This is a genomic window from Nocardia sp. NPDC055002 (assembly GCF_053608825.1).
This window is the reverse complement of sequence record NZ_JBSGWE010000002.1, coordinates 573,324-630,994: the sequence shown is the minus strand read 5'-3', so window position 1 is coordinate 630,994 and position 57,671 is coordinate 573,324. Positions and strand designations below refer to the sequence as shown.

Here is a 57,671-nt window from a genome sequence, read left to right as displayed (position 1 = left end):
CACCAATATCTGGATCTTCACCAACCCGGCGGGCATGGTCGGCTACCTCGACGAGCTCGCCACGGCCCCCGAGAACGCCTGGATGTGGTCCGAGCGGGTACTCCAGCAGCTCGCGCAGGGCAAGTTCCTCGGCCTGCTGACGGTGATGTTCGGGGTCGGCCTGGCCATCCAGCAGGGTTCGGCACAGCGGGCAGGCCGGCCGTGGCCCGGCAGATATCCGTGCCGCGCGGGGCTGCTGTTCCTCGACGGCCTGCTGAACTTTCTGTTCGTCGCCGAGTTCGATGTCCTGATGGGTTACGCGATGACCGGCCTCGTCGTCGCCTACATACTCGCGACAACCGGACGAGCGCAACGCCGTTGGCTGATCATCGCCGCCTCGGTCCACGTGACGATGCTGACGTCGATAGCCGCCGCGTTGGCCTTCGCGCCACAGCAGGACAGCGCCGAATCGGCGCCGCTGGATCCCAATCCCTACGCGGACGGCTCCTTCTGGGATCTGGTGCTGTTCCGCCTCGACCACGCGCTGATCTTCCGGCTCGAGGCGATCTTCGTGTTCCCGATGTCGATCGCCCTGTTCCTGCTCGGCGCGCGACTGTTCCGGGCGGGCGTCTTCCGACCCGAGGGCGCGCGCATTCGACGGCGGCTCATGGTGCTCGGGTTCGCGGTCGCCGCGCCGCTGGATCTGACGCTCGGCATCGCGGGCGGCGGCGACTTCGTCTTCGTCGCCCGGTACGCGACGGCACCGTTCGTCGCCCTCGGAATCTTGGCCGCGGTCGCGGAGTTCTATCTGCGCAGGCCGCGCCTCGGGTTCGCGGGCACACGACTGAGCGAAGTCGGCCGCACCGCGCTCAGCTGCTACATCCTGCAGAATCTGATCGCCGGAATCCTCTGCTACGGCTGGGGTTTCGGCCTGGCGGCGCGGGTATCGGATTCGGCCAGGGTGCCGTTCACGGTGGCGATCTACCTGGCCGTGGCCGTCGCGATCATCATCTTCGCGCACCTGTGGTTGCGGCGTTTCGAGCGCGGTCCCGTGGAGTGGCTGTGGAATCGGACCTATCGCGCGCTGGCCGGGTGAGTCAGCGCAGCCGCTCGTCGGGCGGCGGGGCCGCGTCCGGCGCGATGAGCAGGTCGGCGATGAGCGAATCCCGTTGCAGCGGAACGCCGAGACTACGCGCATTGCCCTCGAACAGCGACAGCACCGACTCGGTCAGAATGCCCTGCACCTGCTCGCTGGTCAGCACCGGCTCCGATTCCGCACGCCAACTCGCCACCACACCGTCGACGAGGCCGACCATGCCGAACGCCATCGGCCGGCCACGCGCCGGATCGATGCCGAAGCGGGCCAGGGTGGCCGCGAAGATGTCGGCGAGCTGTCCACCCACCGCGCGGCCGGCGCCGCTCAGGCTCGGCGCACCCTGCGGTGCGGCGTCGCCGAGGAAGCGGTGCAGGTTCGGGTGGCGCTCGATCCAGCCGAGGTAGGTGCCGATGGCGCCGCGCACGGCTTCTTTGAGGGTGCCTTCGGACTGCAGGGCGGGCAGCAACTCCGCGAGCAGCAGTTCCAGGATCCGCTGCCGTGAGAGCGCGTCGAGTTCGGCCCGGCCACCGACATGGCGGTAGACCACCGGCCGTGGCAGTGCCAGATGCTCGGCGATCAGCTGTACCGAGATCTCGAGACCGTGTTCCTCGATCACCTCGATGGCGGCGTCGATCATCTCCGCACGACGGCGCTCTTTGTGCCCGTGCCAGCGGGTGGCGCGACCGTCGGCGGCGGTCTGATCGGCGTGCGCGGATGGTGCAGTCACAGTGCTAACGATACCCGGACCAGCATTGACCGTGACACCACGTTCCACTAACCTTGGTGATACACGCTGTAACACCTAGCGTGGCACGTTCCGCCGAGAGTGAGCCCGCGATGCGCAACGCTACCGCCTCCCCGCGCGATTCCTTCGCCCAGCGCCTGCTGATCGGCTCGCTGCGAAGAACCTACGACCCGGTGGTCGACATCGCCTGGGCCGAACCCCTCGACCCGGCGAAGCTGTTCCTGCCACCGCGCGTCATCTCGCTCTACGGGACCGACCTGTGGGCGGCGATGACGCCCGACCAGCAGCGGGAACTCTCGCGCCAGGAACTGGCCAATGTGCTCTCGGTCGGCATCTGGTTCGAGAACCTGCTCAACCGGCTGCTGCTGCGCGAGCTGCTGCGCGGCGATCCCACGTCCGCGACCTCGCACTACACGCTCACCGAGATGGCCGACGAGTGCAGGCACATGATGATGTTCGGCAAACTCATCGAGCGCGTCGAGGCCCGCCCGTACTGGCCGCGTCCGGCGGCGCGGCTCGCGATCACCGCGCTACCCGCCGTGCTGCACGGCCCGATGGTGTGGGTGGCGGCCCTGGTCGGCGAGGAGATCTTCGACGCCCTGCAGCGACGGATGCTCGACGATCCGCAGTTGCAGCCGATCGTCGCGCGCGCCATGCGCATCCACGTCACCGAGGAGGCACGCCACATCGGCTTCGCCAGGGACGCGCTGGCGCGGCGCGTGCCCGCGATGTCGGCCGGTGAGCGGGCCTATATCCGCCTGTGTGTGGCGGTGGCCGGACCGCTGTTCGTGTCGCTGATCACCAACCGGCACATGTACATTCGCGCCGGCCTCGACGGTCGACAGGCACGTCGTGCGGCACTTCGTAATCCGGTCGCGCGGGAATCCAGGGCGACCGGGGCGGCGGAGCTGGTGACGTTCCTGGGTCAGCACGGACTGATCGGATCGGCCGGGCGCAGGCGGTGGCGGGCGGTGGGTCTGCTGTGAGCGTCGCGGTCATCGGGACCGAATCCCGGGCGATCGTGCGGCGGCTGCGAGCGGCCGGAATCGCCGGAATATGTGTCTACGAACCGGTTTCAGCGGGCAATGCGTCCCGATCTCCGGTCGGCGGACAGCGCCGGACACCGTGGACGGCACCGCGCAGATGGCTGTCTCGCGAGGATCGGCCGGTCCCCCGGCGGCTGGCCGATATCAGCGAACTCGTTTTCGACGAGGCCGGGGACCACTGGCTGATCCACTCGGCCGGGAACGCGCCCGCCCAGGCGAGGGTGGTGATTCTGGCCGCCGACACCACCTGGCGCCTGCGGGCCGGCGCCGCATCGGAATCCGCACACCGTCACCGCGGCGCCCTGCCCGCGACAGCGTCCGGCGTCCGACTACCGGTGACGGGACGTGAGGCTCGCACGCTCGACGCGGCGTGGTCGCACGCTCCGGTCACCTTTCGCGGGATCGCGACCCATGGCTTCCCGAACCTGTTCTTCGTCGGCAATACCGAGCTCGCCGTCGAGGAACCGCCGGTCGCCCAGTCGGTCCGCATCGATCTCATCGCCACCTGGGTCCGCGCTCTGCAGCGGCAATCAGGCACCCGGATCGAAGTGCGAGCCAGCACCCAGCACGAATACCACCGCCTGCTCGATCCGACCCTGAGCACACGTCGCCCGGGCCGCCCGAAACCCCACCACTTCGACATCACCGTCGCCGCCGACCGGCACTCGGATCACGACTACGCCGGGCCTGCCGTCCTGGATCTACCCGGCGCCGAGTATCCCGTCATCGCCACCCTCACCGGCCATACCGACCCGATCGACGGCCGCTACCACTGGTACGGCCGCCTCGACCCCGCCGGGTCCACTTCGCTCCCCGACCCGACGCGAGCCTGCGCCCTACTCGTCCTGCCGGGCCGCGAACCCGCGGCAGCGAACCTCGCCGAACGCGACCCGTGGGGCAATCTCCGTGTCACCGGTGTCGGCACCCCGCCCTTCGCGCTCGAGACGTAGAGCCACGCCCACGCACGGCGAGTGGGCTGTCGGACTCCGCGGGCAACCACCGGCACCTTCCAGCGTCGGTATGATCGGTGACATGCAGGCACGGGCAATGGTGGTGGCGTACGCGGTTCTCGCGTGCGTGCTGCCCGCCTTCGTGCTCATCTCCACACCGGGCGGCGAGGCCACCCGCATGCTCGCGTTCGGTGCGGTCGCCGCCGCGATGGTGTGTGCGCTGGTCGCGATCACCGGCCGCAGTCACCTGCCTGTCCGGGTCGCGAGTGTGGGTCCACCGCGGTCGGCACAGCGCCGCCTGCGCGGTTCCTTTCTGCGACAGAGCAATCCGGATGCCGCCGGGCGGCCACGTCCACGAGCTCCGGGGATCGATCACCTCTGACAGGTGCCGCGCCGTCGGCGCCGCCTGTCGGATCCCGTGATCCCATTCCCCTTTCGTGCGTTCGCGCACGCTGCACGGACAGGTCGTCCCGTCATGCTCGATTTCGTCTATTTTCCCGTGTCCGCGGTCCTGTGGTGCTGGCACCAGCTCTTCGCGATCCCGCTCGGCGCGGCCAGTGGTCTGGCCTGGCTTCTCGCGGTCGTCGCGCTGGTCGTCACCGTCCGCGCGTTGCTCGTGCGCACCGCGCTGCGGCAAGCCCGCTCCCAGCAAGTCCTGCGTTCGCTGCAACCGCAGATGGACGCCATTCGCCGCACCCACCGCGACGACCCGCGCGCCCAGGCCGAGCAGATCCGGCTGCTCCAGCGCGAGCACAACGTCAGCATGTTCGCCGGGTTCGGACCGCTGATCGCGCAGGGGCTGGTCTTCCTCGGCCTGTTCCACGTATTGCGCTCGTTCGACCGGACCGGCGCCTACGCGGTCGGCCCGTTCACCTCGACGGACAGCCCGCTGTCGGTCGAGGTGAACAACGCGACCGCCAACTACCTGTTCGGCGCACCCGAGGTCCGCGCGTTCCTCGATGCCAGATTGTTCGGCGCACCGCTGTCGGCGACCCTGTCCGGCGCGGGTGAAGTTGTCGTCGCGGTCGCCGCGCTCGCCATCCCGCTGGTGCTGATCGCCGCCCTCGCCACGCACTTCACGGCCCGGCTCACCCCGGCGGTCGCGGACAACAGCACGGCCGCGATCATGCGCACCTTGTCGCTGTGGGTGTTCCCGGTGGGTGCGCTCGTCAGCGGCGCCGTCCTGCCTGTCGTCGTGCTCACCTATTTCGCCACCAACGCGCTGTGGACCTGCGGCCAGCAGTACCTGATCCGGCGCACTCTGGCCGCCGAGGAATCCGCGAAGAAGGCGCTGGTCACCACGGCGGCCCGAGCCGCCGCTCCGCGGCCGGGGGTGAAGCCACAGCGCCGGAAACGGTGAATCACAGGCCGAGATGCGGGGACCGTGATGCCCCGCACTCGCGGCCGATGACCGCGCGCCGGTCAGCGCTTTCGGCAGTTACCCTCGGGCAGTGTCAGCGAATCCGGAAGACGAACTGCTCGCCGTCTACGACGCCGAGGGGCTGGTGATCGGCGAGGCCGATCGGGGCACCGTGTACCGCGAGGGCCTGTGGCACGCGAGCGCGGGCGTTCTCGTGCGATCGTCCGACGGAACCCGCGTGTACGTCCACAGGCGCACCGACACCAAACTCGTCTTCGCGGGGATGCACGACTGCCTCGCTGGCGGGGTGGTCGACGCGGGTGAGACACCGTCCGACACCGCGATCCGCGAACTCCGCGAGGAGCTCGGCATCGTCGTCCCCGTCGGCACGGTGCTCCCGTTGCGCGCCACCGCGTCCTGGGACGGCGACTGGGCGGGCCGCGCCTTACGCTGCCACCTGTTCGGTTACGAGTACCGCTCCGACGGTCCGTTCGTCCACCAGCCGTCCGAGATCGCGGACGGCTGGTGGTGGACCGATGCCGAACTGCGTGCGCACCTGCGTGATCCGGCATGGCCGTTCGTTCCCGACACGCGGGCAGTCCTGGACGGCCTGCTCATCGGCGACGACGGCTCGCGACCCTGACTCAGTCGAGCGCGCGCAGCGATTGCTCGTCGCGGGCCACCACCGCACCGCCGTCGGCGGTGAGCACGATGGGCCGCTGGATCAGCGTCGGATGCTGCGCCAGAGCATTCAGCCACCGGTCCCGATCGGCCTCGGTGCGCCCCCATTCCGCCATTCCGAGATCCTTGGCGATCTGCTCCCCGGTGCGGGTGATATCCCACGGCTGCGCACCCAGCCGCGTGAGCACCGCCCGCAGTTCCTCGACAGTCGGGGGATCATCGAGGTAGCGGCGCACGGTGTATTCCACGCCGGCCGCGTCGAGGTGCGCGGTGGCGTTGCGGCTCTTCGTGCAGCGCGGGTTGTGCCAGATCTCGGTCTGCCCAGATGTCATCTTCGCAGCGTAGGTCACCTGCACTGCGGGCACGCTCGCACGTGGCGATACTGGGATCATGAGCGATTCCGCGTCTCCCGAAAACCCTTACGGCACACCGACGACCACCGGCCCCGAGCCGATCCGCTCCTTCCAATCCCAGCTCAATACCCTCATCCGCGGCCTGCTGAAGGTGCCGGTGCTGTCCGGCATCGTCGGCAAACGGCTGGCCACCCTGCATGTTGTCGGACGCAGATCCGGCGTCGTCTACGACGTCCCGGTGGCCTACACCGTGCACGGCGGCGACTTGCTGATCGGCACCGCGCTGCGACCGTGGGTGAAGAATCTCCAGGGCGGCGCGCAGGTGCGCCTGTCGCGGGGCGGCGCACCCGAAACCTTCACCGCCACCGTGTACACCGACGAACAGCACGTCCTGGAGCTGTTCGCGGTGATCGCGCGCGACAACAAGCAGAACGCGAAGTTCAACGGCATCGGCTACCTCCCCGACGGCCAACCGTCCGAGGCCGACATCTACCAGACCTGGCAGCAGGGCGGTGTGGTCATCGGCCTGACTCCACTCTGAACACACGGCGACGATCCATCGGCCGTGCGATGGACCGTCGCGTGGGGGTGACTACTTACCGCCCTCGGTGGGGGTGACCTGCGCGGGCTGGTAGCTCGCACCCGTCACGTCCACGCCCGCGGCCTTCAATCGGTCGAGCGCCTTGGTGACATACTCGGTGGTGTAGGCGTCGGCATCGGGGTCTTTGGTGAGAACCGTTGCGCCCTCGGCGTTCTTGGTGTTCTTGGCGATCGAGACCGTGCGATCCCATGCGGTCTCGTCGATGGTGCCGATGCCCGCGGGTGAGGGCCAGATCAGCTTGTTCACCTCGTTGATCTGCCACTGCTGGTGCCCGGCGCCGAGCGTGGCGCCCGCGGCGACGGTGATGTCGCGGCACTTGTCGAGGTTGTCGCGGCAGAACGCCCAGCCCTGGAGCGAGGCGGTCAGGAACTTCACCGTCTGATCCTGGTACTTGCTGTCCTTCAGCTTCTCGGTGTTGGCCCACAGCGCGTCCTGCAGCATGGCCACACCTTCGTCGTTCCAGTCGATGGTGTTGAAATCGTCTGCGGTGTAGAGCTTTCCGGTGGCCGGATTCTTGGTTTCGAGCAGCTGGGCGTACTCGTTGTAGGACATGGCCTGGGCGGCGGCGATGTCCTTGGCGAGGAAGGCGTTCATGTCGAACTGCTGCTGGACCAGTTTCACGTCCTTGGCCGGATCGATGCCCGCCTTGGTCATCCCGGCGAAGAGCTCGAATTCGTTGCCGTAGCCCCAGTTTCCGACGGTCTTGCCCCGCAGCGCGGCGGGCCCGGCGATGTTCTCGGACTTGAACGAAACCTGCTTGGTGCCCGATTTCTGGAAGATCTGAGCGATCTCGGTGATCCCGGCGCCCGCCTCCCGCGACGCCAGTGCCTTGGGCACCCAGGCCACCGCGTAGTCGGCCTGGCCCTGGGCGAGCACCGTCTGCGGGACGATGTCGGTGCCGCCGTCGAGGATCTCCACCGACAGGCCCTGCTCCTTGTAGAACCCCTGGTCCACCGCGGCCAGGTAGCCCGCGAACTGCCCCTGTTTGAACCATTGCAGCTGCAGGGTCACCTTGGTGAGGCCGTCGGCGGTGGTCTCGGAGCCACTGTCGGTGGTACTACAGCCGGTCAGCGCGGCGGCGGCCATGGCGGCCACCGCCAGCGCGGTGCGCAACCGGAGTGCGGTCTCGGTCATGGATTGATCTCCCTCATCGGATCGTGGACAGCAGTGGGGTTCGGGGTCGACGGGTGAGTTGTTCGAGCACCAGCACGGCGGCCAAGAACACCAGGCCCACGCACATCGCGCCGACGACATAGGCCCAGGCCCGCGGATAGGCGGTGTTGGCCGCGGCGGAGGTGATCCGGCTGCCGAGTCCGTTCTGCAGGCCGCCGAAGTACTCGGCGATGATGGCCGCGATGACCGCGCCGGGTGCCGCGATCCGCAGTCCGGTGAACAGGTGCGGCAGCGCGGCGGGCAGGCGCACGGTGCGGGTGATCTGCCATCCCGACGCGGCGTAGGAGGTCATCAGGTCGGCCTGCACCTTCGGCACCTGCCGCAGTCCGCGAGCGGTGCTGACGAAGACCGGGAAGAACACGACGATGGTGACCACGAGCCGTCGCGGCGTCTCGGTGGTGGTGGAGTACATCGAGTTCAGCAGTGGTGCCAGCGCCACGATCGGTACCGCGGCAGCGGCGGCGGCCAGCGGCGTGAGCAGCCCGTCGATCACGCCGAATCGCACCGCGAGAACGGCGGCGGCCAGGCCGAGTACCGTCCCGGCGACGAACCCGATCAGCGCGTTCGTGCCGGTGGCGAGCGAGGCCTCCAGGATCCGGCCCGCGTTCTCGCCGAACTGGGTGGCGATCGCGCTGGGCGCGGGAAGCAGGAACGAGGGCACGCCCGCCACCACGGTGAGCACCTGCCACAGCGCGAGGACGACGATGCCGACCAGTACCGGCGGCAACCAGGTCTTCATCGCAGGTCCCGTCCCGCCACGGCGGTGTCGTCGTGCTCGCCGCGCAGGGCCGCGCGCACCGCGGCGACGGCGGCGAAGAACTGCGCGGACGCCCGCACATCGGTGCCCGCCTCGCGATCCCAGCCGCCGGTCGCCACGATGTCGCTGATCCGGCCCGGTCGTGCGGACAGCACCACCACCCGGTCCGACAGGTACACCGCCTCGGGAATCGAGTGGGTGACGAACACGACGGCGGCGCCGGTCTCCCCCGCGATGCGCAGCAACTCGCCCTGCATGCGTTCCCTGGTCATCTCGTCGAGCGCACCGAACGGTTCGTCCATCAGCAGCAGCGACGGTTTGCGAGCCAGCGCGCGGGCGATCGCGACGCGCTGTTGCATGCCGCCGGACAGTTCGGCCGGATACCGGTCGGCGAATTCGCTGAGCCCGGCCATGGCGAGCAGTTCGGCACTGCGCGCCCTGCGCTGCGCCTTCGGCACCTTGTGCAATTCCAGGGGCAGTTCGACATTGGCCGCCACCGTGCGCCAGTCGAGCAGACCGGCCTGCTGGAACGCGATGCCGTAGTCCTGATCGATCCGTGCCTGCCGCGCCGGCTTGCCGTGCACGGTGACGCTGCCGCTGCTGGGCGTCTCGAGATCGGCGACGATCCGCAGCAGGGTGGACTTGCCGCAGCCGGAAGGTCCGATGAGCGAGACGAATTCGCCCGCCGCGACGGTGAGCGAGACATCCGACAGTGCCGTCACCGCACCGGCGGCGAAGGTCTTGCCGAGATGGCTCAGCTCGACCGCCGCCGACACCGGCGACCCCGGGCTGCCGGATTCGGCGACTGAGGTGGTCATGGGTACTTCTTCCTGAAACGTTGTCGTGGAGAGTGTTTCGGCGGCGCTCATCGGCCCTCGCTCGACGCGTCGGTGCCCGGCGGGTGGCTGTAGCGGCGTAGCGCCAGCTCCACCAGACCCACCAGCGCGGTGAGGACGACGCCGAGCAGCGCGGCGGCGAGCACGGCGGCGTACAGCCGGGCCGAATCGCCGGTGGCCTGCTGGGAGAACACGATGATCTGCCGCCCGATGCCGCCCGCGGTGCCGGTGGAGATCTCGGCGACGACCGCGCCGATCACCGCGGCCGCGGCGGCCAGGCGTAGTGCCGGAATCAACGAGGGAACAGCGGCGGGAAACCGCAGGCGCGTCAACGTCGCCCACCACCCGGCCGAACAGCTACGCATCAATTCGACCGAGGCCGCCGACGGCGCCTGTAGCCCGCGCAGCATCCCGATGGCGATCGGGAAGAAGGCGAGATAGGCCGCGATCACCACGATGCTCATCCACGGCCGCCACGGCTCACCACCGATGGACAGTTTGCCGCCCCATGCCGCCACCAGCGGCGCGAGCGCGATCAGCGGAACCGTCTGCGACAGCACCACATACGGCAGCAGGCCGCGTTCGAGCCAGCCGAAGCGCTGCATCGCGACCGCCAGCGCCACGCCGACCACCGCGCCCAGCAACAACGCGAGCACCGACAGACCCAGCGTGAACATCGCCGTGCGCAGCAGTGTCTCGCCGACGGTGCCCTTGCCGTCCGGGTCGCCGAGCACGGTGAACACAGCCCAGACGTGCGGGAGCGCGCCGTCGCTGGTGCGGGGAAGTACTCGGGTGCCCGCGATGCTCACACCGTCGGCGGGCACCAGCACCTTCACCAGCTCCCAGATCACCGCCACGAGCACGAACGCGCTCGCCGCGTAGACCGCGCGCAGCAACCGGGTCCGACCGGGCGTGGAGGCTCGGATCTTCTGCGGGACAACAGCTGTCGCCGGATCGATGGTCACCGTGGTCATCGGCGCACTCCCACCCGCGGTTGACCGGCGATCATGACAGACCGGCCGCTCGGATCGCGGTGACCTGCCGATTCAGCCGCGGCAGCACCTGCTCGCCATAGGCCTCGAGCGTGGCCGTTTTGGCATCGTGCTGCAGATACACCGCGAATTGGCCGACGCCGAGCTGCTCGAGCTCCCACAACCGGGTGAGCTGCTCGTCCGGGGTCCCGATCAGGCAGAACCGGTCCACGATCTCGTCGGGGACGAAATCGGCATGCGTGTTGCCCGCCCGCCCGTGCTGGTTGTAGTCGTAGCCCTGCCTGCCGGCGATGTAGTCGGTCAGCGCCGCCGGAACATCGCCGCCCGTACCGTATTTCGCGACGATGTCGGCGACGTGGTTGCCGACCATGCCGCCGAACCAGCGACACTGGTCACGGGCGTGTTCCAGGGCGGCCTGCGATCCGTCGGTGACGTAGGCGGGCGCGGCGACACAGATCTTCACCGACAGTGGATCTCGGCCTGCCGCCGCTGCCGCCGCACGCACCCTGCCGATGGTCCATGCGGTGATGTCGGGGTCGGCGAGTTGCAGGATGAACCCGTCGGCGACCTGCCCGGTGAGCTCGAGTGCCTTGGGCCCGTATCCGGCCACCCACACCTCGAGCCGCGAATCGGCGGCCCACGGGAATCGCACCTCGACGTCACCGACGCGGGCGCTGCGACCGTTGCCCAGTTCCCTGATCACCTCCACCGATTCGCGCAGGGTGGCCAACGTCGTCGGCTTGTTCCCGACGGTGCGGACCGCCGAGTCACCACGCCCGATGCCGCAGATCGTGCGGTTGCCGAACATCTCGTTGAGCGTGGCGAACACGGACGCGGTCACCGTCTGGTCCCGGGTGGCCGGGTTGGTGACCATGGGCCCCACGGTCACCTTCCGGGTGGCGGCCAGGATCTGGCTGTAGATCACATAGGGCTCCTGCCAGAGCAGGTGCGAGTCGAAGGTCCACACGTGCGAGAACCCGTGGGTTTCGGCCACTCTGGCCAGTTCGATCACCCGCGACGAGGGTGGTGTGCACTGCAGGACGACTCCGATGTCCATCGGCACTCTCCGTTTCGGCAGTTGGTTTCTACAGCAGGTTCTGTGACAGGCCGCGCCGGAGGAACCGGCCGTGCCCGGCGCGACCGTGGTAGGCGCCGTCGTCGACGATCACCCGGCCGCGTGACAGGACGGTGTCGACGTGTCCGTCGATCTCGAAGCCCTCCCACGCCGAGTGGTCCATGTTCATGTGGTGGGTCTTGCCGAGGCCGATGCTGGTGTGCCCGTTGGGGTCGTAGATCACGACATCGGCGTCGGCACCCGGGCTGATCACGCCCTTGCGCGGGTACATACCGAACATCCGGGCCGGGGTGGTGCAGCAGACCTCCACCCAGCGTTCGAGCGAGATCCGCCCGTCCTTGACACCCTGGAACAGCAGATCCATCCGGTGCTCGACCCCGCCGATCCCGTTCGGGATCTTGCTGAAATCGCCCACACCGAGCTCTTTCTGGTCCTTCATGCAGAACGGGCAGTGGTCGGTGCTCACCGCGGTGACGTCACCGGTGCGGATGAAGCGCCACAGCTCGTCCTGATGTCCCTCGGCGCGCGAGCGCAGCGGTGTCGAGCAGACCCACTTGGCACCCTCGAAACCCGGTGCGCCCAGCTGTTCTTCGAGTGAGAGGTACAGGTACTGCGGACAGGTCTCGGCGAACACGTTCTGCCCGTTGTCACGCGCGGTGACGATCTGCTGCATCGCCTGTTTCGCCGATACGTGCACCACATACAGCGGGGCACCGGTCAACTGTGCCAACATGATCGCGCGATGGGTGGCCTCCTCTTCCATCTGCCACGGACGGCTGGTGCCGTGGAAGTAGGGCGAGGTGTCACCGCGGGCGAGAGACTGTTCGACGAGGACGTCGATGGCGATGCCGTTCTCCGCGTGCATCATCATCAGCGCGCCGAGGTCGCCCGCGGACTGCATGGCGCGCAGGATCTGGCCGTCGTCGGAGTAGAAGACCCCCGGATAGGCCATGAACAGCTTGAAGCTGGTGACGCCTTCGCTGACGAGTTCGCTCATCCCCTTGAGGGATTCGTCGTTGACATCGCCGATGATCTGATGGAAGCCGTAGTCGATCGCGCACCGCCCGGCGGCCTTGTCGTGCCACTCCGCGAGGGTGTCCTGCACCCGCTGGCCCGGCTTCTGCACCGCGAAGTCGACGATCGTGGTGGTGCCGCCCCAGGCCGCTGCCCTGGTCCCGGTTTCGAAGGTGTCGCTGGCCTCGGTGCCGCCGAACGGCAGCTGCATGTGCGTGTGCCCGTCGACACCGCCGGGGATCACGTACTTGCCGGTCGCGTCGATCACCGTGTCCGCGTCGGCCGCCAGATCAGCGCCGAGCGCGGTCGAACCCGGTTGCAGGACAGCGACAATCGTCTCGTCGTCGATCAGCACGTCGAGCAGCTGGGACCCGGTGGCGCTCACCACGGTCCCGCCGTGGATGAAGGTACGCATCAGGGGGTCACCAACGGTCCGTAGGCCTCCGGGCGACGGTCGCGATAGAACGCCCATCTCTCGCGCACGATCTTGATCAGATCCATATCGAGATCACGGACAACCAATTCCGGCGAAGTGTCGGAGGCGACCTCGCCGACGAACTTCCCCTCGGGGTCGACGAAATAGCTCGTGCCGTAGAAGTCGTCGTCGCCGTATTCGCTCTCGATGCCGACCCGGTTGATCGCACCGACGTAATACTCGTTGGCCACCGCCGAGGCCGGCTGCTCGAGTTTCCACAAATAGCTGGAAAGCCCCCTCGACGTCGCCGAGGGATTGAACACGATTTCGGCGCCCGCGAGGCCGAGCGCTCGCCAGCCCTCCGGGAAATGGCGGTCGTAACAGATATAGACGCCTACTTTGCCGACCGCGGTGTCGAATACCGGCCAGCCGAGATTGCCCGGCCGGAAGTAGAACTTCTCCCAGAATCCGGTCACCTGCGGGATGTGATGCTTACGGTATTTGCCCAGGTAGGAGCCATCGGCGTCGATCACAGCCGCCGTGTTGTAGAGCAACCCGTCCATCTCACGCTCGTACACCGGCAACACCATCACCATGTTCAGCTCGGCGGCCAGAGCGGCGAACCGTTCCGTCGTCGGGCCCGGTACCGATTCGGCGTACTCGTAGAACTTGGTGTCCTGTAGCTGGCAGAAATACGGGCCGTAGAACAGCTCCTGGAAGCAGATCACCTGCGCACCCTGCGCCGCCGCCTCCCGTGCGTAGTCCTCGTGCGCCGTGGTCATTGATTCTTTGTCACCGGTCCAGGTGGTCTGGACGAGCGCCGCTCTGACGATTCCCATGCTTTGTTATACTGCACCTACAACTGATTCTGTTGTGTTACAAGAGCGCGGAAACAGTTTCGGTGCCGTAAACGTTGGCGCGCACCCCGGATCGGCCGCGCACAACCCCGCAGAATGAGTCAATGACCGAAGCCTCGCCGACCGCACTGCCCGCGGACTTCGCCGGGGACCTCGACGAACGAACCGCCGCCGGGATCGCCGCCGCGATCGGTCGCCGCATCCGTTCGGGCGCACTCGCTCCCGGTACCCGACTGCCCACCGTGCGCGAGGTGGCCCGCGAACTCCGGGTGTCCCCCGCCACCGTCAGCCAGGCCTGGCGCGCGCTGGCCGCGACCGGCGCGATCACCGCGCGCGGACGGGCGGGCACCTTCGTCGGGGAGAAACACGAGGCACCGATCGGCCGGTATCAGCGCCTGCACTCGCACTCCGACAACGCCTTTCGCGTCGACCTGTCGCGCGGCACCCCCGATCCGGCGCTGCTGCCCGACCTGGCTGCCGCCCTGCACGCGCTCTCGCGCGACACCGCGCCGGGCGATCTCTCGGCGCACTATCTCGGCGAGGCGGTGCTGCCCGCACTCGCCGAGGCGCTGCGTACCGACTGGCCGTGGCCGTGCGAACGGCTGACCGTCCTCGACGGCGCCCTCGACGCGGTGGACCGACTCCTCGCCGCCCACGTGAGCTTCGGTGATCCGGTGATCGTCGAGGATCCGTGCTTCCCGCCGTTTCTCGACCTGCTCGCCCGCCTCGGCGCACGTCCGATCGCCGTCCGTCTCGACGAATCCGGCTTCCGGCCCGAGGAATTCGCGCGCGCGTTCGACGGACCGGCGCCGCGCGCGGTGATCCTGCAACCGCGTGCCAACAACCCGACCGGCGCCTCCCTCGGCGCGGCCAGAGTCCGCGAACTGGCGGCGATACTGCGCTCGTACCCGGCGCTGATCATCGAGGACGACCACTCCGCGGGCATCGCGACCACCCCGCTGCGCTCCCTGGCCGCGCGATTCCCCGATCGCGGGGTCTACATCCGCTCCTATTCCAAGTCCCACGGCGCCGATCTGCGGCTGGCCGTCGCGGGAGGGCCCGCGGCACTGCTGGATCCGGTGGTCGAACGCCGGATGCTCGGGCCCGGGTGGTCCAGCCGGCTGCTACAGCGCGTGCTGCTGACGATGCTCCACGATGCCGGGGCTCGTGCCACCGTCGCGGGCGCGCGCCTCGAATACCGCAGGCGCGCCACCGTTCTGCGCCGCGCGCTGGCCCGTCACGATGTCGTCGTGGCCGCGGGCGACGGCATCAATATCTGGCTCCCGGTCTCCGACGAGAACGCCGCGATGATCAGCCTCGCCGCCGCGGGCATCAAGGCCGCGCCGGGCGGCCCGTTCGAAGCGGGCGAGCGGCCCGTCGGCGACCATCTGCGCCTGACGCTGGGCGCACTCGGCGACACCGACATCGCTTGGCTCGCCGCCGAACTCGCCGCCGCGGCCACCGCCACCCCGACCTACCGGCGCATCCGCAGATCCTGAACGCTGATCACGCCTGGCGCGGCGACGGCCTGGTGGGCTGGGCCCACCGGCCGCCCCGGCCGGCGGCCCACTCCGTCCGCCGATTCCGACGGGAGGCCGTACGCGGTCGCGTTGTGGTGCTACATCTCACGCAGGTCGGTCCACAGCTGCGACCACGGTCGGACCGGCAGTTCGCAGCGCCAGATCGTCACATCACGGGTGGCGCCCGCGTAGCCGAGCCGGGCGTCGGCCCGGCCGATCGGCGTCACCGATCCGAAGTGCGCGCGCAACTCCTCGTGCTGCGCGCCGACATAGACCACCGTGGACGCCGTGTCCGGCGGAGTGCCGAGATAGCCGTACCCACGACTCGGGCTGTACACCGCGGGCCAGCCGTACTGCTGCCGATAGGTCTCGAGAGCCCCCGCCTGCCAATAGGATTCGGCGACGATCACCGCGTGCGTGCGCTCGGCCGGTGACAATGTCCGGTACGCGAGGTCGGTCGACGCGGCCAGGTCGGACCAGCCGAACTTGCCGTGCAGCAGCAGGTCCGCGCCACCGGTGCTCGGCGGGATCGAGGACTCCGGCTGCCAGGGCAGCGACCACGCGGCGAGCGCGACCGAGAGTCCGATCACCGGAACCGCAGCAATCCGCTGCCACGTGGCCCTCGCCTCGACCAGCCCGACCGCCCCGGCCGCCATCGCGATCGGATAGATGCCGACGGCGTAGTAGGGCCGCCCGCCGGTCGCCACGAACGCGACCACGAGCAGGACGACCACCAGCCCGAAGAACCGGTAGGGGCGAAGGGATTCCGCGCGGAACAACCGGATCGTGCCGTAAACCAGCAGGATCGCGCCGAGCAGCCCCGCCGCGAGCAGCGCGACCGGAACGAAGATCAACCGCCCGCCGATCATCTCCTGCTCGGCACTGACCACACCGCCCATCGCGAGCTGCGGCCATCCGTTCGCCGCCTGCCACAGCAGGCTGGGCACCATCGCGACCGCGGTGATCGCGGCGCCGATCCACAGCGCGGGCCTGCGCAACAGATCGCGTGGGCCGTAGACGAGCACGCTGATTCCGACGCAGATCCAGAAGAACGGGATGAGCCATTTGACCTGCATGTCGATCGCGGTGACGACCCCGGCCATGATCAGCAGCACATCGGCGCGAGTCCGGACCCAGCGCACGAGCAGCCAGGTGATGAGCACCCACAGCGGTCCGTCGATCGCATTGGTGGAGAGCTGGCTGCCCTGCACGAACAGGAACGGTGACGTCGCGTAGGCGACCGCGCTGATCAGCTGCGCGCCGCGTCCGCCGCCGATTTCCCGCGCGATCGCCGCGGCGAGCACGATGCCGGCCACCGTGATCAGCAGGGCCGGAAGTCGCAGCGCCACCAGCGAACCGGGTGCGATCGAATCCATCAGCCGAGCGATCAGCGGCAGTAGCGGGCCCTGGTCGGCGTAGCTGACCGCCAGGTGGCGCCCGCCCGCCGCGAGGAAGTACAACTCGTCGCCGAAGAAGCCGTACTGCCCGAGCACGGCGAACAGTCCGACCGCGGCCACCAGCGCGATCGCGCCGACGCCGAGCACCGCGAACGGCGGAACCTCCCGTACCGCATCGGGTTGGGTTGATTCCGTCGTCGTTGTCATCGGTCGTCGTCCTTCCTCGTCACCGCGTCGTACATCTCGATGAGATGCGTGCGGTAGTGGCGCACATCGAAATCGGTTTCCCGCACCGCCCGGTTCGCGATTCCGTCGATCGAGTCCCGGATCAGACGCGCCAGCACGGTCGGGTCGAAATCGCCGAACTCGCCGGCGCGCTGCCCCTCGGCCAGCGCCGAGATCAGCGGCGCGATGATCTCCCGGTCACCGTCGGGGGTGTCGAATCGCAGCGAACCGTCCGGGCCGCGCAGATTGAGCACGATGTCGCCGACAGCGGCGACGTAGCTCTTGTTGTCGTCGATGAATTGCAGATTCGACGACAGGTAGGCGTGCAGGACGGCGCGGTAGCCGTCGGCGATCGCGGCGGTGAGGATCGGCGACATGAACTCGGCACCGGAGACGAACAGTTGCGTCACGACCTGTGACATCAGCTCGTCTTTGCCGTCGAAATGGTAGGAGATCACGCCCTTGGAGATGCCGGCGTGCTCGGCGATCCGGGCCAGCGACGCGTTGCCGTACCCGACCTCGGAGATCACTTCGACGGTGGCCGCGATGATCTGGCGCCGTCGCGCTTCCTCGATGAACGAGCGCTGTTGTCCATCCGGCTTGTTTTCTGGCCGCATGGTCAGAATTTAGCACGATCGGCCTGTAACCGCGCCCTAGATGACGTCAGCCTGGGCCGATACGGCAGAATGAGGGACCCCTCCCCCGGAAAGGCAGCAGTGGTGACGCTCGACATGACACTCGGCGACGCGGTCGCGCGCGTTCCCACGCCGTAGCGACCGACCGAGAATCGGCCGTCGCGTCCGGCGTCGGCGTATTCGAGTCACCAGTACCGTCGATCACCGGGAGCAGCCCGTGTCCACCATCGCCTGGACCGAAGACCACAGTCAGCACTCCGCCGTCTGGCATTCGGAGAACGGCGCGCCCGTACCGCGCGCCGTCTCCACCGCCGACGACCGGCTCTCGGCCGATCACGCGTATCGCCGCATCAGGGCCGGTGAGGCGCTGCTGTGGCAGGGCGATTACAACAATGGTCGCCAACTGTTACAGGCGCTGGGCCGGCGCGCCGATCGCAAGCCGGCGAAGAAGCCCGCCGGCGGCGATCTCGGCGCGCTCTACGAACACGAGCGAATCCGAAGGCGCGCACGGGCGGGCATTCTCGGCAGTCTCCTGATCCGGCTGGGCAAGGGCTACGAGCTCGAGCTGCGCCGGGCTCCCGATGTGGCAGCGGCGTGCGAGGCGGCGTACGGTCCGGCGGACGCCGAACGCGTGGTCACCTTCACCGAACTACTCGGTGTGGTGAGCGCCTATCGCTGGCAGCAGCAGGGTGTCGAAGTCCCCGCGCTCGGAGCGCGGGTGTATCCCGGATACGGCGTGTTCTCGCCCACCCGAAGCGAATACGTCGATCTCGTCGCCGACGCGCCACTGGATCCCGAGATCCGCACCGCGTTCGATCTCGGCACCGGCACCGGCGTGCTGGCCGCGCTGCTCGCCACCCGCGGCGTTCCCGAGATCGTCGCCACCGACATCAACCCGCGGGCGTTGCGGTGCGCGAAGGACAACGCCGAACGGCTCGGTTTCGGCCGGATGATCGCCGTGACCGGACCCGCCCTGTACCCGCCCGGCCGCGCCGATCTCGTGGTGTGCAATCCGCCCTGGTTACCCGGCGTACCGACTTCGGATCTGGAACGTGGTGTCTACGACCAGGATCAGTCGATGCTCACCGAATTCGCCCGCGACCTGCGCGCGCACCTCACCCCCCACGGCGAGGGCTGGCTGGTGCTGTCCGACCTCGCCGAACTGCTCGGCCTGCGCCCGGCCGACCACATCCCGCGCCTGCTCGACGACGCGGGCCTGTACGTGCTCGGCAAGCTCACCACGCGGCCGCGCCATCCCCGCGCGACCGATCGCGACGACCCCCTCGCCGCGGCCCGCACCGCCGAGACGACCACGCTGTGGCGGTTGCGGGCCCGCTAGTCCCGAAAGCACCGGATTCTGTGTCGATCACACGACGAGCGGTCCGGATCCGGTGGTCTGTCCCCACGCGAGCCGGTGCGGCTGGCAGGATGCGCGGTACATCGTCCGGTAGCACCCGCTCTCGAGGAGATCCCGCCAAGGTGACCAGCATTTCGCAGGACCGACCCTTCATTCGCGCGCTCGTCGGCGTCGGCATCGCCGCGGCCGCCCTGGTGGCACTCGCCCCCGCCGCGCAGACCGCACCGATGCGTCAGGCAGTGATCCCCGGCTGCACACCCGCCGCGGCGGGTCAGCCCAACGGCAAGCAGTGGCCGACCGAACCGGCGCTCACCATCGACACCGCGGCGAGCCACACCGCGACCCTCGAAACCACCTGCGGCACAGTCACGATCGCGCTCGATGCCGCCGCCGCCCCGCGCACGGTGAACTCCTTCGCCTTCCTCGCGGGCGAGGGCTACTTCGACCACACCCGCTGCCACCGGCTCACCACCCAGGGCATCTTCGTGCTCCAGTGCGGCGACCCCACCGCCACCGGCATGGGCGGCCCCGGCTACAAGTTCACCGACGAGAACCTCGCGGGCGCGGTCTACCCGGCGGGCACCGTCGCGATGGCCAACGCGGGCCCCGGCACCAACGGCAGCCAGTTCTTCCTGGTCTACCGCGACACCCAGCTGCCCCCGAACTACACCCCCTTCGGCACCATCACCGAGGGCCTGGACGCCCTGACCAACGTCGCCAACGCCGGCGTCGCGGGTGGCGGCGCCGACGGCACCCCGGTGGCGGATGTGGTCTTCAACGCCGTGACCACCACACAGGGCTGATCCACGACGAGGGCCGCGCCTCCCGTTTCGGGAGACGCGGCCCTCGTCGCAGCAGGCTGGTTCGATCAGCCGGCGCTGATCGAACTGAACAGGTTCTGGATGGTCTGCAGGATGATCTCGGTCAGCAATTCAGCGGCGGAACCGGCCATGACAACGCTCCTCGTAAGTCCTCATCAGGTGAAACGAACAAGTGAAGCGTGCCCTATTCACTTGCCACCGCGCAGCGTTTCGGTGAAAAAAGTGGACAGAAACGCGAAGGCCGCGCCCCACCGGGACGCGGCCTTCGCAGATCGTGACTACAGGTACTGACCGGTGTTGGACTCGGTGTCGATCGCCCGGCTGGCCGAGGCGTTCTTGCCGGTGACGAGCGTGCGGATGTAGACGATCCGCTCACCCTTCTTGCCCGAGATCCGGGCCCAGTCATCGGGATTGGTGGTGTTGGGCAGGTCCTCGTTCTCGGCGAACTCGTCGACGATCGAGTCGAACAGGTGCTGAATCCGCAGACCCGGGTTACCCGTGTCGAGCACCGACTTGATCGCGTACTTCTTCGCCCGGTCGACGATGTTCTGGATCATCGCGCCGGAGTTGAAGTCCTTGAAGTACAGGACTTCCTTGTCACCGTTGGCGTAGGTGACCTCCAGGAACCGGTTGTCGTCGCTCTCGGCGTACATCCGCTCGACGACCTTCTCGATCATCGCCTCGACGCACGCCTGCTTGTCGCCGTCGAACTCGCGCAGATCGCTCTCGTGCAGCGGCAGCGTCTCGGTGAGGTACTTCGAGAAGATGTCCTGCGCCGACTCCGCGTCGGGGCGCTCGATCTTGATCTTCACATCGAGACGGCCCGGCCGCAGGATCGCGGGGTCGATCATGTCCTCGCGGTTGGACGCACCGATCACGATGACGTTCTCGAGGCCCTCCACGCCATCGATCTCCGAAAGCAGCTGCGGCACAACGGTGGTCTCCACATCGGAGGAGACACCGGAACCACGGGTGCGGAAGATCGAGTCCATCTCGTCGAAGAACACGATCACCGGGGTGCCCTCGGAGGCCTTCTCGCGCGCACGCTGGAAGATGATCCGAATGTGACGCTCGGTCTCGCCGACGAACTTGTTGAGCAGCTCGGGGCCCTTGATGTTGAGGAAGAACGACTTGGCTTCCTTGGCATCCTGACCACGCGATTCGGCGATCTTCTTGGCGAGGGAGTTGGCCACCGCCTTGGCGATCAGCGTCTTACCGCACCCGGGGGGACCGTAGAGCAGCACACCCTTGGGCGGGCGAAGCGCGTACTCACGGAACAGATCCTTGTGCAGGAACGGCAGTTCCACCGCGTCGCGGATCTGCTCGATCTGACGGCCGAGGCCACCGATGTCGGTGTAGTCGACGTCGGGAACCTCTTCCAGCACAAGGTCTTCGACCTCGGCCTTGGGAACGCGCTCGAACGCGAAGCCCGCCTTGGTGTCGACCAGCAGCGAATCACCCGGGCGCAGTTTGCGAATCGGCGAATCGGGGTCTGCCATGTCGTCGTATTCGGCGATCTTGGACAGCGGACCCGACAGCCACACCACCCGCTCCTCGTCGGCGTGACCGACCACGAGCGCGCGTCTGCCGTCGTCGAGAATCTCACGCAGCGTGCCGATTTCGCCGATGGCGTCGAAATTTCCGGCCTCGACGACGGTGAGTGCCTCGTTGAGGCGCACGGTCTGGCCGTATTCCAGTGCGTCGGCGTCGATGTTGGGCGAGCAGGTGAGGCGCATCTTGCGACCGGAGGTGAAGACGTCGACCGTCTGATCCTCGTAGGCGTGGATGACGATGCCGTATCCGCTCGGCGGCTGGCCGAGACGATCGACTTCCTCGCGCAACGCGATCAGCTGCTGGCGCGCTTCTTTGAGCGTGTCCATCAACTTGCCGTTGCGGATGGTCAGCGAATCGATCCTGGCTTCCAATTCGCGTGCGCGATCCGGCGAATCGGCGAGTTGCCTGCGAAGAGCAGCCGACTCGGCGCGTACCGCCTCGAGCTCTCGCCAGGCCGCCGAATCCGAATTCTCGTTGGGGCTCATGATGCTGCTCCTCCCAGTCCCGGTCTATCAACGCTACCGGGCGCGGTCCGTTCTCGCTTTCCGACATGGTTTCGTCGTGATCACATCTTGTACGGTCGGTACGACATCAACCACACATTTGCACCTGTTAGGCTCCCCTAACACCCCGTACGGGGCACTCGCCCAACGAGTCGAAAGGTTGCTGTCCATGCTCCTTCCTCCCCGCACGATCCGTGTCACCGTCGCCGCCGCCGCTGCGGCGCTCGCCGTCACCGTCGGACTGACCGGTTGCGGCGATTCCGACGATTCCTCGACGAATGCCACCACGAGCAGTACCAGTATCGCGGCCGCTCCGTCCAGCGTTTCGGCAACTCCGGCACCTTCGGGTGACAACGCCGCGGCACCCACCGCCGATTCCCTGAAGGCGACGCTGATCAAGTTCGCCGATCCCGGAGTATCCACCGACGACAAGGCGAAACTGATCGTCAACGGCGACGCGCACAAGTCCAACATCGATCAGATGAACGGCATGCTCGCCGGCTACACCCTGACCTTCGCCGTCGACAACGTCGCGACCAGTGGTGACACCGCCACCGCCGATGTGACGATCACCTCTCCGCACGGCACGGCGCCCGCGTTCCCGGTCACCTGGCAGCAGGAGGGCGGCACGTGGAAGCTCTCCGACGCCAGCGGCTGCCTGCTGCTCGGCTTCGCCCAGGCCCCCTGCACGCCCGCCTGACCGATCGGCACGGCCCGGACGGTCCGCGAAGTACCACCCCGGCCGTGTCGTCGCTGTGCACCGCACGCAGGCCACAAGATCACCCGGCCTGGATCGCTCGCGGCCGGCCGGCGGGCCACACCCCCGTAGTTTCACTCAGCGAGCGGGGTAGTTCCGCGCTGTGTCGGTGGCGCGAATTCTGCGATGGTCTCTGGCATGAGCGTTGTTCCCAGTGTCGCGGTGGTCACCGCGAACACCCCGGCCGATCGTGACCGGTTCCTGGATCTGCTGCGGATCTCGTCGCTGGTGGTGGTCGTCGCCGGTCACTGCCTGATGCTGACCGTGACGGTGTCGGGCACCGAGGTCCGTTTCGGCAATGTGCTCGCCGATCTGCCGATGTTGCGCCCGCTCACCTGGGTTCTGCAGGTGCTTCCGCTGTTCTTCTTCGCGGGCGTGGCCGCGGGTGCGCGCGGCATCGGGCCGGGAACATCATGGGGCGCTTGGCTTTTCCGGCGCACCCAGCGGCTGGTCCGACCGCTCGGCTACTTCGTGGCCGCCTCGGTGGCGCTGCTGGTGGTGGCCGATCTGGTGCTCGCGCCGGGGTGGCATCGTCCGCTCGCGGTGACCAGCGTGCAGCTGCTGTGGTTTCTCGGCACGTACCTGGCGGTGCTGGCGTTCGTGCCGTCGCTCGCGGCGCTGATCACCAGCGGTGGCCGGATGTTCGCCGCGGTCGCGGTGATCGTGGCAGGCACGGCGATCGTCGACGCGGTGCGGCTCACCGGCGGGCCGAGCGAGCTCGGCTACCTCAACATGGTCGTCTGGCTGGTGCCCGCGGTGCTCGGGATCGGGTATCTGCGTGGCCTGCTGCGCCGGCGGACCGCGGCGGTCCTGGCCGGTGTGGTTCTGGTCGCCGACGCGCTCTTGGTCCTGGTCGGCCCGTACGAGGTGAGCATGGTCACCGTGCCGGGCCAACGGCTGTCGAATCTGGCGCCGCCCTCGCTGCTGCTGGCCGGGCACGCGGTGATGCTGTGCTGCGCCGCCGTCGCCGTGGCGCCCTGGCTGCGCCGTCTCGCCGCCCGCCCGCGCGTCTGGTGGTCGACCGTCATCGGCAACACCGGCGCCATGACGCTGTACCTGTGGCACATGCCCGCCCTGCTCACCGTGCTGGTACTCAGCCACCTGGCAGGCGCCGACCGCGCCGCACCCACCGAATCCGGATTCTGGCTGCTCACGGCGGTGCAGCTCACCGCGACCGCCCCACTCACCGGCGCGCTGTTCCTCGGCCTGCGTGGCCTCGAGAACACACCGCTGCGCTGGTGGGACGGGCCGGTCGCGGCAGTGCGGGGCGTCCGCTCGGCCGCCACCGTGCTGACCGTGATCGCCGCCGGGATCGCGATCCTGCAAGCCACCCGATGGGGCCTCACCGCAGACGGTGGGCTCTGGTTCGCAGGCGCGGCGGCAGCGTTGCTCGCCGCCCGCCTGCTCACCCGCGCGTGATCAGCCCTTGGACGGACGCCGCTGCGGCTTGGGCGTGACGGTGCCCTCGGCCAGCCGCCGCGCGCTCACCAGGAACGCGGTATGGCCCTGCATGCGATGCTCCGGACGCACGGCCAGGCCGACGACGTGCCAGCCACGCACCATCGACTCCCACGAGCGCGGTTCGGTCCAGCATTCCTGCTCACGCAGCGCCTCGACCACCTTCGACAACTGGGTGACGGTGGCGACGTAGACCACCAGCACCCCACCGGGAACCAGCGCCTTCGACACCGCGGGCAACGCGTCCCACGGCGCCAGCATGTCGAGCACGACGCGATCGACCTGCGGGCCCTCGTACTGCGCCACGTCGGCGATCGTGATCGACCAGTTCGCCGGCCGCTCGCCGAAGAAGGTCTCCACGTTGCGGACGGCGTGCTCGGCGTGGTCGTCGCGGATCTCGTAGGAGATCACCTCGCCCTCGGGACCGACCGCGCGCAGCAGCGAGCAGGTCAGCGCGCCCGAACCGGCGCCGGCTTCCAGCACCCGCGCGCCCGGGAACACATCGCCCTCGTGCACGATCTGGGCGGCGTCCTTGGGGTAGATCACCGCGGCGCCACGTGGCATCGACAGCACGTAGTCGGTGAGCAGCGGGCGAAGGGCCAGATACGGGGTGCCGTTGACCGACTTCACCACGGTGCCCTCGTCGTTGCCGATGAGGTCGTCGTGCTTGATGCCGCCGCGATGGGTATGGAATTCCTTACCCTCCTCGAGCACCACGGTGAAGAGGCGTCCCTTACCGTCGGTCAGCTGCACGCGGTCCCCGATAGCGAATGGACCGGTTCGTCTGGCCGTCATTGATCTCCCGTTCTTCGAATGGACCTGTCAGCCTGCCAGGCGCGGCGATCCGCGCGATCGACGGGTCAGCTATTTCGCGGCGGCCGCGCGATCGTGTCGGTGTGTGCGGTTAACCTGCGAAACATGTCAGCGCCCTTGTCCGTGCCCCTGACCGACGACACCGCCGACGCGCCGGTGCATCGGTCGCGTCCGGCGTTGTCGCCTTCGCGGGCAAGCGATTTCAAGCAGTGCCCACTGAAGTACCGGTTACGGGCGATCGATCGGGTGCCGGAACCGCCGTCGCGAGCCGCGGTACGCGGGACCGTGGTGCACGCGGTGCTGGAAGACCTGTTCGGGTTGCCCGCCGCCGAGCGTCAGCCGGCACGGGCCGCCGAGCTGGTACCGGGGGCGTGGGAGCGTGTGCGCGCGGAACGCGACGGGGTGGACGAGCTCGTCGCCGAGGGTGGGCCGGAGGCGCTGTTCGACGAAGTGCGCACGCTGGTCGCGAGCTATTACGAGCTCGAGGACCCGCGCCGATTCGAGCCGCACGCGCTCGAGGAACGGGTCGAGGTCGACCTCGACGGCGATATTCCGCTGCGCGGCTTCGTCGACCGCATCGACGTGGCGCCCAACGGCCTGCTGCGCGTGGTCGACTACAAGACCGGTCGCTCCCCCGGCCCCCTGCACGAGGCGCGAGCACTGTTCCAGCTCAAGTTCTACGCGCTGATGATCTTGCGCACCCGCGACATCGTCCCGGCCCAACTGCGCCTGATCTATCTGGCCGACAAGAACATTCTCACCTACACACCCGAGCGCGAGGAACTGGACCGCTTCCAGCGCATCCTCACCGCGCTCTGGCAGGCCATCATCGACGCGGGCCGAACCGGAGACTTCCCGCCCACTCGCAATTCGATGTGCAAGTACTGCGACTTCAAGCCCCTGTGCCCCGAGTACGGCGGCACACCCCCGCCCTATCCGGGCTGGCCGGTCCAGGCCCCGGTCCCGGCCGACCTGGTGACAGAACGTCTCCCCGAAGACGTGTGACCGCACTCACTGCGCGGGTTAAGCTACGCACACCCTATGCAACTCGTTGAATATGAGGTGAGCTGACAGATGCATCCTTTCCGCACGGCGGTCGAAGCACGAGACGAAGCGGCCATCGAGGCATTGCTGGCCGAGAATGTGGTCTTCACCAGCCCCGTCGCTTTCCAGCCCTATCCCGGCAAGGCCATCACCGCGGCCATCTTGCGCGCGGTGATCCGCGTCTTCGAAGACTTCCGCTACGTGCGCGAGATCGGCGAGGGGCGCGATCACGCCCTGGTGTTCGAGGCCACCGTGGACGGCAAGCAACTCACCGGGTGCGATTTCGTCCACCTCGACGAGGACGGCAAGATCGATGAGCTGATGGTGATGGTCCGTCCGCTGTCGGCCGCGACCGCACTGGCCGCACGGATGGGCGCGCAGTTCGAACAGATCAAGGCCGAGGCGACCGCGAGCAGCCGGGCTGATTCCTGAGGCTGCCCGCAGCGCGTACTCAGACCGCGAAGTCGCGGAACAGCAGCACCGAAAGACCAAGGCCGACAGCGAGGTTCACCACCGCCGCCGATCCGAAGACCACGATCGGCCGCCAGCCGGCTTCGCGCAGCCCGCGCAGCGAGAACTCCAGGCCGATGGAGACGAAGGCCAGGATCAGGAACCAGGTGCGCAGGTCGTTGATGACGGCGATGTGCGCGGCACCCGTCTTCTTGTCGACCGACTGCAGATACAGCGTGCCGATGATCGACGCGGCGATGAATCCGAGCACGAATTTCGGGAACCTGGCCCAGAATTCGCCGATACTCGGACGAGCGGCACCCTCGGTGCGATCCACGCGGAACGCGAACCAGGCGGTGAGAGCGATCGCCACGAGACCGATGAGCGCGTTCTGCGTGGTCTTGACGATCGTCGCGATCTGCAACGACTGCTCACCCGCCAGCGCACCCGCGGCAGCCACCGCGGCGGTGGTGTCGATATTGCCACCGATCCACGCGCCCGCCACCGCATCGGAGAGCCCGAGAACGTCGGCGAGCCAGGGCAACAGGAAGATCGAGGGCAACGCGAAGATGATCACCAGCGACGCCGCGTAGGCGATCTGCTCGCGTCGCGCCTGCACCGCACCCGCCGCCGCGATGGCCGCGCTCACCCCGCAGATCGACACCGCCGACGACAGCAGCGCCCGCAACTTGTCGTCGAGACCGAGCACCCCGCCCAGCCACCAGGTGAACCCGAAGACGATGGTGATCAACGCCAGCGCCTGCACGATCGACGGAGCGGCCGCCGTCACCAGGATCTTCAGATTGATCGAAGCGCCGAGCAGCACCACCCCGGTCTTGATGAAGAATTCGGTCCGGAACCCGGCCGAAAGCCGGTCCCGCAGGCCGATCTTGCTCAGCACCGCATTGCCGATCAACCCGATCGCGATCGCGTACACCGGATACTCGACCGTCTTCGCGACCCGCTTGAACGGCGTATCCGCGGCCCACTGCGGAACATGGGTGTCGAAGAACCGCGTCAACGCGCCCAGCGCGAGCACCAGCAGGATCCCGGCCACGATGTCGCGCGCCGTCGGCCGCGTATTCGCCTGCAACGCCGCGGTTTCCGACGTCGTCCTGACCTCCCCCATCACGGCACCAGCCAATCCGGGATCGCGCCGACCAGCACCAGGCCGATCAGGACGAGCCCGACGACGGTAGCCAACCAGTCTTCGTTCCAGCTGAATGCGCTGCCCGGCCGAGGCTCGGGTTGTGTCTGCGACACGATGACTCCTCGCTGTTCCTCATCGAGAAAACGCAAGGTAGCAACGGAATCGCGAGGGCACACCGATTGTGTTCAGCCTGAGCGGATCTCGCCGCCAGCCGCACGATAGGCTGCATGATGTTCGAGAGCGATCGAGTTCAGGGGTGGGTTCAGTGCGCATTACCGGGAAGACGCGCGCTGTCGCACTGGTGCTGATCGTGGTGGTTGCCGCGCTGGCCGGCAACGCGATCCTTGTCGAACGCGACACCCGAGCAGCCGAACCCTTCGCGGGCGGACATGTCCTGGTCCTCGACGGCCCCGACCTCAATGTGCGCGAGTACGGCCCGGCCATCGGCGAGCGGGCGGTCGTTCTGCTGCACGGCTATTCGGCCTCGATCGAATGGTGGGAACAGGTCGCCCCCGCGCTGGCGGCGGCCGGGAACCGGGTCGTGGCCATCGATCTCGTCGGACACGGCGGCTCCGAATCGACCGGCGACGACGGCGACTTCGATGCAGAGGGCCAAGCGAGGGCAGTCCTGCGTGCGTTGGACACGCTCGGTATCCGCCAGGCGGCCCTGGTCGCGCACTCCATGGGCGGACACGTCGCCACCCAGCTCGCGCAGCAGGAGCCCGGCCGCGTCGAACGGGTCGCGGTGATCGACACCCAGGGCGGTCCCGGGCTGCGTGCGATGCCGATGCTCGCGGCGCTCAACTGCGTGCCGATCGTCGGGGCGCTCTCGGACCGCTTGCGACCGATCGATGCGATCACGGATGGTTCGCTGCAGACCGCGTTCGCCGCGGACTATCCCGTTCCGGCACTGGCACATCGGTCACTCGAACGACTCACCCACCGCGGGGTATGTCGTTCGACCGCCGCCGTCGAGCTCAACGACGAACGCGCCGTGGCCGACCGTCTCGCGGCTCTGGGCAAGCCGATCCTGGTGATCTGGGGTGAGCACGACGCGCTGGCCCCGACCAATGTCGCTCGATTCGCTGAAGCCGGATTGCGCGCCCAGGTGATCGCGGGGTCCGGGCACAGCTCGCTGGTGGAGCAACCCGACGTGCTCATCGCGGTGGTGGCGCCCTTCGTCGCTCGCGCGGGCAGCTAGGCCTACTGCAGGCGACGATCCTCTTCTTCTTGCAGGCGGCGGCGCTCTTCTTCGCGCTCGACCTGCTCCTTCTCGATCTTCTCTTCGTGTTCGTTCTTGTTCGACATGTTCGCCCCGATCACTGATTGTCCGGACAAATCTGCGATTCCAGCCTACCCGCGGCGGAATGCCCGTCGGCGGCCTCGACCAGCGCATCGAAGACGGCTACCTTCGGACTGCCGGGAATCCATGGACGGTGGCCTCACCCGCGCTGCCGTCCGCTGGGTCGTCTCCACCGAGTCGAGGAGAAATAATGAACCGCACTCTGTTCAGGGCCGTCGCCCTGGCCGCCATCACGCTGGCGATGGGGACCTGTCCGACCGTCGCATCGGCAGGTTCGACAGCACAGCCAGCCGTCGTCGAGCCCCTCGTCGCCGACGCGGTGACAGCGCCGTTCGACCCGATCTGCCCGTTGTGTTTCGTGCGTGAGGCGCTCGAGAGTCTCTCGGCGAAGTAAGTTCAGGCGCCGAAAACACGAAGCCCCCCACCTGCGCGAACTCAGGTGAGGGGCTTCGGGAAGTACTGCTCAGAAGGCCCGGCAGGAGCGGATGTCGGTGGCGAGGATGGCCTTGGCGCCGAGGTCGGCGAGGCGGTCCATCAGTTCGTTGCCCTGCTTGCGGGGAACGAGGGCGCGTACGGCGACCCACTCGGGATCGGTGAGCGGCGAGACCGTCGGTGATTCCAGTCCGGGGGTGATCGCGACGGCCTGGTCGAAGAGCGACTTGGGGCAGTCGTAGTCGAGCATCAGGTACTGCTGGGCGAAGACGACGCCCTGGATGCGGTTGATGAGCTGGTTGCGGGCGCGATCGTCGCGGTCGGACCCGGTGCGTTCGATGAGGACGCCTTCGGAATCGCACAGGGACTCGCCGAACGCGACCAGGTTGTGCTGACGCAGGGTGCGCCCGGATCCGACGACGTCGGCGATGGCGTCGGCGACACCGAGCTGGATCGAGATCTCGACCGCGCCGTCGAGGCGGATCACCTCGGCGTCGATGCCGAAGCGGGCGAGGTCGGCGCGGACCAGGTTCGGGTAGGAGGTGGCGATGCGCTTGCCCGCCAGATCCTCGACCTTCCAGTCCTCGCCGGCGGGGGCGGCGTAGCGGAAGCTCGAGCGGCCGAAACCGAGCGACAGCCGCTCGCTCACCGGGGAACCGGAGTCGAGGGCCAGATCACGGCCGGTGATGCCGAGGTCGAGCTCACCGGAGCCGACGTAGATGGCGATGTCCTTGGGGCGCAGGAAGAAGAACTCGACCTGATTGGCGGGGTCGAGAACGGTGAGATCGCGGGAATCGGTCCGTTTGCGGTATCCGGCCTCGCTCAGGATGGAGGTGGCGGCTTCCGACAGCGAACCCTTGTTGGGAACTGCGACGCGCAACATGGGAATGGGGTCCTTTCGGGGAAGTGAGAAACGTGTCGATCGAGACGGATCAGCCGTCACAGATGTCGGTACACGTCCTCGAGCTTCAGCCCGCGACCCAGCATCATCACCTGGACCCAGTACAGCAGCTGGGAGATCTCCTCGGCGAGCGCTTCATCGCTCTCGTGCTCGGCGGCCAGCCAGATCTCGCCGGCCTCCTCCAGGACCTTCTTGCCCTGGAAATGAACGCCTGCGTCCAGCGCGGCCACGGTGCCAGAGCCCTCGGGACGGGTCTGGGCACGCTCGGTCAGCTCGGCGAACAGGGATTCGAAGTTCTTCACGAGTAGAGATTGTTTCATACCCGACCCAGCGGTTTTCCCGGCGCACCGCGCGGTGCGGCACGCCGGGAAACGATCACGCCGGTTGAGCGAGCAGTTCGCGCAGGTCGGCTACGGCGGTGCGCAGGTGATCGGCGAAGGCGTACATCTGGTCGGACACCGATTTGGGGGTGGCCAGGTAGATGTTCCACCGATCCGGCAGCAGCACGTAGGCGATGCCGATGCAGCGCGGGCTGGTCGAGCCGAAGCCGAAGTAGCGGATGTACTTCGACGGGGCCGAGCTGGTCGAGAGGTAGTCGTCGCGCATGACCGTCCAGCCGGGACTGTCGAACAGCGCGATCCGCTCATCGGCGACGCCGAGCTGTTCGCCGCGGCGGCGCTGGATCCATTCCAGTTCCCACAGGTGCTGCTCGGGCGCCTGCCCGGCTTGGCATTCCTTGGCCCGCGCGACGTGGGCGGACGCGGCGGTGCGCGCCGCGGCCAGCTTGGTGGCGGAGTCGGCGTCGTCGGACACCATCGCGTCGACGAACGCCACCATTTCCGGGGTCACCACGCGCATGGCCTCGGTGCGGCCGTTGCGGAACTGCCGGGTGGCGATGGATTCGTAGGTGGCGCCGGTGAGCCCCTTGCTGCGCCGGTGGGCGAGCTGGTAGCTGAGCTGAGCGAAGGCATCGGGTGAGATGCCCAGCTTCTTGGCCTCGCCGGTGCCGAAGTCGTCGAACGACACCAGCGAGGTGGCCGTGTCGGCGGCGAAGCGGGCGAAGTCGGCGCCCGCCGCGGCGATGTCGGCGCGCGCGGCGGAGTCGAGCACGAACTCGATCGGCTCCACCGAGGGCAGCCCCTGCGACTGCGCGCCGCTGGTCGCCGCGTGATCCTGGGCGGTCCGCTCGAGCAGCGCGTCGACGAACGACAGCACGGTGGTGCCGTCGAGTCCGCAGTGCTCGATATTGATGCCGGCCTGGCCGTCGGCGAAGACGATGAACGACACCGACTTGTCGAAGTAGCGGTTGCCGCTGTCACCGTGGAGCAGCTGATCGCAGGCGTGCAGTTCGTCGCGCGGGGCGAAGTCTTCCAGGCACACCGAGAACAGCGCCGTCTCCACCGCGTCGAAGGCCTCGACATTGGCGGGCTCGGTGCGCAGCACTTCCCGGCTGCGCGCCCATGCCGCACGGGCCTTCGTGGTGAGATGGCCGACCGAAGTGTCGGTCGCGGCGGGCTTGGTGCCGCCCTTGATCACCGCGCGCAGCCCGTCGACCACGTCGTCGAACGCGTACGGCGCGCCGTCGGGTCCGATGACATCCATCCGGAAGATGTTGCCGCGGTAGAAGACCGCGATGTGCCGGGCATCCGAGGGGCCAGGCCATTCCGGGCTGTAGGGCTTGCGGACGCTGTCCTGGATCTCGCCGGGAATCCGGGTCTCGGAGAACAGGTACTTGTTCTGCCACATCGACAGCGCCTGCCCGCGCTGGGTCACCGGTGGGATCTTCTCCGCGTCCAATGCCAGCTTGTAATCGACTGCCGCCCCGATGATCGCGGCGGCCCGCTCGGCCTGCCCGGCGACGGTCGACGCCGCCAGCGGGGTGTCGTCACGGAACAGGAACACGAAGTTGGCGTTCAGCGCGATCCGGTCCCGACGGCCCAGATACCGGGACGGCCAGAATTCGTCGAGCCAGCTACCGACGCCGGGGGTGGCGTCGTAGTCGGCGAGGGCGGCGTGCAGCGCGCGCCCGGCCCCACCGGGGCGCAGCAGCTCAGCTACCGCGCCCTCGGTGGTGGCGTAATCTTCGGCGCCGAGCAGGGGCTGACACCACTGCAGGAACCGCGCGCAACTGTCGTCCAGACTCGGCAGCGGTACCCGGGGCAGCGTGTCTTCGGCGGCGAACGTGGGTTGGTTCAATCCAAGTCCTCAGGTCTCGATGGGATGCGGGCGGGACAGGAACAGGTTGGCGTAGAGCCAGCCTTCGGCTTCGTGGTCGGTGGTGTCGATTCCCTTGGCCGCCAACGCATCCAGCACTTGTTCACGTTCCTGCGACGAGGCGAACCTCCGCTGCTGGAACATACCGGGACGTTGCTCGCTGCGGTAGCCGAGCGCGGCCAGTTCCTCGGCGATGGGACCGAAATCGAACATCCGCAACACGAAATGCGCCATCCACGGTCGCTTGCGCGGATCTGCTTGGGCGACCCTGGACAGGGTTTTCTCGGTGATGTAGCCGACGCATCCGGTGGAGATCACCAGATCGGCGGAGGCCAGCACACGGCGCTGCGCCTCGGTGGGCTCGGTGGCCTCGAGGTCGGCGTGCACGTAGTCGTGCAGGAGTCCGGCGGCGTGGGCGTAGGTCAGCGCCGGGCGTGCGGCGTCCATCCCGATGAAGCGTACGTCGGGCATCAGATCGCCGCGCAACCGCTCCCGGTCGGCGGCGATCAGCCCGATCTTGTCGGTGTCGACGTGATCACGGTAGTGCCCGGCCAATTCGTCGACGGTGGTGTCGGTGCGCAGCAGTGCCGCGTTCACCCCGTAGGAGCACCCGAGGTCGAGCACCGTCGGGATCCGGCCCGGCCGAGCGGCCCGCAGCTGGCGCAGCTGCTCGGCGAAGTGCGGCTTCGCCAGTTCCGGGATCCGGTAGTCCAGCTCGTTCATCCGTGCGAAGTACGCACGCGGATCCGGACTTTCGTAGATGTCGTCGAAGGATGCTTTGCCTGTGGTGTGCAACGGAACGGACATGGGCGGTTCCTCTCAGTCGAGCAGTCGGTCACCTCGGACGGCGTCGGCCGCGGCGGCCACATGGTCGGGCAGGACACGGCCGAACAACTGCCTGGTGCGTTCGACCGTGCCGATCACCCCTGGACGGTCCGTGTAGGCGAAAATCGCCGAATGTCGTTGGCTCGCACCGGCCACCTCGGTGACGCGGTGCAGAGAGAAACGGCCCTTGAACAGCTGCAGATCGCCGGGGCGCAGTTCCAGCGCGCGAATGAACCGGGTGCCGTCACCGGTGAGCACGGCGCGCACGTCGTCGAGGTGCTCAGCGTGCGGGTCGCGGATATTGGGGCAGTACTCGAACACGCCGCCGGCGTCGGGCTTGCGCGTGAGCATGCTCACGGTGAATTCGTTGGTGTCGAAATGCCACGGATGCGACATCCCCGGCTCGACCACGTTCAGGCACAAACCTGCCAGTGGGTCGGCGAATTCGTGCAGATCCTCGAGTTCGAAACAGTCGGCGACGAAGCGCTGGAACACCGGGTCGGTGTAGAGGCGCTGGATCAGCGCCTCGGCCGGGATCCGGTCGCGGGCCACGAACGCGTTACCGCGATCGAGCACGATCCGCGCCGGATGGCCGGCGGGCAGGTCGGCGTCGAGGGGAATGTTGTAGGCGTTGACCCGCTCCACCTTGTAGTGGGCGTGCGGTGCGATCGCCTCCCCCTCGGCGCGCAGCGTATCGAGCAGCTGCGGGCGAATGAACTCGCGCAGCACCGTACACCCGTCCTCGGCCAGCCCGGCGCGGGCGGCGTCGACAGCCGCCTGCCTGCCCGAACCACCGAGATCGGTGAGTGGATACCGTGCGATGTCGACGATTTCGTCAAGCCCCCGCGTGCCCGTCATGTACCCAGTTTGCGGGAATATTCGGGCGAGCGCCCGTGGTTTCGACAAATCGGGCATATCCCGGGAAGATCACAATCGGGCGAAATCAACTGTGCGGCAACAGTTTTCGTAGATTCAACCTGGGTTTCGGTACTATCACGGTAGGCTATTACGCCCTATCACGCTCCGCTGTCGAAAGATTCACACGCGTGCGTCGAGTGCGACTCGCAGATCATCCACCGACAAACCGATCAGCGACTCCCGGAATACCCGCCCCGGCGCCTCGGGAACCGCGATCTCGCACGGAATCACAATCAGACCGCAACCCGCGCCCTGTGCCGCGAGCGAACCGGTCGGCGAGTCCTCGATCGCGACACAGTCACCCGGGTCGACCCCGAGCAGTTCCGCGGCGCGGCGGTAGACGGCCGGATCGGGCTTGCCGTGGGCCACCTCGTCACCGCAGACGGAGGTGTCGAAGAAGTCGCGGCCGAGGGTGTCGAGGCCGTATTCGGTGAGCGAGCGCTTGGTGTTGGTCACCAGCGCGGACTTGATGCCCGCCTCGCGCACCATCGCCAGCGCATCCTTGGCGCCGGGACGCCACGGGATCGGGCCGAGCATCAGCTCGGTGACCCGGCGCTCCAGGAACTCCCCCGCCTCGACGATCGTCTGCGGCGACGGGTCGAGGCCGATACCGTCGAAGAGCATCCGCAGCGCGTTGGGGCCGGAGGCGCCGATCAGGGCGTGGCGGACCTCGTCGGTCAGCTCGCGACCGTGTTCGCGGGCCAGTTCACGAACCGCGATGTCCCACAGCTTCTCCGAATCGAGCAGCGTGCCGTCCATGTCCCACAGCACCGCGGCCGGTCGCGCGCTCACCTGTTACTCGCCTCGTTCTCGTCACACATCGCCGAAATGCCCGGCGCTCGCCGGACCCCGTTCAGGGTAACGGGTCCGCCTCAGACGCCCGATCCGGCGATCTGCAGGTTGCCCGCGTCGCCGGAGACCTGGATCCACCGGTTCTCCGAGGTCACGGTGCCATTGGCGAGCTGATAGGTGAGCGTGACGACCGCGCGGTTCGGCCCGCTGGGGGTGATCGAGCCGACAGTCACCGACCGCACCGACGACCAGAACGACGAGTACTGCCCGAACCCGCCGGTCTGCGCCTGGTAGCCGGGAGCGAGCTGCGCCCACGCCCCGCCGATATTGCCGGGCAGCATGCCGTAGTACCCGGCGATGAACTGGTTGATCCGGTCCGGGGTCGGTGGACCGAACGGCGTGGTGGTGATGGTCGTGCTGGCCGGTTTCGAGGTGGTGGGGGTGGGCTTGGCGGACGTGCTGGTCGGGGTCGCACCGGTGCTCGTCGCACCGCCCGGCAGGGCCTCGGGCGGGGCGGACACGGTGATCGTTTCCTGCTCGGGCACGATGACGACCGTGCTCACCTTGCCGTCGACCACGGTGGTGACGGTGACCGGCGATGCCGGGACCTGCGCCTGCTGATCGGAGTCACCGCCCCGGTCACGGGTGACCACCAGCACCACCAGCATCACCGTGAAGGCGGCGACGGCCGCGGCCAACAGCAGCACGGCGCGGCTGTTGTTCGCGCGGTCGGTGCGCGACGGCGGGGCGGGGAACGCGGGGTGCAGGCCGGAGCCGTTTGTCGGCCCGGCTGCGGCCTCGGCGCGCAGCTGCGCCTGGGCACCGGCGCGTTCGACACCGTCCGCGGCCGAGGACACGGCGTCGCGCGGCCGAACGAGGCCGGGATCGCCCGCCGCTGCCTGCCGCACCGCGCCTGCCTGCCCGACCCCGCCTGCCGCCGCTCGGTCGCTTGCCCCATCCGCTCGGCCCGCGGCGTTGCCGCCCGCGCCGGACGCCGCACCCCCGCTCACGTCGGACGCATGCGGCACGCCGGTCGAATTTCGGCCCGAGATGGCCGAGCGGGCAGCCTTGGCCTTCGCGAGACCGCTGCCGAACAACGCTGCCGCGCCCGACTTCGCCGGTGCGCCCCCGTTCGCGGGTGCGCCGGCCGACGGAGTCGGCGTCGTGGCCGCCTCGCTCATCGGCAGAATCTTCGTGGCCGAGGCGGGCAGCGCCGGAACACGGCCCGCCGCGACGTCTTCCAGCGCGACCCGGGCCTGCGCCATCGTCGGCCGGTCGTCGGCGGAAGCGGTCAGCAGCCACATCAGGACCGGGGCGAGCGGGCCCGCGTTCTTCGGCTCGGGCACCACACCGCGCGCGACGGCGTGCAGCACAGCCAGGGGGTTGTCGCCCTCACCGAACGGCGGGGCGCCTTCGGAGGCGGCGTACAGCGTCGAGCCGAGAGCGAACACGTCGGCGGCGGGTTTCGGGTTGTCGCCGCGCGCGATCTCGGGCGCCAGATAGGCGGGGGTGCCCGCCAGGAAGCCGGTGGCGGTGACGGTGACGTCGCCGGTCGCGTGCGAGATGCCGAAGTCGGTGAGTTTGACCGTGCCGTCGTCGCCGACGAGCAGGTTGGCCGGTTTCACATCCCGGTGCATGATCCCGGCGTCGTGCGCGGCGGACAGCGCCGCGGCGGCCTGGGCGCCGATCCCCGCCACCTCGATCGGCGGCAACGTCACCCCACCCGCCAGCTTCACCGCGAGGCTCGGCGCGTTCATGTATTCCATGACCAGCCACGGCTGGCCGTCCTCTTCGGCCACATCGAAGACGGTGATGGCGTTGGGATGGTGCAGACGGGCCGCGATCCGGCCCTCCCGCATCGCGCGCAGTTTTCCTTCGAGTGCTTGCGTACCGGTGAGACCGGGTGCGAGCAGCACTTGCTTCACCGCGACGGTGCGCCGCAGCCGGACATCGGTGGCGCGCCACACGACTCCCATCGCGCCCGTGCCGATCGGGTCGGTGAGTCGATAGCGTCCCGCGATCAACCGATCCGATGTCATATCGTGTGCCCCTCCTGCTTACCGCTGAGTCGTCTCGCCCTCCGCGCCACAGCGGGATGAAACTTTCGAAAATCCTACGTGCTGAACTGCTTCGATCCTGTTGCGGGACAGCCCGGTCCATGGACCCAGCGCCACATCGTGACCAGACTCACATGCGCCGCAACGACAATCGGACCGGTCCGCGGGACCGGTCCGATCTGCCGACGCGTGTATCTCTGTGCCTGCAGTCTCTCAGGCGTTGAAGTATTTCGCCTCCGGATGCAGCAGCACGAACGCGTCCGTCGACTGTTCGGGGTGCAACTGCAGTTCCTCCGACAGCGTCACCCCGACCCGGCCCGCGTCGAGCAGGTCGACCAGCTTGGCACGATCTTCCAGGTCAGGGCAGGCACCGTAGCCGAAGGAGTAGCGAGCGCCCCGGTAGCCGAGCTTGAAGTAGTCCTGGATGTCGGCGGGATCGTCGGCGGCGACGGACTTGCCGTCGACGGTCAGTTCCTCACGCACCCGGCGATGCCAGTACTCGGCCAGCGCCTCGGTGAGCTGCACACCGATGCCGTGTACCTCGAGGTAGTCACGGTAGTCGTCGGCGGCGAACAACGCGTTCGCGAAGTCGGCGATCGGCTGACCCATCGTCACCAGCTGGAACGGCAACACGTCGACCTGTCCGGTCGCACGAGCCTGCTCGCGCGAGCGGATGAAGTCGGCGATGCACAGGAACCTGTCGCGCTGCTGACGCGGGAAGGTGAACCGATACCGTTCCGGCGCATCCGGATTCGGCTCGGTCAGCACGATGACCTCGTCACCCTCCGACACCGCCGGGAAGTACCCGTAGACCAGGGCCGCGTGCTGGAGCACACCCTCGGTGGCGAGCCGGTCGAGCCAGGCGCGCAATCGCGGCCGGCCCTCGGTCTCCACCAGGTCCTCATAGGTCGGCCCGTCCCCGGCACGCTGACCGCGCAGACCCCACTGGCCGAGGAACAGTGCCCGCTCGTCGAGCAGACCCGAATACTCCGCCAGCGGCAGACCCTTGATCACCCGGGTACCCCAGAACGGCGGCGTCGGCACGGGCAGATCCGTGGCCACATCGGAGCGTTCGGGCACCACGATCGGCGCCTCGGCGGCCTTGCGCTCGGCCGCGATCCGCTTGGACCGCTCATGACGCGCCTTGCGCTCGGCGGCCTTCTCCTTGGCGGCGATCGCCGCCGGGCTGTCCGGGTCGATCCCGCCGCCACGCTTGACGGTCATGATCTCGTCCATCAACCGCAGGCCCTCGAAGGCGTCGCGGGCGTAGTACACGTCGCCGTCGTAGACCGCGGTGAGGTCGTTCTCCACATAGGAACGAGTCAGCGCGGCGCCACCGAGCAGCACCGGGAACTGTTCGGCGACACCCTTGGAGTTGAGTTCGCCGAGGTTCTCCTTCATCACCACGGTCGACTTCACCAGCAGCCCGGACATGCCGATCACGTCGGCCTTCTTGTCCTGCGCGGCGTCGAGAATGGTCGCGATGGGCTGCTTGATGCCGAGGTTCACCACCTCGTAGCCGTTGTTGGACAAGATGATGTCGACCAGGTTCTTGCCGATGTCGTGGACATCGCCCTTCACCGTGGCCAGCACGATCCGGCCCTTACCCGCGTCGTCGGTGGCTTCCATGTGCGGTTCCAGGTGCGCGACAGCGGTTTTCATCACCTCGGCCGACTGCAACACGAACGGCAGCTGCATCTGGCCCGAACCGAACAGTTCACCGACGGTCTTCATGCCCGAGAGCAGGGTCTCGTTGATGATCTGCAGCGGCGGCACGGTCTGCATCGCCTCGTCGAGATCGTCACCGAGACCGTTGCGTTCACCGTCGACGATGCGCCGCTCGAGACGCTCGAACAAGGGCAGCAGCGCCATTTCCTCGGCGCGCGAGGCCTTCGACGAGGCCGTCGAGACACCCTCGAACAACGCCATCAGCTTCTGCAGCGGGTCGTAGTCCTCGGTGCGGCGGTCATAGATCAGATCGAGAGCCACCTGCTGGTGCTCGTCGGGGATCCGGCTCATCGGCAGGATCTTCGACGCGTGCACGATCGCCGAATCCAGTCCCGCTTCGACACATTCGTGCATGAACACCGAGTTCAGCACCTGCCGGGCGGCCGGGTTCAGACCGAAGGAGATATTCGACAGGCCCAGGGTGGTCTGCACCTGCGGGCGGCGGCGCTTGAGCTCGCGGATGGCCTTGATCGTCTCCTCGCCGTCCTTGCGCGACTCCTCCTGCCCGGTGCCCAGGGTGAACGTCAGGGTGTCGATGATGATGTCGGACTCGGCCAGGCCCCAGTTGCCGGTGATGTCGTCGATGAGCCGCTCGGCGATCGCGACCTTGTGATCGGCCGTGCGAGCCTGACCCTCTTCGTCGATGGTCAGCGCGACGACGGCGGCACCGTGCTCGGAGACCAGCCGCATGATCTGCTGGAACCGCGAATCCGGGCCCGCGCCGTCCTCGTAGTTCACCGAGTTCACCGCACACCGGCCACCCAGGTGCTGCAGACCCGCCTGCAACACCGGCACCTCGGTGGAGTCGAGCATGATCGGCAGCGTCGAGGCGGTGGCCAGCCGTGAGGCCAGCTCGTTCATGTCGTCGGCACCGTCGCGGCCCACGTAGTCGACGCAGAGGTCGAGCATGTGCGCGCCGTCGCGGGTCTGGTCCTTGGCGATCTCGAGGCACCGCTGCCAGTCGGCGGCCAGCATCGCGTCACGGAAAGCCTTGGAGCCGTTGGCATTGGTGCGCTCGCCGATCATCATGATCGACGCGTCCTGCTCGAACGGCACCGCGGTGTACATGCTCGAGACGGCAGGCTCGTGCTCGGGGTGGCGCCGATCCTCGATCGCGGGCAGCGTCTTCTCGACCTCGCGCACCGCCTCGGCGACCTGGCGAATGTGCTCCGGGGTGGTACCACAGCAGCCACCGACCAGCGAGAGCCCGAACTCGGACACGAACCCGCTCATCGCGACGGCGAGCTCTTCGGGGGTGAGCGGGTACTCGGCGCCGTTGGCACCGAGCACGGGCAGACCGGCGTTCGGCATCACCGACACCGGGATGGTGGCGTGGCGCGACAGGTGCCGCAGGTGCTCACTCATCTCCGCGGGGCCGGTCGCGCAGTTCAGCCCGATCATGTCGATACCGAGCGGTTCCAGCGCGGTGAGCGCCGCGCCGATCTCACTGCCGACCAGCATGGTGCCGGTGGTCTCCACGGTGACGTGGGTGATGATCGGGATCCGGCGGCCCGCCGCGATCATCGCCCGGCGGCTGCCGGTGATCGCCGCCTTGACCTGGAGCAGGTCCTGGCAGGTCTCGATAAGGATGGCGTCGGCACCGCCGTCGAGCATGCCGAGCGCGGCTTCGGTGTAGGCGTCGCGCAGCGAGACGAACGGCGCGTGGCCCAGGGTCGGCAGCTTCGTGCCGGGGCCCATCGAGCCGAGGACATAGCGCGGGGTGCCGTCGGCGGACGGACCCATCTCGTCGGCGACATCGCGGGCGATGCGGGTGCCGCGCTCGGACAGATCGCGGATCCGATCCTGGATGTCGTAGTCGGCGAGGTTGGGCAGGTTGCAGCCGAAGGTGTTGGTCTCCACCGCATCCGCGCCCGCGGCGAAGTAGGCGCGGTGAATCTCGGCGAGCACATCCGGGCGGGTGTCGTTGAGGATCTCGTTGCATCCCTCGAGGCCGCGGAAGTCGTCGAGCGACAGATCCGCGGCCTGCAACATCGTGCCCATCGCGCCGTCGCCGATGACGACACGCCGCCGCAGCGTGTCGAGGAGCGTGGTATCGAACCCGGTGGGCAAGGACGCAGACATGATTCAAGACTAGAGGGCACCCCCGACGAACGAGACCACTGTGGGTGAATCGAGTGGCCTGCGCCACTGTTCCCGGTGGAAACACGCAACACCGTCGGTCACCGCAAAACAATTCGCACAAGACACTAGGCTGACCGGGTGGATGCCAGTGAGACCCCCGAGACGGAACTGCCGACGTTGCGCAATCCCGTCATGGTTGCCGCCTTCGAGGGCTGGAACGACGCCGGCGATGCCGCCAGTGGCGCCATCGAACATCTGGAGTTGATCTGGGATGCCGAGCCGCTGGCCGAACTCGATTCCGAGGACTACTACGACTACCAGGTGAACCGGCCGACCGTCCGTCAGGTCGACGGGGTGACCAGGGAGATCCAGTGGCCCTCGACGATGCTGTCGGTGTGTTCCCCGCCCGGTAGCGACCGCGATGTGGTGTTGCTGCGTGGCATCGAACCGAACATGAAATGGCGCAGTTTCTGCGACGACCTGCTCGAGTTCATCGAGCAGCTCGGCGTGGAGACGGTCGTCATCCTCGGCGCGTTGCTGGCCGATACCCCCCACACCCGGCCGGTGCCGGTGACCGGTTCGGCCTACAGCCCCGAGGCCGCCGAGCGATTCAGCCTGGAACAGACCAGGTACGAGGGTCCGACCGGGATCACCGGCGTACTGCAGGACCAGTGCGTGAAGGCCGGGGTGCCCGCGGTGTCGTTCTGGGCCGCCGTCCCGCACTATGTGTCGCAGCCGCCGAACCCGAAGGCGACGATCGCGCTGCTGCACCGGGTCGAAGACGTCCTCGATATCGAGGTTCCGCTCGGTGAGCTGCCGAAACAGGCCGAGGAGTGGGAAGCCGCGGTCAACGAGATGACCCTCGGCGACGAGGAGATCAGCGAGTACGTGCGCTCGCTCGAGGAGCGCGGCGACGCGGCGATCGATCTCAACGAGACCATGTCCAAGATCGACGGCGACGCCATCGCGGCCGAGTTCGAGAAGTACCTGCGCAGACGCGGGCCCGGCAGCTTCGGCCTCTAGTTCTCGTTCACCGGGAGTTCGCGGCACAGGCGCCTCCCGGCCGCCCTCGGCACGCCGCCTAGACTTTTTCGCGTGCCGACCCTGCCGATCGTCGCCCATCTGCGTGGTTTCGACGACCGCATCGCGGTGCTGCACCCGGCGGGGCGCGACTCCACCGGCACCATCACCTCGGTGACCTATGCCCAGCTCGCCGACCGCGTCGCGGAGTTCTCGGCCGGACTGGGACCGGTTCGCCGGCTCGTCGCGCTCACCGCGGGCAACGATCTCGACTCCCTCGTCGCCTACCTCGGCGCACTCGACGCGGGGTGCGCGGTCTTGCTCACCGGCGAGCTCACCGGCGAACTGGCCGCAACCTACGACCCGGACGTGATCATCGACCGGGGCCGGATCATCGCGAACCGCACGCGGTCGGCGCACCGGCTGCACCCGGAGTTAACGCTGTTGCTCAGCACCTCCGGGTCGACCGGGTCGCCGAAGCTGGTGCGGCTGTCGGCGCGCAATCTCAGCGCCAACGCCGAATCCATCGCCGAGTACCTCGGCATCGGCCCGGACGACCGCGCGGCGACCACCCTGCCGCTGTTCTACTGCTACGGCCTGTCGGTGGTCCACAGTCATCTGTTGCGCGGCGCGAGCCTGCTGCTCACCGAGCGCTCGGTGCTCGAGCCCGAGTTCTGGGACGAGTTCCGCGCGCACCGGGCCACCTCGTTCGCCGCGGTGCCCTACACCGTCGATCTCCTCGACCGGATCGGCTTCGCGCGGATGTCACTGCCTGATCTGCGATACGTGACCCAGGCGGGCGGCAGGCTCGACCCGGCCAGGGTCCGGACCTACGCGCGGCTCGGCGCGGCCGCGGGCTGGCGGTTCTTCGTGATGTACGGCCAGACCGAGGCCACCGCCCGAATGGCGTATCTCCCACCGGAATCGGCCGACCAGCACCCCGATTGCATCGGAATCCCCGTCCCGGGCGGGTATTTCACCTTGGCACCGGTCGACGACGGCGCCGCGGAGGAACTCGTCTACCACGGCCCGAACGTGATGCTCGGCTACGCCCGCTGCTCGGCCGACCTGGCCCTGGGCCGCACGGTCGACGCCCTGCGCACCGGCGATCTGGCCCGGCGCACCCCCGACGGGCTGTACCAGGTCGTCGGCAGGCGCAGCCGCTTCGCCAAGCTGTTCGGTCTGCGCATCGATCTGGGCCGCGTCGAATCGGAGCTGGCCGCAGCCGGTTTCGCCGCCGCCTGCACCGACGACGGCAGCCGGGTGATCGCGGCGATACTCCCCCGCCCGGCAGCGTCGGCGACCTCGCGCCGAGCGCACGGGGCGGCGGCCGCGCGACTGATCGCCCAGGTGACGGGGCTGCCCGCCACCGCGATCAGCGTGGCCGTCGTCGACGAACTGCCTCGGCTGGCCACCGGAAAAATCGACTATCCGGCAGTGCGCGCGCTCGCGATCACACCGGCGAGCCCGGGTGACGATGTCGGCGCGATCTACGCCGACGCCCTCGGCCTGCCGATCGAGACGATCTCGCCCGCACACAGTTTCGCGGACCTGGGTGGCAGTTCGCTGAGTTACGTCACCGTGGCGGCACGCCTCGAGCGGGTGCTCGGCACCCTGCCCACCGACTGGCCACAACGTTCGATCACCGACCTGGGGCGATCTCCCCGTACCCGCGCCCGCTTCGGCCGGGCCCTCGACTCCTCGACGGCTCTGCGCGCGATCGGGATCGTGCTGATCCTCGGCTCGCACATCCAGCTGTTCGAACTCTGGGGCGCCGCGCACGTGCTGCTGGCCGTGGCGGGCTACAACTTCGCCCGGTTCGCGGTGAGTTCGGCCCCGCGCGCCCGGCGACTGCGACTCACCGGGCGGGCCGTGGCGATGATCGCGGTGCCGACCGCGCTCTGGGTCCTGATCACGATGGTCTGGCAACCCGGCTATTACGGCTGGCAGAATGTGTTGCTGCTCAACAAGATCCTCGGACCCCGCAACGACACGGCGGGACACCTGTGGTTCCTGGAAGTGCTCGTGTACTGCACCGTGGCCTGCGCGCTGCTGATCCGGATCCCCCGGATCGACGGCTGGGAGCGGCGGGCACCGTTCTGGTTCGCCCTCGGCCTGCTCGGCCTCACCCTGGTCTTGCGCTGGCATTCGTTCGGGCTCTATCCCGCACGCGATATCGCGTTGTCACCGCTGGCCTGTTGGTACTTCGTTCTCGGCTGGGCCGGAGCGAAGGCGACGGCGGTCTGGCAGCGGCTGATCGTCAGCGCCGTGCTGCTGGCTTGTGTGCCCGGATATTTCGGCGTCACCGAGCGGGAACGCCTTGTCATGGCGGGCATTCTGATCTTGATCTGGCTGCCCGCGCTGCGCGTGCCCGCCGTCGTCGCCGTGGTGGCGGTGGCGGTGGCCGACAGCTCGTTGTTCGCGTATCTGCTGCACTGGCAGGTGTACCCGGCGTTCGGCGACCAGCGATTGCTCGCACTGGTGGCCTGCCTGGCCGCCGGCGCGGCCGCTACCGAGATGGTGGATCGGTGCAGGCATCGGATCCCATGGCTAACGCTCCAGGGTCAGCACTTGAGCGGCCGCCTCGTGCGCCAGCTTCGCGATCAGCAGGTCACGCGGAATCGTCTGACCGGCAAGGTGATCGAGTGACGGCACCACCACGTGGTGAGCATCGGCCCGCTTCAATTCCTGGGTGAGTTCGGCGAACGCCGCACCGTCACCCGCGGGTGCTTCGTGGAACGTCGCGGCGAAACACATGCCCGCGGTCCGCGCGAGGCTGCGTAGCGCATCCTCCAATTGGTCGCTCTGACCATCAGCCAGATCGTCCCGCAAGTATCCATAGATCAACGCTTCCACCCGAACCTCCGTTGGATTGGGATCGCTGTTCTGTTGTCGGACCTGTCGTGTACCGATCCCCCCGCGTCGCGCGGCACGCCACGCGGGGGTACTTCGTTGCCCTGCAAGCTCTCCTGCAAAGCCGGCATCCGGTTGTCGAGCCGAGTACCTGCTTACATCATGAACAATCATGGCCCCCGGCAGCAGATGTCAATCCGATGACATCTACATGCCCTATCCGGGACGCCGAACGTTAACTGGTGGAATACTACCGCCGTGACCGCAACTGATGATCGACCCGTCTGGGCTGTTCGGATGCGCTCGGAACGTGACGCGAGGGGGTGGTCGCAAGCCGATGCAGTTCGCGCTATGCGTGCCAAGTCCTCCCACAACCTGCCGACGGACAGTACCCTGCTGCGCAACTGGCGCCGCTGGGAATCCGGGGAATCGCGACCTGACGAGTTCTACGCGCCGATCATCGCGGCCGCGTTCGACACCGTCCCCGCCGCGTTCTTCCCGAAGTCCCGTCCCAACCGGGATGACGAGCTGTTATCGGCAACCGGTATGGACACTCTGGAGTTCATCGGACGACTCAGAATGTCCGACGTCAACAGCGCCACCCTGGACGCGGTGCGGATCACCGCCGAAAGGCTGTGCTGCGAATACGCCTACGCCGACCCCTACGCACTGCACACCGAGGGGACCGCGTGGCTGCGCCGGATCACCTCTCTGCTCGACGGCAGACTGACGCTGAGCCAGCATCGCGAAATCCTCGTCCTGGCAGGCTGGGTCGCGTTGCTGGTCGGTTGCGTCGACTACGATCTGGGCCGCCGGGGTGGCGCCGAGGCCACCCGCCGAGCCGCCGATTCGCTGGGCCGCGAAGCGGGCAATGCCGAGATCGTCGGGTGGGCCGCGGAGATGTCGGCGTGGTTCGCGTTGACCCAGGGCAACTTCCGTGGCGCGATCGATGTCTCGGAGAAGGCGATGGCGGGTACCACGTCGTCGAGCGTGGGGGTGCAGTTGGCGGCGCAGCGCGCCAAGGGCTGGGCCCGGCTCGGTGATCGCCGCAATGTGCAGACCGCCCTCGACGAGGGCAGGGCGATCCTGTCGCGGATGGGTCATCCGGCCGATCTGGACAACCACTTCGTCGTCGACGCCACGAAGTTCGACTTCTACGCGATGGACTGCTGCCGGGTGGCGGGCCAGGATCGACTGGCCGAGCGCTACGCCCAGCAGGTGATCAGCGATTCGACCCGACCGGACGGTTCGGTCCGCAATCCCATGCGGGTCTCGGAGGCGCGGCTCACCCTGGCCGTCGTAGCCGTGCGCGATCGCGATCTCGAGCGCGCGGTCGAGGAGGGTGTCGCGGCGTTCTCCGCGGGGCGCAAGTCGCTGCCGTCGCTGGCGTGGATCGCGGGCGAGGCGGCCAGGGAGATCATCGAACGGTACCCAGGAGATCACCGCACCCAAACGTTCCTCGAGCAGCTGCGATCGCTCAATGTCGGGTGAGCTCGCGCGGCGATGCCACGCCGATCGGGGACGGGTCCGGCGGAGCACGGGAAGGCCACCACTAACCTGTCTACGGTGACCGACTCCGCCGACGGCCTGCCCAGCGCCGTACCCGCCCTGTGGGACGAGCGTCTGCGGTTGTTCTCGTTCGCGACCGCCGAGAAGCGCGCCGACTACCTGCGGGTGCTGCGCGCCTTCGACAGCGCTCGTGCCGCCTACGTGGTGTTGTTGCACGCCGACGACGTCGCCGAGTGGATAGCGAGAGCCGAGGCGGGCGGTCGAGCCGAGGCGGCCGCGGGCGTCCCACTGCCCGCGGTCGAGATCGGTCCCCTGCTCGAGCAGCTGCACCGCTGGGGTGTGCTCGAACGCAGCTACGACGGCACCCGTGCGGCCACCCTGGCCGAGTACCGCAACCGGCACTACGTCTACCAGTTCGCGCAGGCCGGGTTCCAGGCCTACCGGGCGGTGGCCGGGGTGCTCGCGGCCCGGATGGAGGACGCGTCGCTGTCGCGGCTGGTGCTGCCCGAGCTGCTCGCCGACCTGCGCACCCTCTCCGCCGCCAACCGCGACGGCGACGCCGAGCGGGTCTACACCACCTTGCGCAGGCTCGACGCCGCGCTCACCGACATGGCCGCGCGCGCCGCGCACTTCTACCTGTCACTGGGCGACCTGGTGCGCACCACCGAGATCACGCCGGAATCCTTCCTCGCGCACAAGGACGCGCTGCTGGCACATATGCGGGAGTTCAGCATGGATCTGGCCCGGTTCGCCCCGCGGCTGGCTGCCGCGATCGGCGAAGTCGAGGAGACCGGCGTCGAGCAGTTGATCGGCCGCGCGGCCGGGTGCGACGAGCGGGTGCTGTTGAGTATCGACGAGCGCGAAGCGGATTGGCGTTCCCGCTGGGACGGGCTGCGCACCTGGTTCGTCGCCGCGGGCACCGAGTCGTCGGACACCTGCGAGGCCGATCGGCTCCGCGAGGCGACGATGAGCGCGATCGCGGCGGTGCTGTCGCTGCTGCGCCGGGTCACCGAGACCCGCCGAGGTGGCGTCAGCCGGGAATCGGCGTTGCGTCACCTGGCCGAATGGTTCGTCGCCACCCCCAGCGCGGGCAGTGCGCACGCGCTCTACGACGCGGTGTTCGGGCTCGGCAAGCCGCGCCACCTGTCGCTCGAGCATCCCGATGCGGAACTGATCCCCACCAGCCGATCCTGGTGGGAAGCGCCGCCTTTGGAGATCTCCCGCACGCTCGCCGAAACCGGTCGCGCACCCACGGCGGGCGCCCCGGCCCGGATCGCGCGCAACGACGCGGGCGTGCGGCGGCTGCGGGAGGCCCAACTGGCGGCACAGCGTGAACGCGCCGCGGCCGCCGCCTCGCTGTCCCAGGGCAATGTGCACGACCGAGTGCTGGATCAGCGTGAGACCGAGGTGCTGTTGCGCCTGATCGACGCCGCCTCGACCGCCTGGGTTCCGGTGAGCGGAAAGGTCGACGGCACAACAGGTTCCGACAACGGCGTCACATTGACAGTGCGCCCCTGCGACGGGTCGACGGTCATCCGGACCGCGGCGGGGCTGCTCCATCTGAACAATCGTCGCCTCGAAGTACGCGAGTCGAGCCGCCGCGGGGTCGCGCGATGACACTGCGCATCGACTCGCCCGATCTCGGCGACCATCGCTCGGTGCGACTCCGGACGGCGCGACCGACGTCGGCACGAGGGGCAAGACTGTGAAGCGACAACGGATCGATGCGCTCGCGCTCGACAGTTATCAGCGGGCGGCGCGAGTGATGCTCGCCAATCACCTGGTCACCCGGGTGTATCCCGACCGGATCGCGCTGCCGTTGATTCGGCGGTGGGCCACGGAACTGCGCGAGGATCTGGCCGAACTGTTCGGTTACCGCTTGGAGGTCACCGAGACCACGGCCCGGCTCTACCCGGTGCACGATCGGCTCGACGACGCCCGGCCCGCCCGCAGCGTCAACGATCGGGTCTTCGACCGCCGCCGCTACGCCTATCTGTCGCTGGCGCTGGCCGCGCTCGGCCGGGCAGGCGACCAGATCACCCTGTCCGAATTGGCCGAGCACGTCGCCGATTACGCGAGCCGGATCGCGGGCCTCGACCTGTCGACCGAGCGAGCCGCCGATCGCGACGCCTTCGTCGATGCCGTCGGCTGGCTGGGCGCGCGGGGTGCGCTGACGTTGGCCGACGGCGACGCGGGCGGTTGGGCCAGTGATCCCGAGGCGGGCGAGGCACTCTACGACATCGACCGGCCGGTGGTGTTCGCGCTGTTCCGGCCCTCACGGGCACTGCAGCATCTGCACAGCGTGCGCGGGTTGCTGGCCGAGGACACCGACCAGGCAGATCAGGCTCGCCGGGTTCGCCGGGCGCTGGTCGAGCGCCCCGTCGTGTATCTCGACGAACTGTCGGCAGCCGAGAGTGCGCTGCTCGGCCAGGACCGGCTGGTCGGCGAGGTCGAATACTGCACCGGCTTGCGGGCCGAACGCCGGGCCGAAGGTGTGGCGCTGATCGACAGCTCGGGGCGACTGTCCGACACCCGCTTCCCCGGCACCGGAACCCTGGCGCAGGTGGCGCTGTTGCTGATCGGCGAGATCGCCGACACGGTCCTCGACATCGACAACCCGATCCCCCGGCGCCCCGGCGCGCTCACCCCCGATGACACCCTGCTCGAGCACCTCGATGCGTCCATCCCCACTGCGGGCGTGTTCGCCCCGCTCGCCGAGGACCTCGAAACCAGCACGCAGGCCCCGGATTTCACCGACGACATCGACGACCTCGAACCCGTCACCTATCCGTTCCTCGACGACGCCTGGGTGCGCACGACCGTCACCGCGCTCACCGACCGCTACGGCGCGACCTTCGCCGCCCAGTGGCAGGCCGATGTCGGCGGGCTCACCACCGAGGTCCTCGCGCTGCTCACCAAGCTGCGGCTGATCCGGCCGGTCGAGGACGGGCTGCTGGTATTGCCCGCGCTGGCCAGATATCGCGGCGCGGTGGTCACCGTGCGCGTGCGCAAGGCCGAGGAATTGTTCGTCACCGCCGCCGATACCGACGGCAGCACCGGAGAGGGAGGGGTCTGAGCATGTCACTCATCCACGGCGGAGTGCGGTTCGTCCCGACCCGTGCCGGCATCGTCAACCTGTGGGACTACCGCGACCAGGAATTCAGTTTCGCCGACGGGCGCCTGGTGCTGCGCGGGCCCAACGGCTCCGGCAAGACCAAGGCCCTGGAAGTGTTGTTCCCGTTCGTGCTGGACGGGCGGATCGAACCGCGCAGGCTGAACCCGTTCGCCGGTGAAGAACGCACCATGAAGTCGAATCTGCTCTATCGCAAGCAGGAATCGGCCTACTCGTATGTGTGGATGGAGTTCGCGCGCGGCAGCTGGGACGACCCGGAGACTGTCACCGTCGGCATCGGCATGCGCGCCACCCGCTCCTCGGACAAGGTGACCCGCTGGTACTTCGTCGCCGACGGCCGCGCCGGAGTCGACTTCGCGCTCATCGGTCCCGACGACCGCCCGCTCACCCGCAAGCAGCTGGCCGAGCAGATCGGCAGCGACGCGATCGTGGACCGGCCCGTGGAGTACCGGGCGGCGATCGACGCGCGCATGTTCGGGCTCGGCGTGCAGCGCTACGACCAGCTGATCAATCTGATCCTCACCCTGCGCAGGCCCCAGCTCGCCAAGAATCTCGACCCACGCGGCCTCTCCCAGGCACTCACCGACGGTCTTCGGCCCCTCGACGAGCAGTTGATCCTCGACGCCGCACGCTCGTTCAGCGATATGGAGGAGGTCGGCCGCACCCTCGACGGGCTCGTCCAAGCCGACACCGCCACTCGCCGATTCGTCGACGTGTACCGCAAATACCTTGCGGTACAGGCGAAAACGGACGTCGACCAGCTCCGCACCCGCCTCGATGCCGTGACCAACGCCTCCACCGCGCTCTTCGCCGCGACCGCCCTGCGCACCCGCCGCGACACCGACCGCACCGAAGCCGAGACCAGGGCCGAGAACGCCGACCAGGCCTACGAGCAGGCCATCGCCGACCGCGAGAATCTCCAGCGCTCCAGCGCGTACGAGGGCAAACAGCAACTCGACGACCTGGCCGACGCCGTCCGCCGCCTCGAGACCTCCGCCGCGGCCCACCGCGACAAGGCCGCCGAAGCAGCGCACACGCTGCAACGCCGCGCCGAGGAAGCCTCTCGCGCCACCGAAGCGGTCCGCACAGCGGCCGCCGCCCTCGTCCGCGGAGAAGACGCGGTCCGCGCCGCCGCCGAAGAGGCGGGCATCGAATGGACCCCGCCGAGCGCCGAGGGCCGCGGCGACCAGTTCACCGCGGCGGTGCGTGGGCACGCGGAGGAACGTGACGCCGACGTGCGTGCGGTGCGACAAGCAGTGGGCAAGTGGGAAACCGCCGCCGCCGACCGCACCCGCTCCGAGCGCCTGGCCGAACGCGCCGTCGAATTGCGCGACTCGGCCGCCGCCGAAGTCGCCCACGCCGAAGCCGCGGTCGCCTTGGCCCGCAGCGAATCCGCCGCTGCCCTGCGCACCTGGTGGAACGCGCACAGCGAGATCTTCGGCGCCGTGGCCGAACCGGGGGCGCACGACGGCCGTTCGGATGCGAATCCCGACGGACAGGACGGTAAGGGTGAACGTCGCCGAAAGGTGGCGTCCGATACCGCCGCCGGCTTGTTCGCCGCGCTCGACGCTGCCATGGCGGGTGCGGGCGTAGAGGACGTTCCCGCCGCCTCCGAGGTCTTGGCCGAGTGGTGCGAGCCGCTGCGGGAGCAGATCCGCACCCGCCGCGAGCAGGCGCGCTCCCGTGCCACCGCCGCTGCCGTGCGCCGCGATGCCCTGATCGCCGAACGCACACAGATCGCCGCCCAGCGTGACGATGCTCCCCCGGCCCATCCCGCCAGAACCGGTGTCCGCGAAGGATTTCCGGGTGGGCCGCTCTGGCAGCTGGTGCGGTTCGCCGACTCGGTGTCCCCACGGGACGCGGCCGGTATCGAGGCGGCACTGCAGTCCAGTGGTCTCCTCGACAGCTGGATCTGCGGCCCGGATCTGCCCGCCGGCATCGACTCCGATCACTTCCTGCTCCCCTTGCCGATCGATCAGCGCCCGTCCGGCCGTACTCTCGCCGATGTCCTTGTCGTCGAAGACGATTCGGCCGATCTCACCGTGCCTACCGAGACCGTTGCCGCGGTGCTGGCCTCCATCGCCCTCCACGACACGTCCGCACAGCCGGGTACGACGACCGATGACACGCCGGACGCAGAACGATCCGTGTCCGGCGATGCCACCCGGCAGGTCACCGGCGCCACCCTCACCGCGCTGACCACCGCCGCCGCGCCGCAGGTCGTGGTCGGGCTCGCCGGAACTTTCCGGCAGGGCGTTCTCGTCGGCCACCACCACAAGCCCGAAGCCGAGTTCATCGGGACCACCGCGCGAGCGCGCAGGCGTGAGACGAGGCTCGCCGAAATCGAGGCGGCGATCGAGGCCGCCGCTGCCGAGCACCAGGCGGCGAGAGACGAAGACAGTTCCGCCACTGCCGAATTGGCCGCGCTGTCGGCCGGCGCCAAGGCACTGCCCCGCCCGTCGGCGGTGACCTCTGCCCTGCGTGCCGTGTCCGAGGCCGCCGGCCTGATGCGGTCGAGGGTGGAGGCCGCTACCCAGTCCGAGCGCGAACTCGACCAGGCCGTCGCCGAAGTCGCGGCCCTGGACAAGAAGGTGCGCGCCGCCGCCCAGGCGCACCGAACCCCTCGCGAGGCACGCGAACTCGACGCGCTGGCCGCCGCGATCCGCCATTTCGAGAACACCGGTACGGGACTGCTCCGCCTGCGCGCCGAACACGAGCGCGAACGCGAACGCGAACGCGAGGGCACCGACCGGCACGACGAAGCACGCGCACTGGCCGAGGCGTTCGCCGAAGAGGCCGAGGCCGCCCGACTGGGCTACACCGAGCAGCAGCGCAAACTCGAAACGCTGCGCGAAGCGCTGGGCGCCAGTGCCGCCGACATCGACCGCGATCTCGACCTGGCTCGCGGTGCCATCGAGGCGGCCAAGGCCGAGCAGCGGGCCGCGCGCAAGGCCGCCAATGCCGCCATCGAAGCGGTCGGCGATGCCGAGGCGGCCTATCGCACCGCCAACGAAGCGCTCGCCACCGCGCTCACCGAAGTGCTCGCCGAGGTGCGTTCACTGGCCCCGTACGCCCGACCGGACCTGTTGAGCCTGCTCGGCGCCTCGGTCGAACACCGCTGGCCCAGTAGCGATGCCGCGTGGTCCACGCCGGAGCAACTGCAGTACCGCATCGTCGCCGCGGGGCCGGAAACCGATCCGGTGGTGCTGCCCGACGAGGTGGCCGCCCTGTTCGCCGACCTCGACACCGCCACCAGCCAGGTCCGCGCCACCGAGGCGGGCCGCAAGTCCACTCGGTCGGCGGTCACCACCGCACTCCAGGAATTCGACGCCGCGCTCACCGCCTCCGGCCGCGACTACCGGCTGAACTGGGACGCCGCCGACGGACTCACCGTCGTCGCCGTCCACGACGAGAACGGCCAGGCCGCCCTCGCCGACTTCGCCGCCCGCATCGACGCCGCCCGCCGCGACCAGGAACTGCTGCTCACCGATGCCGAGCGACGCATCCTCGAGGACGCGCTGCTCACCGGTCTGGCCCAGCAGATCCACGAACGCACCACCGACGCTCGCGAGCTCATCTCCCGCATGGGTGCGGAGATGAAGCAGCGGCGGATGTCGTCGGGCAACACCATCGGTGTGCACTGGATCCTCGCCGACGGGTTGTCGGAGTCCGCACGCTCCATGTGCAAACTCCTCGACCGCGACACCACCGCCCTGAGCCCGGAGGACCTCGGCTCGGTGCGCGCCCACTTCGCCGCCGAGATCCGTGCCGCCCGCACCGCGCACCCGGAGCGTTCGTACCCCGAGATCCTCGCCGCGACTCTCGATTACCGGACTTGGCGAGTCTTCTCCTTCACGCTGATCTCCGGCGACGGCACCGAGGACAAACTCACCGTCGCCCGCCACAGCGCCCTCTCCGGCGGCGAACAGTCCGTCTCGCTGCACCTGCCCCTGTTCGCCGCCGCCCATGTGATGCTCGACTCCGCCGACCCGCAGGCCCCTCGCCTACTGGCACTCGACGAAGCCTTCGCCGGCGTCGACGACAACGGTCGCAGCGAATTGCTCGGCCTCAGTGTGCAATTCGACCTGGACCTGTTCATGACCGGCTACGACCTGTGGATCACCTACGCCCACGTTCCCGGCTGCGCGCACTACGACCTGGCCCACTCCACCGCCGAGAACACCGTCAGCGCGACCCTTCTCGTGTGGGACAGCGGTGAGCTTCTCGCCGAACACGACGGCGGCGACCTCACCACGGCGCTGGGCTCCCCCAACCGCCGCCGCGTGCCCAACACCATCGAGGGCGGATTGACGCTGGAGGGCATGCCCGGCGAACCGGCATCGGTCGGCTGAGCTGCCGACCGCCGGCGCCCTGCTCACCGGCTGTCCGGCTCGCGGCCCATCACCTCGAACGAGGAGTCATAGCGGGCGACGATGGCGGCGGCGCGCTCGCGCAGGGTGGTGCGCAGCCACTGCGGGTCCAGCACTCGCGTGCTCGTGGCGAGCTGCCACATTGCCCATTCGGCGTGTCTGCGGTCCTGGAAGGTGACCTCGAGCCGCAGTCGGCCGTCGTCGTCCGCTTCCTCGCTGTGGACAGCCAGCGCGGTGCCGAGCAACTCCTCCCGTCGTGCCGGGTCGAGCAGAACCCGCACGGTGACCAGGTCGCCGCCGGCGCGAAACCGGGCGCTGCGGTCCCGCCAGGCCTGGTCCAGGTCGACCCGATCCGGTCGCTGGGCAGGTTCGGGGAGCTCCTCGGCGGCCGTCACCCGCGACAGCCGGTAGGTGCGGTCGGCGCCGGATCTCGTGGCGAGCAAGTAGCCCTGGCCTCGGACGGTCACCAGGCCGATCGGGTCCACCGTGCGCCATTCGGGGCTCTGGTCGACGGCCGCGTAGTGGATGCGCAGCTTGTGTCCGGCCAGCACCGCGCGCCGGACCTCGGTCACGATCGTGTCGGACAATTCCTCGGCGTCGAGCCGACGCGACAGCAGATCGGTCTCGGGATCGATGAGCAACCGCTCGGCCGCGTCGCTCGCGGTCTCCCGATAGCTTTCCGGCAGCGCGTCGACCACCTTGAGCATGGCCGACGCGAGCGCCGAGCCGAGCCCGAATGCCTGTGCGCCACGCCGTGATCCGGCGATCAGCAGGGCGAGCGCCTCCTCGTGGTTCAGCCCGGTCAGCTCGGTCCGGAACCCGGGCAGCAACGCGAACCCGCCATGCCTGCCACGTTGGGCATAGACCGGAACGCCCGCCGTGGACAGCGCCTCGATGTCGCGCAGCACGGTCCGGGTGGACACCTCCAACTCGCGCGCGAGCGTCTCGGCCGACAACTGCCCGTACCGCCGCAACAGCAGCACCAGGGAGACCAGCCGGTCAGCTCGCATACGAAAAACTATGCCAGGAATACACGACACAGGATGTCGTGTATTCCTGGCAGGTTCATCGCCATGACAAACATCGACCACGCGCGCCACACCATCGTCAACCCTGACGGCCTGCACGACCCGACCCCCTTCGGCTACAGCCACACCGCGGTCATCCCCGCGGGCACCGAATTGGTTCTCGTCTCAGGACAGTACGGATCCCGACCCGACGGCGCGGTCGTCTCCCCCGACTTCACCGAGCAGGTCGACCGAACCTTCCGCAACATCGCTACCGCCCTGGCCGCCCACGGCCTCGACCTCCGCCACGTCGTCCAGCTCCGCACCTACGTCGTCGATCACGACGTCAGCAAACTCGGCCCCATCGCCGGTGCCGTACAGGCGAACTGGGGCGCGACCCCACCCACCCAAACCCTCATCGGCGTCGCGAGCCTGGCCACCCCCGACGTCCTGTTCGAGGTCGAAGCCGTCGCCGCCCGCCCCTGAGTGTCCGCCCACCTGCATCAGGCAATCGGACCGGATGCAGGTGGGTCCGGATCTGGGGTCGCTTTCCTGACCTGGTAGATCGGCGACAGCCGCCACCGCGCCGGTGACGATCCGAGATGCTCGAACGAGCACGGCCGGTCGCTCAATCACCCACGGCGGCGTGCAGGCGACGCGTGAGGGAACGCAATGCCGCCGTCAGCTCTGGTGAAGCGTGGACGCGGAACGGCACTCCCAGCGACGTCAGTTGTGCGGCGAGCCAGGTGGGGTCGTCGTCTCGGGTGCCGGTGAGGCGGCAGGTGGTGTCGCCGTCAGAGCGCAGGGTGTTCGGTTGCTCGCCGAGGCGGCCCGCGATCCGGCCGGGTGGCGCGTCGATGGTGACGTCGACGTGGTATTCGGGTGTGGCCCAGTCGGTTCGGCGGCCTGCGACGTAGTCGGCTGGGTCGGCGGCGGGGAGGTCGCGTGCAGTGATGCGGGCGCCGGTGGGGTGGGGGGTTTCGATGCGGTCGGCGCGGAAGCTGCGCCAGGCGTCGCGGTCGAGGTCGTAGGCGACGAGGTACCAGCGGCGGCCTGCGGCGGCGACGCCCGCGGGTTCGGCGTGGCGGCGGGATTCGGTGCCGGTGGCGTCGCGGTAGGTGAAGCGGAGGCGTTCTCGGTTGGTGACGGCGGCGGCGAGGGTGGTGAGGACCTCCGGGTCGACAGTGGGGCCCTCGCCCGCTCGGACCGTGACCGCCGCGCCGACCACGCGCACTCGTCTGCGCAGTGTCGCGGGCAGGACTTGTTCGAGTTTGGTCAGGGCTCGCACCGATGCGTCCTCGATGCCCGCGACCGCCTGTCCCGCGGCGACTCTCAGCCCTACCGCGACGGCGACGGCCTCGTCCGCGTCGAGGATCAGCGGCGGGAGCGCCGATCCCGCGGTGAGCCGGTAGCCGCCTGCCGCACCCATCGCGGCGACTACCGGATAGCCCAGATCACGCAGGCGGTCGATGTCGCGTCGCACAGTCCGATCGGTGACGCCGAGCCGGTCGGCCAGTTCACTGCCCGGCCACTCCCGTGGCATCTGCAACAGGGAGAGCAGTCGGAGCAGGCGGGCGGCGGTGTCGGTCATGTTTTCCATTCTTCCGCACATCTAGGACCAGAACTGTCCTAGATGGTCGATAGCGTCGACATCACACCGACGACGAGGAGTCCCGATGACCACCATCCGCCCGTTCCGCATCGACATCCCCCAGGCCGACATCGACGATCTGCACGACCGGCTGAGCAGGGCGCGCTGGGCGGCTCCGCTGCCGGGCGAGGGCTGGGAACGCGGCATCCCCACCGAGTACCTGCGCGAGCTCGCCACCTACTGGGCGAACGAATTCGATTGGCGGGCACAAGAAGCCGCGCTGAACGCGTTTCCCCAGTTCATCACCGAGATCGACGGCCTCGACGTCCATTTCGTGCACGTGCGCTCCCCCGAGCCCGACGCGGTGCCGCTGCTGCTGACCCACGGCTGGCCCAACTCGTTCGTCGAGTTCACCCGCACCATCGGCCCGCTCACCGATCCGCGCGCTCACGGCCTCGATCCCGCACTCGCCTTCGACGTGGTGATTCCGTCCGTCCCCGGCTTCGCCTTCTCGGCGGCGCCGCGCGAATCCGGCATGACCACCGCGCGGGTCGCCGCGATGTGGGCCACTCTGATGGACCGCCTCGGCTATGACCGCTACGGCACGCAGGGCGGTGACCTCGGCGCCTACATCGCGCCGGAAATGGCGCTGGCCGCCCCGGAACATGTGATCGGCGTGCATCTCGACGGCGGAATCGGCATGCCGACCGAGGCCGACGTGCCCGCGATGTCGGCCGAGGATCGCGCGCAGTGGGCGGAGATGCAGCAGTGGATGACCGGCGGCGTCGACCACCACGCCCTGTTGCGGGCGGCCCCGCAAACCTTCGCCCTCGGCTGGAACGATTCGCCGGTCGCACTGCTGGCGTGGATGATGCAGAAGTTCCAGGAGTTCGCCTATATGGCCGACCGCGCCGAAGACGTGATCGAGCGCGACCACCTGCTGACCAATATCGCCCTGTACTGGTTCACCCAGACCACCGGCACCTCGTCGTGGCCGATGTACGACGGGCTGCGCACCGGCGGCGGGTTCGGCTGGCCCACCGACCAGAACCTGGTGCCGACCGGCGTCTACGGTGGCGGTTCACCGCTCATGCGCAAACTCGCCGATCACGGCAACAAGATCACCCATTGGCCGTCGGGAAATCCGGGCAACCATTTCGTCGCGATGGAAGAACCCACCGCGCACGTCGCCGACATCCGGACCTTCTTCGCCGGGCTGCGCTGAGCCCGTCGTGGGAGTGCACCCGGGCACATCCACCGAGGGGGTGGGGGGTGAAGGTGTATTGCGTGCCGCACCCCCCGCGGGCCCCGCGCCACCGGCG

Annotated in this window: 50 protein-coding genes (1 of these 50 only partly in view); 24 read left to right on the top strand and 26 right to left on the bottom strand. The window is 68.6% G+C overall.

Features of this window, described 5'->3' with window-relative positions; all coding sequences use genetic code 11:
• A protein-coding gene (locus ACWF99_RS10135; RefSeq protein WP_452535647.1) for a DUF418 domain-containing protein crosses the window boundary here: on the top strand, positions 1 to 1,075 show its 3' portion. The gene continues 107 nt to the left of window position 1, outside the view; 1,075 of the gene's 1,182 nt are visible here — the last part of the coding sequence; the start codon falls outside the window, past its left edge; its stop codon occupies positions 1,073 to 1,075.
• Between the two features lies 1 nt (position 1,076).
• On the opposite strand, the gene ACWF99_RS10130 is transcribed toward ACWF99_RS10135, so the two are convergent.
• Positions 1,077 to 1,802 carry a TetR/AcrR family transcriptional regulator gene (locus tag ACWF99_RS10130; protein WP_378627451.1) on the bottom strand — a complete coding sequence of 242 codons (726 nt, stop codon included), beginning with the start codon at positions 1,800 to 1,802 and terminating at the stop codon, positions 1,077 to 1,079.
• 110 nt (positions 1,803 to 1,912) lie between these two features.
• Here ACWF99_RS10130 and ACWF99_RS10125 point away from each other — a divergent pair, with 110 nt between their 5' ends.
• From ACWF99_RS10125 to ACWF99_RS10105, 5 genes are all read left to right on the top strand, one after another.
• On the top strand, positions 1,913 to 2,806 hold the full coding sequence (locus tag ACWF99_RS10125) for an AurF N-oxygenase family protein (protein WP_378627450.1): 894 nt from the start codon (positions 1,913 to 1,915) through the stop codon (positions 2,804 to 2,806).
• Positions 2,803 to 3,816 (top strand): DUF4873 domain-containing protein, encoded by a 1,014-nt coding sequence (locus ACWF99_RS10120; RefSeq protein ID WP_452535646.1) that lies wholly within the window; start codon positions 2,803 to 2,805, stop codon positions 3,814 to 3,816. Before ACWF99_RS10125 ends, ACWF99_RS10120 begins: the two co-directional genes overlap by 4 nt.
• Positions 3,817 to 3,898: 82 nt before the next feature.
• Entirely contained in the window at positions 3,899 to 4,198 is a 300-nt protein-coding gene (locus ACWF99_RS10115) for a DUF6412 domain-containing protein (RefSeq protein WP_378627447.1), read from the top strand.
• 93 nt (positions 4,199 to 4,291) lie between these two features.
• Positions 4,292 to 5,176 (top strand): membrane protein insertase YidC, encoded by an 885-nt coding sequence (yidC, locus tag ACWF99_RS10110; protein WP_452535645.1) that lies wholly within the window; start codon positions 4,292 to 4,294, stop codon positions 5,174 to 5,176.
• Between the two features lie 91 nt (positions 5,177 to 5,267).
• Complete coding sequence (locus ACWF99_RS10105) at positions 5,268 to 5,819, top strand: NUDIX hydrolase (protein ID WP_452535644.1); 552 nt, start codon at positions 5,268 to 5,270, stop codon at positions 5,817 to 5,819.
• A 1-nt stretch (position 5,820) separates the two neighbouring features.
• Here ACWF99_RS10105 and ACWF99_RS10100 read toward each other — a convergent pair whose 3' ends face one another.
• The gene (locus tag ACWF99_RS10100; RefSeq protein WP_378627441.1) at positions 5,821 to 6,189 is read right to left on the bottom strand and encodes an arsenate reductase family protein; all 369 of its coding nucleotides are present in this window, start codon (positions 6,187 to 6,189) and stop codon (positions 5,821 to 5,823) included.
• 58 nt (positions 6,190 to 6,247) lie between these two features.
• Here ACWF99_RS10100 and ACWF99_RS10095 point away from each other — a divergent pair, with 58 nt between their 5' ends.
• Positions 6,248 to 6,751: a nitroreductase/quinone reductase family protein gene (locus ACWF99_RS10095; RefSeq protein WP_378627439.1), complete on the top strand. Its 504-nt coding sequence runs from the start codon at positions 6,248 to 6,250 to the stop codon at positions 6,749 to 6,751.
• A 51-nt stretch (positions 6,752 to 6,802) separates the two neighbouring features.
• Here ACWF99_RS10095 and ACWF99_RS10090 read toward each other — a convergent pair whose 3' ends face one another.
• From ACWF99_RS10090 to ACWF99_RS10060, 7 genes are read right to left on the bottom strand one after another with little or no spacing between them, the layout of a single operon-like run.
• Positions 6,803 to 7,945, bottom strand: coding sequence for an ABC transporter substrate-binding protein (locus ACWF99_RS10090; RefSeq protein WP_452535643.1), 1,143 nt, complete (start codon positions 7,943 to 7,945; stop codon positions 6,803 to 6,805).
• Positions 7,946 to 7,958: 13 nt separating this feature from the next.
• On the bottom strand, positions 7,959 to 8,723 hold the full coding sequence (locus ACWF99_RS10085) for an ABC transporter permease (RefSeq protein ID WP_452535642.1): 765 nt from the start codon (positions 8,721 to 8,723) through the stop codon (positions 7,959 to 7,961).
• A complete protein-coding gene (locus ACWF99_RS10080) occupies positions 8,720 to 9,559 on the bottom strand; it encodes an ABC transporter ATP-binding protein (RefSeq protein WP_378627434.1) in 840 nt (279 codons plus the stop codon). The genes ACWF99_RS10085 and ACWF99_RS10080 overlap by 4 nt, the downstream gene beginning before the upstream one ends.
• A 47-nt stretch (positions 9,560 to 9,606) precedes the next feature.
• Positions 9,607 to 10,551 (bottom strand): ABC transporter permease, encoded by a 945-nt coding sequence (locus ACWF99_RS10075; RefSeq protein WP_378627432.1) that lies wholly within the window; start codon positions 10,549 to 10,551, stop codon positions 9,607 to 9,609.
• Positions 10,552 to 10,582: 31 nt separating this feature from the next.
• Entirely contained in the window at positions 10,583 to 11,626 is a 1,044-nt protein-coding gene (locus ACWF99_RS10070) for a TIGR03842 family LLM class F420-dependent oxidoreductase (protein ID WP_378627430.1), read from the bottom strand.
• Positions 11,627 to 11,654: 28 nt separating this feature from the next.
• Positions 11,655 to 13,073, bottom strand: coding sequence for a dihydropyrimidinase (gene hydA, locus ACWF99_RS10065; protein WP_452535641.1), 1,419 nt, complete (start codon positions 13,071 to 13,073; stop codon positions 11,655 to 11,657).
• Positions 13,073 to 13,912: a nitrilase-related carbon-nitrogen hydrolase gene (locus ACWF99_RS10060; protein ID WP_378654872.1), complete on the bottom strand. Its 840-nt coding sequence runs from the start codon at positions 13,910 to 13,912 to the stop codon at positions 13,073 to 13,075. Before ACWF99_RS10060 ends, hydA begins: the two co-directional genes overlap by 1 nt.
• Before the next feature lie 122 nt (positions 13,913 to 14,034).
• On the opposite strand from ACWF99_RS10060, the gene ACWF99_RS10055 reads away from it, so the two are divergent.
• Positions 14,035 to 15,429, top strand: a complete 1,395-nt coding sequence (locus tag ACWF99_RS10055) for an aminotransferase-like domain-containing protein (RefSeq protein WP_452535640.1) — start codon at positions 14,035 to 14,037, stop codon at positions 15,427 to 15,429.
• 119 nt (positions 15,430 to 15,548) lie between these two features.
• Here the strand turns inward: ACWF99_RS10055 and ACWF99_RS10050 are convergent, their stop codons facing one another.
• Complete coding sequence (locus ACWF99_RS10050) at positions 15,549 to 17,054, bottom strand: glycosyltransferase family 39 protein (RefSeq protein ID WP_452535639.1); 1,506 nt, start codon at positions 17,052 to 17,054, stop codon at positions 15,549 to 15,551.
• Entirely contained in the window at positions 17,051 to 17,689 is a 639-nt protein-coding gene (locus tag ACWF99_RS10045) for a TetR/AcrR family transcriptional regulator (protein WP_452535638.1), read from the bottom strand. Before ACWF99_RS10045 ends, ACWF99_RS10050 begins: the two co-directional genes overlap by 4 nt.
• A gap of 235 nt (positions 17,690 to 17,924) precedes the next feature.
• Here ACWF99_RS10045 and ACWF99_RS10040 point away from each other — a divergent pair, with 235 nt between their 5' ends.
• Positions 17,925 to 19,046, top strand: a complete 1,122-nt coding sequence (locus ACWF99_RS10040) for a methyltransferase (RefSeq protein WP_452535637.1) — start codon at positions 17,925 to 17,927, stop codon at positions 19,044 to 19,046.
• Between the two features lie 140 nt (positions 19,047 to 19,186).
• Positions 19,187 to 19,867, top strand: coding sequence for a peptidylprolyl isomerase (locus ACWF99_RS10035; protein ID WP_378627416.1), 681 nt, complete (start codon positions 19,187 to 19,189; stop codon positions 19,865 to 19,867).
• Between the two features lie 296 nt (positions 19,868 to 20,163).
• On the opposite strand, the gene arc is transcribed toward ACWF99_RS10035, so the two are convergent.
• Entirely contained in the window at positions 20,164 to 21,924 is a 1,761-nt protein-coding gene (gene arc / locus ACWF99_RS10030; protein ID WP_056809924.1) for a proteasome ATPase, read from the bottom strand.
• A gap of 187 nt (positions 21,925 to 22,111) precedes the next feature.
• Between arc and ACWF99_RS10025 the strand changes: the two genes are divergently transcribed.
• Together ACWF99_RS10025 and ACWF99_RS10020 are read left to right on the top strand one after the other, a co-directional pair.
• On the top strand, positions 22,112 to 22,642 hold the full coding sequence (locus ACWF99_RS10025) for a hypothetical protein (RefSeq protein WP_378627413.1): 531 nt from the start codon (positions 22,112 to 22,114) through the stop codon (positions 22,640 to 22,642).
• Between the two features lie 195 nt (positions 22,643 to 22,837).
• Positions 22,838 to 24,118, top strand: a complete 1,281-nt coding sequence (locus tag ACWF99_RS10020; RefSeq protein ID WP_452535636.1) for an acyltransferase family protein — start codon at positions 22,838 to 22,840, stop codon at positions 24,116 to 24,118.
• Here the strand turns inward: ACWF99_RS10020 and ACWF99_RS10015 are convergent, their stop codons facing one another.
• The gene (locus ACWF99_RS10015; protein WP_358121145.1) at positions 24,119 to 24,952 is read right to left on the bottom strand and encodes a tRNA (adenine-N1)-methyltransferase; all 834 of its coding nucleotides are present in this window, start codon (positions 24,950 to 24,952) and stop codon (positions 24,119 to 24,121) included.
• 123 nt (positions 24,953 to 25,075) lie between these two features.
• Between ACWF99_RS10015 and ACWF99_RS10010 the strand changes: the two genes are divergently transcribed.
• Positions 25,076 to 25,975: a RecB family exonuclease gene (locus ACWF99_RS10010; protein WP_378627409.1), complete on the top strand. Its 900-nt coding sequence runs from the start codon at positions 25,076 to 25,078 to the stop codon at positions 25,973 to 25,975.
• A 69-nt stretch (positions 25,976 to 26,044) separates the two neighbouring features.
• Complete coding sequence (locus ACWF99_RS10005; protein WP_358182305.1) at positions 26,045 to 26,446, top strand: nuclear transport factor 2 family protein; 402 nt, start codon at positions 26,045 to 26,047, stop codon at positions 26,444 to 26,446.
• 19 nt (positions 26,447 to 26,465) lie between these two features.
• Here ACWF99_RS10005 and ACWF99_RS10000 read toward each other — a convergent pair whose 3' ends face one another.
• Both ACWF99_RS10000 and ACWF99_RS09995 read right to left on the bottom strand, forming a co-directional pair.
• A complete protein-coding gene (locus ACWF99_RS10000) occupies positions 26,466 to 27,593 on the bottom strand; it encodes a YeiH family protein (protein WP_452535635.1) in 1,128 nt (375 codons plus the stop codon).
• The gene (locus tag ACWF99_RS09995; RefSeq protein WP_266290015.1) at positions 27,593 to 27,727 is read right to left on the bottom strand and encodes a hypothetical protein; all 135 of its coding nucleotides are present in this window, start codon (positions 27,725 to 27,727) and stop codon (positions 27,593 to 27,595) included. The genes ACWF99_RS10000 and ACWF99_RS09995 overlap by 1 nt, the downstream gene beginning before the upstream one ends.
• 152 nt (positions 27,728 to 27,879) lie before the next feature.
• Between ACWF99_RS09995 and ACWF99_RS09990 the strand changes: the two genes are divergently transcribed.
• Together ACWF99_RS09990 and ACWF99_RS09985 are read left to right on the top strand one after the other, a co-directional pair.
• Entirely contained in the window at positions 27,880 to 28,815 is a 936-nt protein-coding gene (locus tag ACWF99_RS09990) for an alpha/beta fold hydrolase (protein ID WP_452535634.1), read from the top strand.
• 292 nt (positions 28,816 to 29,107) lie between these two features.
• Positions 29,108 to 29,311: a hypothetical protein gene (locus ACWF99_RS09985; protein WP_378627403.1), complete on the top strand. Its 204-nt coding sequence runs from the start codon at positions 29,108 to 29,110 to the stop codon at positions 29,309 to 29,311.
• Between the two features lie 69 nt (positions 29,312 to 29,380).
• Here ACWF99_RS09985 and hisG read toward each other — a convergent pair whose 3' ends face one another.
• The 8 genes from hisG to metH form a co-directional block, all read right to left on the bottom strand.
• A complete protein-coding gene (gene hisG / locus ACWF99_RS09980; protein ID WP_378627402.1) occupies positions 29,381 to 30,232 on the bottom strand; it encodes an ATP phosphoribosyltransferase in 852 nt (283 codons plus the stop codon).
• 56 nt (positions 30,233 to 30,288) lie between these two features.
• Positions 30,289 to 30,570: a phosphoribosyl-ATP diphosphatase gene (locus ACWF99_RS09975; RefSeq protein WP_174562637.1), complete on the bottom strand. Its 282-nt coding sequence runs from the start codon at positions 30,568 to 30,570 to the stop codon at positions 30,289 to 30,291.
• Positions 30,571 to 30,625: 55 nt separating this feature from the next.
• Positions 30,626 to 32,446 (bottom strand): choline/carnitine O-acyltransferase, encoded by a 1,821-nt coding sequence (locus ACWF99_RS09970; protein WP_378627399.1) that lies wholly within the window; start codon positions 32,444 to 32,446, stop codon positions 30,626 to 30,628.
• Between the two features lie 9 nt (positions 32,447 to 32,455).
• Positions 32,456 to 33,271, bottom strand: a complete 816-nt coding sequence (locus tag ACWF99_RS09965) for a class I SAM-dependent methyltransferase (protein WP_378627397.1) — start codon at positions 33,269 to 33,271, stop codon at positions 32,456 to 32,458.
• Between the two features lie 12 nt (positions 33,272 to 33,283).
• The gene (locus tag ACWF99_RS09960; protein ID WP_378627394.1) at positions 33,284 to 34,147 is read right to left on the bottom strand and encodes a HalD/BesD family halogenase; all 864 of its coding nucleotides are present in this window, start codon (positions 34,145 to 34,147) and stop codon (positions 33,284 to 33,286) included.
• Between the two features lie 180 nt (positions 34,148 to 34,327).
• Positions 34,328 to 34,999 carry an HAD family hydrolase gene (locus ACWF99_RS09955; protein WP_452535633.1) on the bottom strand — a complete coding sequence of 224 codons (672 nt, stop codon included), beginning with the start codon at positions 34,997 to 34,999 and terminating at the stop codon, positions 34,328 to 34,330.
• 80 nt (positions 35,000 to 35,079) lie between these two features.
• On the bottom strand, positions 35,080 to 37,038 hold the full coding sequence (locus ACWF99_RS09950; protein ID WP_452535632.1) for a serine/threonine-protein kinase: 1,959 nt from the start codon (positions 37,036 to 37,038) through the stop codon (positions 35,080 to 35,082).
• A gap of 231 nt (positions 37,039 to 37,269) precedes the next feature.
• Positions 37,270 to 40,866 (bottom strand): methionine synthase, encoded by a 3,597-nt coding sequence (gene metH, locus ACWF99_RS09945; RefSeq protein WP_452535631.1) that lies wholly within the window; start codon positions 40,864 to 40,866, stop codon positions 37,270 to 37,272.
• A gap of 192 nt (positions 40,867 to 41,058) precedes the next feature.
• On the opposite strand from metH, the gene ACWF99_RS09940 reads away from it, so the two are divergent.
• Both ACWF99_RS09940 and ACWF99_RS09935 read left to right on the top strand, forming a co-directional pair.
• Positions 41,059 to 41,889 carry a PAC2 family protein gene (locus ACWF99_RS09940; protein ID WP_235569430.1) on the top strand — a complete coding sequence of 277 codons (831 nt, stop codon included), beginning with the start codon at positions 41,059 to 41,061 and terminating at the stop codon, positions 41,887 to 41,889.
• Between the two features lie 72 nt (positions 41,890 to 41,961).
• Positions 41,962 to 44,535, top strand: coding sequence for an AMP-binding protein (locus ACWF99_RS09935; protein WP_452535630.1), 2,574 nt, complete (start codon positions 41,962 to 41,964; stop codon positions 44,533 to 44,535).
• Here ACWF99_RS09935 and ACWF99_RS09930 read toward each other — a convergent pair.
• Entirely contained in the window at positions 44,437 to 44,742 is a 306-nt protein-coding gene (locus ACWF99_RS09930) for a hypothetical protein (RefSeq protein WP_056809962.1), read from the bottom strand. The genes ACWF99_RS09935 and ACWF99_RS09930 overlap by 99 nt on opposite strands.
• 348 nt (positions 44,743 to 45,090) lie before the next feature.
• Here ACWF99_RS09930 and ACWF99_RS09925 point away from each other — a divergent pair, with 348 nt between their 5' ends.
• The 4 genes from ACWF99_RS09925 to ACWF99_RS09910 all read left to right on the top strand — a co-directional run bounded on the left by ACWF99_RS09925 (position 45,091) and on the right by ACWF99_RS09910 (position 53,733).
• Positions 45,091 to 46,230 carry an XRE family transcriptional regulator gene (locus tag ACWF99_RS09925; RefSeq protein WP_378627384.1) on the top strand — a complete coding sequence of 380 codons (1,140 nt, stop codon included), beginning with the start codon at positions 45,091 to 45,093 and terminating at the stop codon, positions 46,228 to 46,230.
• Between the two features lie 132 nt (positions 46,231 to 46,362).
• The gene (locus ACWF99_RS09920; protein WP_378628335.1) at positions 46,363 to 47,865 is read left to right on the top strand and encodes a TIGR02677 family protein; all 1,503 of its coding nucleotides are present in this window, start codon (positions 46,363 to 46,365) and stop codon (positions 47,863 to 47,865) included.
• 88 nt (positions 47,866 to 47,953) lie between these two features.
• Positions 47,954 to 49,324 carry a TIGR02678 family protein gene (locus ACWF99_RS09915; RefSeq protein WP_452535629.1) on the top strand — a complete coding sequence of 457 codons (1,371 nt, stop codon included), beginning with the start codon at positions 47,954 to 47,956 and terminating at the stop codon, positions 49,322 to 49,324.
• A gap of 2 nt (positions 49,325 to 49,326) precedes the next feature.
• Positions 49,327 to 53,733 (top strand): SbcC/MukB-like Walker B domain-containing protein, encoded by a 4,407-nt coding sequence (locus ACWF99_RS09910; RefSeq protein ID WP_452535628.1) that lies wholly within the window; start codon positions 49,327 to 49,329, stop codon positions 53,731 to 53,733.
• Positions 53,734 to 53,756: 23 nt separating this feature from the next.
• On the opposite strand, the gene ACWF99_RS09905 is transcribed toward ACWF99_RS09910, so the two are convergent.
• Complete coding sequence (locus ACWF99_RS09905) at positions 53,757 to 54,761, bottom strand: helix-turn-helix transcriptional regulator (RefSeq protein WP_452535627.1); 1,005 nt, start codon at positions 54,759 to 54,761, stop codon at positions 53,757 to 53,759.
• Between the two features lie 63 nt (positions 54,762 to 54,824).
• On the opposite strand from ACWF99_RS09905, the gene ACWF99_RS09900 reads away from it, so the two are divergent.
• On the top strand, positions 54,825 to 55,244 hold the full coding sequence (locus tag ACWF99_RS09900) for a RidA family protein (RefSeq protein WP_378627376.1): 420 nt from the start codon (positions 54,825 to 54,827) through the stop codon (positions 55,242 to 55,244).
• 142 nt (positions 55,245 to 55,386) lie between these two features.
• On the opposite strand, the gene ACWF99_RS09895 is transcribed toward ACWF99_RS09900, so the two are convergent.
• Entirely contained in the window at positions 55,387 to 56,349 is a 963-nt protein-coding gene (locus ACWF99_RS09895) for a helix-turn-helix transcriptional regulator (RefSeq protein WP_452535626.1), read from the bottom strand.
• Positions 56,350 to 56,434: 85 nt separating this feature from the next.
• Between ACWF99_RS09895 and ACWF99_RS09890 the strand changes: the two genes are divergently transcribed.
• On the top strand, positions 56,435 to 57,574 hold the full coding sequence (locus ACWF99_RS09890; RefSeq protein ID WP_378627372.1) for an epoxide hydrolase family protein: 1,140 nt from the start codon (positions 56,435 to 56,437) through the stop codon (positions 57,572 to 57,574).
• Positions 57,575 to 57,671: the final 97 nt, after the last annotated feature.

Coding starts and splice junctions, on each gene's coding strand:
- ACWF99_RS10125 (WP_378627450.1), top strand. CDS start 1,913: ATGCGCAACGCTACCGCCTCCCCGCGCGATTCCTTCGCCCAGCGCCTG.
- ACWF99_RS10115 (WP_378627447.1), top strand. CDS start 3,899: ATGCAGGCACGGGCAATGGTGGTGGCGTACGCGGTTCTCGCGTGCGTG.
- yidC (WP_452535645.1), top strand. CDS start 4,292: ATGCTCGATTTCGTCTATTTTCCCGTGTCCGCGGTCCTGTGGTGCTGG.
- ACWF99_RS10100 (WP_378627441.1), bottom strand. CDS start 6,189: ATGACATCTGGGCAGACCGAGATCTGGCACAACCCGCGCTGCACGAAG.
- ACWF99_RS10095 (WP_378627439.1), top strand. CDS start 6,248: ATGAGCGATTCCGCGTCTCCCGAAAACCCTTACGGCACACCGACGACC.
- ACWF99_RS10090 (WP_452535643.1), bottom strand. CDS start 7,945: ATGACCGAGACCGCACTCCGGTTGCGCACCGCGCTGGCGGTGGCCGCC.
- ACWF99_RS10085 (WP_452535642.1), bottom strand. CDS start 8,723: ATGAAGACCTGGTTGCCGCCGGTACTGGTCGGCATCGTCGTCCTCGCG.
- ACWF99_RS10080 (WP_378627434.1), bottom strand. CDS start 9,559: ATGACCACCTCAGTCGCCGAATCCGGCAGCCCGGGGTCGCCGGTGTCG.
- ACWF99_RS10075 (WP_378627432.1), bottom strand. CDS start 10,551: ATGACCACGGTGACCATCGATCCGGCGACAGCTGTTGTCCCGCAGAAG.
- ACWF99_RS10070 (WP_378627430.1), bottom strand. CDS start 11,626: ATGGACATCGGAGTCGTCCTGCAGTGCACACCACCCTCGTCGCGGGTG.
- hydA (WP_452535641.1), bottom strand. CDS start 13,073: ATGCGTACCTTCATCCACGGCGGGACCGTGGTGAGCGCCACCGGGTCC.
- ACWF99_RS10060 (WP_378654872.1), bottom strand. CDS start 13,912: ATGGGAATCGTCAGAGCGGCGCTCGTCCAGACCACCTGGACCGGTGAC.
- ACWF99_RS10055 (WP_452535640.1), top strand. CDS start 14,035: ATGACCGAAGCCTCGCCGACCGCACTGCCCGCGGACTTCGCCGGGGAC.
- ACWF99_RS10050 (WP_452535639.1), bottom strand. CDS start 17,054: ATGACAACGACGACGGAATCAACCCAACCCGATGCGGTACGGGAGGTT.
- ACWF99_RS10045 (WP_452535638.1), bottom strand. CDS start 17,689: ATGCGGCCAGAAAACAAGCCGGATGGACAACAGCGCTCGTTCATCGAG.
- arc (WP_056809924.1), bottom strand. CDS start 21,924: ATGAGCCCCAACGAGAATTCGGATTCGGCGGCCTGGCGAGAGCTCGAG.
- ACWF99_RS10025 (WP_378627413.1), top strand. CDS start 22,112: ATGCTCCTTCCTCCCCGCACGATCCGTGTCACCGTCGCCGCCGCCGCT.
- ACWF99_RS10020 (WP_452535636.1), top strand. CDS start 22,838: ATGAGCGTTGTTCCCAGTGTCGCGGTGGTCACCGCGAACACCCCGGCC.
- ACWF99_RS10015 (WP_358121145.1), bottom strand. CDS start 24,952: ATGACGGCCAGACGAACCGGTCCATTCGCTATCGGGGACCGCGTGCAG.
- ACWF99_RS10010 (WP_378627409.1), top strand. CDS start 25,076: ATGTCAGCGCCCTTGTCCGTGCCCCTGACCGACGACACCGCCGACGCG.
- ACWF99_RS10005 (WP_358182305.1), top strand. CDS start 26,045: ATGCATCCTTTCCGCACGGCGGTCGAAGCACGAGACGAAGCGGCCATC.
- ACWF99_RS10000 (WP_452535635.1), bottom strand. CDS start 27,593: ATGGGGGAGGTCAGGACGACGTCGGAAACCGCGGCGTTGCAGGCGAAT.
- ACWF99_RS09985 (WP_378627403.1), top strand. CDS start 29,108: ATGAACCGCACTCTGTTCAGGGCCGTCGCCCTGGCCGCCATCACGCTG.
- hisG (WP_378627402.1), bottom strand. CDS start 30,232: ATGTTGCGCGTCGCAGTTCCCAACAAGGGTTCGCTGTCGGAAGCCGCC.
- ACWF99_RS09975 (WP_174562637.1), bottom strand. CDS start 30,570: ATGAAACAATCTCTACTCGTGAAGAACTTCGAATCCCTGTTCGCCGAG.
- ACWF99_RS09965 (WP_378627397.1), bottom strand. CDS start 33,271: ATGTCCGTTCCGTTGCACACCACAGGCAAAGCATCCTTCGACGACATC.
- ACWF99_RS09960 (WP_378627394.1), bottom strand. CDS start 34,147: ATGACGGGCACGCGGGGGCTTGACGAAATCGTCGACATCGCACGGTAT.
- ACWF99_RS09950 (WP_452535632.1), bottom strand. CDS start 37,038: ATGACATCGGATCGGTTGATCGCGGGACGCTATCGACTCACCGACCCG.
- metH (WP_452535631.1), bottom strand. CDS start 40,866: ATGTCTGCGTCCTTGCCCACCGGGTTCGATACCACGCTCCTCGACACG.
- ACWF99_RS09940 (WP_235569430.1), top strand. CDS start 41,059: ATGGTTGCCGCCTTCGAGGGCTGGAACGACGCCGGCGATGCCGCCAGT.
- ACWF99_RS09925 (WP_378627384.1), top strand. CDS start 45,091: ATGCGTGCCAAGTCCTCCCACAACCTGCCGACGGACAGTACCCTGCTG.
- ACWF99_RS09910 (WP_452535628.1), top strand. CDS start 49,327: ATGTCACTCATCCACGGCGGAGTGCGGTTCGTCCCGACCCGTGCCGGC.
- ACWF99_RS09905 (WP_452535627.1), bottom strand. CDS start 54,761: ATGCGAGCTGACCGGCTGGTCTCCCTGGTGCTGCTGTTGCGGCGGTAC.
- ACWF99_RS09900 (WP_378627376.1), top strand. CDS start 54,825: ATGACAAACATCGACCACGCGCGCCACACCATCGTCAACCCTGACGGC.
- ACWF99_RS09895 (WP_452535626.1), bottom strand. CDS start 56,349: ATGACCGACACCGCCGCCCGCCTGCTCCGACTGCTCTCCCTGTTGCAG.
- ACWF99_RS09890 (WP_378627372.1), top strand. CDS start 56,435: ATGACCACCATCCGCCCGTTCCGCATCGACATCCCCCAGGCCGACATC.